Genomic DNA, 57,671 nt, shown 5'->3' on the forward strand with positions numbered 1-57,671 from the left:
GGGTTCAGACACCCAAGCAAACCTAAACCGCTGTTTGGGCCACCTTAACTTCGGGCTGCTGTGTTTGAGCCGGGTTCTGCATTGCGGCATTCAGCCGGTTGAGGGCGTTGATATAGGCCTGGGCTGACGCCACAATAATGTCAGTGTTGGCGGAGTGACCCGAGAAGATATGATTGCCCTGCTGCAGCCGAATCGTGACTTCACCAATCGCATCAATCCCCGCCGTCACTGACTGGACCGAAAACTCAATCAGTTGATTCGGAACGTTCACGACTCGATTAATGGCCTTGTAAACGGCATCCACGGGGCCAGTGCCCGTTGCGGCATCAGTCAGCTCCTCACCCTCAGGGGTTAACAGCGTTACGGTGGCTGTTGGGCACGCATGATCGCCACTGGAAACCTGTACTAGCTCTAGATGAAAGCCATCTAGTACCTGAGATTGCGTTTCATCCTTCACGATGGCTTCAATATCCCAGTCTGAAATCTCTTTTTTCTTGTCGGCTAAATCCTTAAACCGTAGAAATGCCCGATTAAGATCCTGCTCGGATAGCTCAAACCCAATCTCTCGTAGGCGTGTGCGGAATGCATTGCGCCCTGAGTGTTTGCCCAAAACAATCTGATTGTCCACTAGACCAATGGATTGAGCATCCATAATTTCATAGGTGAGCCGGTTCTTGAGCACTCCATCCTGGTGAATCCCAGACTCGTGGGCAAAGGCATTGGAGCCGACAATGGCTTTGTTCGGCTGCACCAGCATCCCTGTCAGGCTGGAAACTAGGCGAGAGGTCTTGTAGATCTGCTGCGTATCAATGTTCGTTAACGGCGCTTCAGACTCAGGTTCGCGACCCAAAAAAGGATTGTAGTACTGACGCCGCACGTGCATCGCCATCACGAGTTCTTCCAATGCCGCATTGCCTGCTCGCTCACCGATGCCGTTAATGGTGCATTCAAGCTGACGCGCGCCGTTCTTAACCGCTTCTAAAAAGCTGGCCACCGCTAGCCCTAAGTCATTGTGTCCATGAACAGAAATGACGGCCTGATCAATGTTAGGTACGTTGGCCTTAATGCCTGCAATTAATGCCCCGAACTCGCTAGGGGTGATGTAACCCACGGTGTCAGGAATGTTGACGGTAGTGGCACCCGATGCGATCGCATTCTCCAGCATTTCGTAGAGAAACTCCGGATCTGAACGTCCAGCATCTTCTGGCGAGAACTCCACATCATCTGTAAAGGTCTTCGCTAAAGCCACCATGTCAGATGCGATCGCAAGCACCTCAGATCGCGTTTTCTTCAGCTTATGCTTCAGATGGATATCGGAGGTGGCAATAAAGGTGTGAATACGCTTGTGAGCGGCAGGCTTCAACGCGGCGGCTGCCCGCTCGATATCTTGGCGCGTTGCGCGGGCTAGGCCACAAATCACGGGACCGTCTTCAGTGCCTACAACATCAGCGATCTGCTGCACGGCTTCAAAATCGCCGGGGCTAGCAAAGGGAAAACCGGCCTCAATGACATCAACGCCAAGGCGGGCAAGCTGTTTAGCAATGGTCAGCTTTTCGGCTACATTCAGCGTGGCCCCTGGTGACTGCTCGCCATCGCGGAGCGTCGTGTCAAAAATAAGGATGCGATCGACTTGATCAGGCTGAACTTTCATAACCTCTCCCGCGCTTGAGGAACCTATGGAAAAAGTAGGTACCTCCATTCTACTTAGATTTGAAGCTTTTCGATGGACGCCTTGCCGCTTTTCAGAGTGTTGCTCTCGATACTGAGCTATTTTGCCCGTGGAGAGATCTGGCAGCACCCCTGCAAGCCGCGCTCTGGTCCTCCTGTTCATGGCTGCACCTGAGGGGCTCTAAGCTCTATACCTTCAGACCGGGGATTGCCCTACAATCCATAGGAGTGACAAATGACCTTGCCAAAAATCATTGAGATCGATGGGGGAAATTGTCCGGCCCGCCCTTCTATAGTTATGCACTCCTATGCCCCGTCGCGACGATCTGCACAAAATCCTGCTCATCGGGTCTGGCCCCATCGTGATTGGCCAAGCCTGTGAGTTTGATTATTCTGGAACCCAAGCCTGCAAAGCTTTGCGGGATGAAGGTTATGAAGTGGTGTTGATTAATTCCAATCCCGCGACAATCATGACCGACCCCGATACGGCAGAGCGCACCTACATTGAGCCGCTAACGCCAGAACTCGTAGAGAAGGTGATTGCTCAGGAGCGGCCTGATGCGCTGCTGCCAACGATGGGAGGGCAAACCGCTCTTAACTTAGCCGTGACTCTGGCGAAGAAAGGGGTGCTGGACCAATACGGAGTTGAACTGATTGGAGCCAAGCTACCTGCCATTGAGATGGCTGAAGACCGCAGGCTGTTTAAAGAGGCGATGGAGCGCGTCAACTTGGGCGTCTGTCCGTCAGGTCTGGCAGAGACTATGGCCGAGGCGAAAGAGATTGCCCAGCAGATTGGCACCTATCCGCTGATTGTGCGTCCGGCTTATACCCTGGGTGGGACGGGGGGGGGGATTGCCTATAACCAAGAAGAATATGAGGTGATTGCTCAATCAGGACTTGACGCTAGCCCTGTATCACAGATCCTCGTCGAGAAATCTCTAATTGGCTGGAAGGAGTATGAGCTAGAGGTCATGCGGGATCTCGCGGACAATGTCGTGATCATTTGTTCGATTGAAAATATTGACCCGATGGGCATTCATACAGGGGACTCGATTACGGTGGCTCCCGCCCAAACACTCACGGATAAGGAATACCAGCGGTTGCGAGATGCCTCAATCAAGATCATTCGTGAAATTGGGGTTGAAACGGGCGGCTCTAATATCCAGTTTGCCGTTAATCCTGATAATGGCCAAGTCGTTGTTATTGAGATGAACCCTCGGGTGTCTCGCTCTTCAGCGCTGGCATCAAAGGCAACGGGGTTCCCGATCGCAAAGTTTGCGGCCAAGTTAGCAGTGGGCTACACCCTCAACGAAATCCCCAACGATATTACTGAAAAGACGCCAGCTAGTTTTGAACCCACCATTGACTACGTGGTCACGAAGATCCCTCGGTTTGCCTTCGAGAAGTTCCCGGGGTCTCAGGCTGTGCTGACCACCCAGATGAAGTCGGTGGGCGAGGCGATGGCAATTGGCCGCACCTTCCAAGAGTCGTTTCAAAAGGCCTTGCGCTCTTTAGAAACAGGACGGTTTGGCTGGGGGTGTGACGGTCAAGATTCCACCAACGGACGTAAGGATATGCTTCCTAGTCTGGAGCAAATTCGCGGCGGTCTACGAACCCCCAACCCAGAGCGCATCTATACGGTTCGTCATGCCCTTCTGATGAAAATGTCAGTGGAGGAAATCTATGAGATTACGGGTATTGATCCTTGGTTTCTATGGCAGTTTCAAGATTTACTCAGCACCTCAAAGCTTCTCAAAAGGACTCCTTTAGAGGAGCTGAATACAGAGCAACTGTGGCAGATTAAGCGTCAGGGATTTAGCGACTACCAAATTGCCTACGCTACGCGAACCACTGAGGATCAGGTGCGAGAGCATCGGAAGGGTATGGGGGTTGTGCCTGCCTATAAAACAGTAGACACCTGCGCGGCAGAATTTGAGGCCTATACTCCTTATTACTATTCCACCTACGAATATGAATCTGAGGTGCTGCCTTCAGATCGACGGAAGGTGATGATTCTGGGGTCTGGTCCGAATCGTATTGGTCAAGGTATTGAGTTTGACTACTGCTGCTGTCATGCTTCCTATGCGCTACGGGATGATGGATTTGAGACCATTATGGTGAACTCCAATCCCGAAACGGTTTCAACGGATTATGACACTAGCGATCGCCTTTACTTCGAGCCACTGACCAAAGAAGACGTGCTCAATATCATCGAAGCGGAACAGCCTGAAGGGATCATTATTCAGTTCGGGGGTCAGACGCCGCTGAAGCTGGCGGTGCCGTTGCAAGAGTATTTGCAAGATCACCCGGCCACTAAAATCTGGGGCACCTCTCCCGACTCGATCGATATGGCTGAAGATCGGGAGCGGTTTGAGCAGGCTTTGCGGGAGCTAGAGATTCCCCAGCCCGACAATGGCATGGCCCGCAGCAGTCGAGAAGCAAAGAAAATTGCCCAGCGGATTGAGTATCCGGTGGTGGTGCGCCCTAGCTATGTATTGGGCGGGCGAGCTATGGAGATTGTCTACTCTGATGCAGAGTTAGAGCACTACATGACCTATGCGGTGCAGGTGGAGCCAGATCACCCGATTTTGATCGATAAGTTCTTAGAAAATGCGATTGAAATTGATGTAGATGCGATCGCAGATCACCACGGCAATGTCGTCATCGGCGGCATCATGGAACACATTGAGGAAGCGGGAATTCACTCCGGTGATTCCGCCTGTTCTATCCCAACAATTTCTCTCAGTGACGAAGCCCTTAACACTATTCGTACCTGGACGATCAAGCTAGCCCAAAAGCTCAAGGTTGTGGGCCTGATGAACCTACAGATTGCGATCAAGGGAGAGCAGCTTTACATCATCGAAGCTAATCCTCGGGCGTCGCGCACTGTGCCCTTTGTCTCTAAAGCAATTGGCCGACCGCTAGCTCAGATTGCCTCTCGACTGATGGCAGGGCAAACGCTAGCGGAGTTGGGGATCACCTCAGAGCGTATCCCTGAATATATCTCGGTCAAAGAAGCCGTACTGCCGTTTGCCAAGTTTCCGGGCACCGACACCATCCTGGGACCAGAAATGCGGTCTACAGGCGAAGCAATGGGGATGGATCGAGAGTTTGGTAAGGCCTACGCGAAGTCACAGCTCTCTGCGAATCAGACGATGCCTCTCGAGGGAACGGTGTTTGTTTCGATGAGCGATCGCGATAAACAAGCCGTGGTTCCCATCGTTAAAGAACTGATTAGCCTTGGATTCAAAGTGGTCGCGACTTCAGGAACGCAGCAGGTACTGCAGGCCCACGATATTGAGGTTGAGCAGGTTTACAAGCTCCATGAAGGCCGTCCCCATGTGCTGGACTGGATTAAAAATCAGCAGGTCCAACTGATTTTGAATACGCCGACCGGCAGCGAAGCCCACGTTGATGGTCGTAAAATCCGGCGAGCAGCATTGACCTATAAGGTACCGATTGTCACAACAATCTCAGGCGCGAGAGCAACCGCTGCGGCGATTCGGGCGCTGCAGTCAGAGCCGATGGACGTCAAAGCACTCCAGGACTACCACGCTAGCTTTGCTTAGGTCATAAGCCTCGCTTCACCCGATTTTAGCCATTAGCAAGCTGAAGCCCGGTAATTCTGGGTCACCATTGACTTGACTAGGGTTCTCAATAATCTGAGGCGATTGGTGGGGACGATAGATATGAACGGTACGATTTTTACGATCGATTAACCAGCCCAATAAAACGCCATTGCTGATATATTCCTGCATCTTGGCCTGCAGCTCGCTCAATGTATCGCTGGTGGACCGTAATTCAATAACGCAATCAGGACAAATCGGGGCAAAGGAAGCTTTTTCATTCTCCGTTAGCCGATTCCACCGCTCTGATTTAATCCAGGAGGCGTCAGGAGATCGCGTCGCTCCAGAACGAGGCCGTCGACGCGATCTCCAGCTCGTTCTGGTAATGGGTGACCTCCAACACAATTTTGGAGCGGCATGGTAGAGCGCGGGCACATACCGCAGCATCTAAATTAGGCTGGTTTGATGCCCAAGAAGGTTTGAGAGATCAGGGTTATGCTGAAAGAGGCTGGTTTTCTTTCTCGGTCTGGAAAGAGATCGCACAGCAACTGGAAACATCCTCAGCTTTCTCAAGTGATTATGGTGGCCTTTTAAAGATGGAGATGACGCTCCTCGCTATTTAGAACGCAAAGTATTAAAAGCGCTCAAGCAATTGGAGAATTTGTCAGATGACTCAGACTAGGTATCGAATGGTCATTGAATGGGCAGCAGACGATCAATCTCAAGAGCATCACCAATCCTGAGCGTCAACGAGGGATAAGACCTATGTCTCATTCAATTCAGTGCAGTTGCGGCAAACTCAAAGGCACACTCAACCCCAACGGTGATGTAAATAGATGTGTGTGCTACTGTGCCGATTGCCAAGCCTTTGCTCGTTTTCTCAAAAAAGAGAACGAAACACTCGATGAAAGGGGAGGAACCACCATCATTCAGACCCTTCCCGCACATGTCGCATTTACCGAAGGTATGGAATACCTGAGCTGTATGTGTCTTACGTCGAATGGTTTGCTGCGGTGGTATGCAGCTTGCTGTCATACGCCGATTGGGAATACTCCTCCCAACCTCAATATGTCCTTTGTGGGTTTAATTCATACCTGCTTGAATTCAGATCAAAGTTCGCTAGATGAAGCGTTTGGATCTGCATGTATGCACGTCAACACCAAACATGCGATCGGGGAAGATAAGCCAAAACCGACAGGAGTTTTGTTTGGCACATTCCGTATCCTCGGCATGATGCTCAAAGCTCGCTTTGATGGTAGCTACAAACGTACTCCATTCTTTGTAGTAGGGTCTGGTACTCCTATATCTATGCCGAAAGTACTGAGTGACCAAGAGCTTGAAGACGTAATGCCTGTTGCATAGCAAGCGTCCGTATATAGACCAGAGCATCTGCAATATCTACATCAGGCTGGTTTTGTTCCACAGAGATATGGAGAAATCAGAGTTGTATTGAAAGAGAGTGGAGTTCTTGACCTAGGAAGAGAGCACAGAACAACTGAAGATTCGCCCAAGATAAAAGCCGGAAATTCTCTAGAATGGTGAGACTAACCCGTCCATCAGGAGCATTGCTGTGGAGTCCCGTTACACCCCCGTTGAGATTGAAGCCAAGTGGCAAAAAGCCTGGGCCGAACAAAATCTCGACACCACCCCCGATGATTCCAGTAAGCCTAAGTTTTACGCTCTATCGATGTTTCCTTACCCCTCTGGGAGCCTGCACGTTGGCCATACCCGCAACTATGTAATCACTGATGTGATTGCTCGCCTAAAGCGGATGCAGGGCTATCGGGTTCTACAGCCAATGGGCTGGGATGCCTTTGGGTTGCCCGCGGAAAATGCTGCGATCGCAAGGAATACCCACCCCGCTACATGGACGTATAAAAACATCACTCAGATGAAGGAGCAGCTCCGACCCCTGGGGCTGTCCATCGACTGGGACCGAGAACTTGCCACCTGCTCTCCTGACTACTATCGCTGGACTCAGTGGATTTTTCTACAGTTCCTTGATTCGGGCCTCGCCTATCAAAAAGAAGCCGCCGTCAACTGGGATCCAGTTGATCAGACAGTTCTCGCCAATGAACAGGTGGATAATGAAGGCCGCTCATGGCGCTCAGGGGCAAAAGTCGAGCGAAAGCTGCTGCGTCAATGGTTCCTCAAGATTACCGACTACGCAGAAGAGCTGCTCGCGGATTTGGACAAGCTGACGGGCTGGCCAGAACGGGTCAAAACGATGCAGGCTAACTGGATTGGCAAATCCGTTGGAGCCTATCTAGAATTCTCGATTGTGGGCATGGACGAAAAAGTCGGAGTGTTCACGACCCGTCCCGATACGGTCTATGGCGTGACCTATGTGGTGTTAGCGCCCGAGCATCCCTTAACGCCTCAGGTGACAACGAAGGAGCGCCAGTCCGCTGTCGAAAAATTTATTGAAGAGGTCTCTAACGAAAGCGAACTAGAGCGAACGGCAGAAGACAAACCCAAGCGTGGTATCCCGACGGGCGGCAAGGCGATTAATCCCTTCACGGGGGCAGAGATTCCGATCTTAATTGCGGACTATGTTCTCTACGAATACGGGACCGGAGCGGTGATGGGCGTCCCGGCCCACGACACCCGCGACTTTGTCTTTGCTCAGCAAAATGACTTGCCGATCAAAACTGTGATTATCCCAAAGGGAGGCGATGCTGATGCAGAGTTGACGGAAGCCTATACAGAGTCTGGAGAGATGGTAAACTCCGACTCCTTTGATGGAACGCCTTCAGTCAAGGGTAAAGAGAAAATCATTGCTAAAGCAGAAAAAGAGGGGACTGGAAAAGCCCGTGTTCAGTATCGTTTGCGTGACTGGTTGATTTCTCGCCAGCGCTATTGGGGCGTCCCGATCCCTGTGATTCACTGCGATGCGTGTGGTGCAGTGCCGGTGCCTGAACAAGATTTGCCGGTGGAGCTGCCTGAAGATGTCACTTTCTCTGCCCAAGGCGGATCGCCGCTGGCCAAGCTGGAGAGCTGGGTGAATGTTCCCTGCCCAACCTGCGGCAAAGACGCCAAGCGGGAAACCGACACGATGGATACTTTTATTGATTCGTCTTGGTATTTTCTCCGCTACACCGATGCTAAAAATGATCAGCAGGTGTTCGATCCAGCTAAAGTTAATGACTGGATGCCGGTGGATCAGTATGTCGGTGGAATTGAGCATGCGATTTTGCACCTGCTTTATTCGAGGTTCTTTACTAAAGTTTTGCGCGATCGCAAACTCCTGAATTTCGATGAACCGTTTCAAAAGCTGCTGACGCAGGGCATGGTGCAGGCATCGGCGTATAAAAATCCCAAAACCGAGAAATATGTCGCCCCTAGCGATATTGCTGATCTCGATAATCCTCAAGATCCAGAAACGGGAGAATCGCTGGAGGTCTTCTATGAAAAGATGTCCAAGTCAAAGTACAACGGCGTCCCACCAGAAGAAGTGACGAGCAAGTATGGGGCCGATACCGCTCGCTTGTTTACCTTATTTAAGGCACCCCCCGAAAAAGATCTGGAGTGGGAAGGGGCCGACGTCGAAGGTCAGTTCCGCTTTTTGAATCGCGTGTGGCGTTTGGTGCATGAGTACGCCGACCAGGCTAACCACAAGCAACAGAGCGTTGATGCGGCCAAACTCTCTAAGCCTGAGAAAGAACTTCGGCGAGCTGTTCATACGGCTATTCAAGAGACCAGCGAAGACCTTGACGGTGACTATCAGTTCAATACTGCTGTTTCAGAGTTGATGAAGCTCAGTAACGCCCTCGGCAATGCTGATGATAAAACCTCCTCTGTCTACGGAGAAGGGATTAAAACATTGCTACTGCTCTTAGCGCCCTTTGCTCCCCACATTGCCGAAGAACTGTGGCAAATGTTAGGGCACGCAGACTCAATTTTGTTTCAGTCTTGGCCGCAAATTGATCAGGAGGCGTTGGTTGCCGATGAGATCACCCTCGTCATTCAGATTATGGGCAAAACCCGAGGCACGATTGAGGTACCGGCCAGTTCGACTAAAGCAGAGCTAGAGCAGTATGCCCGTGACTCTGAAGTGGGCCAGCGTTATTTAGAAGGAGAAATGGTCAAAAAAGTCATCGTAGTACCGGGGAAGCTAATTAACTTTGTAGTGGCGAAATAGTCTGAAGATGCGATGGCAGTTAACGTCGCTTCTCTATTAGAGGCAGGCTGTTCGGAGGTTATCGCAATTCGGCGCAGGGAAAAACAATAAAAGTAATCCTTCGTGGGCCTCTTAAAAAGCCCTGTTACTTGTGTGATCTCGTTCCCTGAGTCAACGCGTGAAACAAGACATCCTGCATTTTTCAAAGCATTCTTAATTGATCCAATATTGCCCCTTTCACAAAATGCCTATGCATAAACTAAACTTGTTCTAGTGCTAAGCTATCAGTTCTCCATCGTGAGACCCGATAGCTTGACTGTGTGGAGAAGCACTGCTTCAGCAGCCTTGTGAGTTTTAGTTACACTCGTTAGGTAGACGAACAAGCATATCCGTCATCGCTGTCGGTTCTGAGGCTGCACTGCACGACTGATATTGGGGTGCATTTGAGGTTTAACTTGCTAACAAAACTGTAAGGGTTCAATTGTATGGGTACCGCTAAAAAATGTCTGTTGACCGGAATTACGGGTCAAGACGGATCCTACCTCAGTGAATTGCTGCTTGAGAAAGGATATGAAGTCCACGGCATTCTCCGACGCACCTCAACGTTCAACACAGATCGCATCGATCATCTTTATGAAGATCCTCACAGTGAGTCCGCCAAGCTGTTTTTGCACTACGGTGACCTCTGCGATGGCACGACCCTACGACGCATCTTAGAAGAAGTACAGCCAACAGAGATCTATAACCTAGGGGCGCAATCCCACGTACGGGTTAGCTTCGATGCTCCTGAATATACGGTTGATTCTGTTGCGATGGGGACTCTGCGTTTGCTAGAGGCGGTTCGAGACTATCGCCATCGCACTGGCATCGACGTTCGCTATTACCAGGCTGGCTCTTCTGAGATGTTTGGCAAGGTTCAGGCTGTTCCTCAGTCAGAAACAACCCCCTTTTATCCTCGTAGTCCTTATGCCTGTGCCAAAGTTTACGGCCATTGGCAAACCATCAATTATCGTGAATCCTACGATATGTTTGCCTGCAACGGCATTCTTTTTAATCATGAGTCTCCTCGTCGAGGCGAAACCTTTGTGACTCGTAAAATTACGCGGGCCGTGGCGCGCATCGTCGCCGGAAAGCAGGACAAAATTTATATGGGTAACCTCGACTCGAAAAGGGATTGGGGCTATGCCAAAGACTACGTCCGGGCTATGTGGCTAATGCTGCAGCAAGATAAGCCTGATGACTACGTGGTGGCAACCGGTGAAACCCACTCCGTTGAAGAATTTCTAGAAGTTGCCTTTGGCTACGTCAATCTCAACTGGAGCGATTCAGTTGCGTTTGATGAGCGCTACGTACGTCCCGCAGAAGTTGATCTGCTCATTGGTGATCCCAGCAAGGCGAAAGAAAAGCTAGACTGGCAACCCACAATTTCTTTTAAAGAACTCGTTCACTTAATGGTTGATGCAGACCTAACAGCCTTAGGCTTGCCTTCACCTGACGGAGAAAAAGTGCAGTCGAAGACAAACGATAGAGCAACTGTTCGAAACGCTAATAGCGTCCATCTGTCTGTCTGAGCACTAATGGGAGCGGGGGGGACGGCCATTCGTGTATTGCCCTCCCTTTCTGTGTGGATAGATCTTGGATCATTGAACGTTCGTAACCTAATAAAGAGATGGATAAGACCGCCAAGATTTATGTTGCAGGTCATCGAGGCCTTGTCGGGAGCGCCGTCCTGCGAGCTTTGCAGGCTCAAGGATATACAAATTTGGTGATGGCAACCCATCAAGAGGTTGACCTCACTCGCCAAGAAGCGGTAGAGGCTTTCTTTGCCCAACACCAGCCCGACCACGTGATTCTTTCCGCCGCCAAAGTGGGTGGAATTCAGGCGAACAATACCTATCGGGGCGAGTTTCTTTACGACAACTTGATGATTGAGGCGAATGTGATTCATAGTGCCTATCAACATGGGGTAAAGAAGCTGCTGTTCTTAGGCTCTTCCTGTATTTATCCTAAGCTTTGCCCTCAGCCCATGTCAGAGGATGCCCTGCTAACGGGACCGTTAGAGCCAACCAATGAGCCTTACGCCATTGCTAAGATTGCGGGCCTAAAGCTGTGCGAAAACTATTCCCGTCAATATGGCGTCAACTATATTTCAGCGATGCCCACTAATCTCTATGGCATCAACGATAACTTTGACCTTGCCAATTCCCATGTGCTGCCAGCTTTGATGCGAAAGTTCCATGAAGCTAAGCTTGAGGGACAGCCATCGGTCACGGTTTGGGGAACGGGAACTCCGCTGCGAGAATTCCTTTACGTTGATGATTTAGCCGATGCGCTGCTGTTCTTGATGCACAACTATGATGCTGCTGAGTTCGTCAACGTTGGCACCGGTCAGGAAGTTTCGATTAAAGAATTGGCGACAACGATTAAGGCTGTGGTTGGCTTTGAGGGAGAGCTGGTCTTTGATACCGCGAAGCCAGATGGTACGCCGCGTAAGCTGCAAGATACGTCAAAGCTTGAGGCGCTGGGCTGGAAGGCGAAAACCAGCTTTAAAGAGGGGGTTGAGCAAACCTACCGATGGTTTGTCGAAAACTATGAACATATCCGAGGCAAGGAATAGCGTAAGTCTTTCACGAGGGGCAACAGAACCTCAAAAAGCCGTCATGTGAACAGACCAGTTGCAGCTACCCATCGACTGTCTCTGAGGATTCTTCATGCAAGGTTCATACATCGATAGTGCGATCGCAACCCTTCGAGGACGGAGGCGGCAGGAACATAGTCTCAAATCAGAACAGATGAAGTTGCTACAGACTCAAGCTGGAACACTTCGCGTCCTTGATACGGGCGGCAGCAAACAACCCTTGATCATGGTGCCTGATGGACCTTGTGTCCTTGAACATTACGCAGACTTGATTGATCTGCTGTCACCAGACTTTCGCGTGGTTTGCTTTGATTTACCCGGCTTTGGGTTTTCATATCCAGCATTCGGCTTCGATTTCAGCATTTCTAAAATGGCCGATACTGTGGTGGAAGTCATGGATTTGCTGCAAATTCCTAGCGCTGTGCTGGCATTTACCTGTGCCAATGGCTTCTTTGCCCTCTATGTCGCCAAGCATCACCCCGAGCGCGTTTCCCATTTAGTGCTTGGGCAAACTCCGTCTTTTCAAGCTATGCGCCAATGGGATGATCAGATTATTCCCAAAATTCTGCATGTCCCCTATGTTGGGCAGCTAATCATGGCAGGTCTGACTCGTAAGGTTGCAGTGGGTTGGTACGATCGCGCCTTGCCGAAACGCAGTGAGCATAGATCTCATTTCGCTCAACAGGCTAATCAAGCACTCGAGTCAGGGGGGTGCTTTTGTCTAGCGAGTTTTGTTCAAGGTCTTAGCCGAACTCAGGACTCTGAAGTTAGCGGTGTACAAGCCCCCACGCTATTGATTTATGGCAATAAAGATCTCTCTCATCGGCATACCAACTTTTCGTCTTTACGTGATCATGTACCAGCCGCAGACGTCACTAGCTTTAAGGGGTGCGGACATTTCCCCGATCTTGAACGTCCGCAGGAATATGCAAAACAGATAAAGCAGTTCGTCCATGTCGCAACATAATAGACACATTAGAGCTTAATGCCTCATTGCTCAGCTATCAGATTTTTGGGGCCGTCTGTGCCAAAGATATAATGGACTTAGGCTTCAAAAGTAAGACAATGGCCTTAATCAGCCATAATGCATTCACTTACAAAGATTTCGGTTCCTTCCGAGAAAATCGAAGGTTTCTGTCAGCGGTGGCATATTACTGAGCTGGCATTTTTTGGCTCTGTCCTGCGAGATGATTTTCGCCATGATAGTGACATTGACGTAATGGTGGAATTTCATCCAGAAGCTCACCCCACATGCAGCACCCTCGACCAAATGGAAACAGAGCTTAAAACTATCTTTGCCCGAGACATCTACCTAATCACTCGTCAAGGGATTACCACCAGTCGCAAACACTTACGTTGTCACGCAACCTTTCCTCCGCCCAGGTGACTTATGCAATGGGATCTTCAATTCCTGCTTGATATGCTGCAATCTGCAGCACTGATCATGACCTACACCGCTCAATGCTCGAAAACTAGGTTCGTCGCAAATGTGCAGCTTCAAGATTCAGTGATTCGACGGCTCTTTGTGATTACCGAAGCCGCCAGATGAGTTTCCGAAACAACCCGACAGAACTTGCTCGACATCTCTTGGCAAGAAATCAATGGAATGCGAAATCGGTTGGTGCATGAATATGATGATGTCCCCCTCAACATCGTTTGGAATGTAATTCAGTCGGAGATCCCACCTTTGATCTATGTCTCTTGCACCGATGCAAGAAGCGTTTCGACAATCAACAATCTCAACCAAGCGTCTGTTGAGTTGAGCATCACCGAGGTTGGAAGCTCTTAGTTCCTACGCTGCCCATCTGTGCATGATTGATCCTTTAGCCTTTATAAGAGTTGCAGTAGCACTCTACAACTAGTCGAGAGCTTGAAACTCAATCATTATAATACCTTCAATACTTATGGATAAGGCATAGATTATCATGGACGTTGTAGCAATCAGCACTTGTTCCAAGCAACTTAAGGTTAAGCAGTAGACCCCTTCGAATTCACATCGCTTTGTATCTAAGAGCCAACACCTCTCAAAAGTTCGCTTGCGAAGCCGATTAGTGCAAGACCAAGTCCTAAGAAGGCAAAGCCAAACTTTAGTGGAGTAATATACCTCTTGAAATCAAGAAAATCATATGTTGATTTCAGCGCTAGTATTTGGATGCCACCTTCAGTTAAGTCCATGACAATGGCTAATAGAGCGGGCACTACCAAGTAGGGTCCGCGAGGGAAGAAACGCATCGCGGCACCAGCAAAGAGGCCGCCATAGGATAGAGGATATGCAACATCTAATGTCGCCGTAATCCACAAATGAGCCTTTCTCTGATTTTGACTCATTTTACATATTGTATCCCGAGCCTTTGTAGGACTCACAATTAGATCGAGCAGATTCACCTTCCAATATCTAGCGACAAATGGAATAATAAATGTCAGCAAAGTTGCAAAAATTAATAAAGTCCACAAAACAGAATCTTGAATGAGCCAGTCTTTCCCAAAAAAATCCATGTTTTTGCCTGAGATAGTATTTTGCATGCGTCCAATTATTGCGACTATTTCAAGTAATTAAGCACGATCTCGATATTAGCTTCGACCTGTTGCTTCTTTGATTTTCTCCGTAAATAGATAACTAACCCTAGCAAATCCTGCATTGTTCGGATGTAGCTCATCAAACCAGTTATTGTCTCCCACCTCACCTCGACAATCTACATGGAAAGCACGTCCGCCCATTTCTACATTATTTACTAGTTCTAGTTGAGATTCGTTTAAATGATCAATAATGACTCGCATGATAGCTTTTTGAAGTTCAGGATCTTCGATTCCCTTTTTCTTCATCGGCCTTCCAAGTGAGACACCATTATCCGGGATGACGTAATCATACCCATGGCCAATAATCTTTAAGTCAGGGAAGCGGGACAGAAGCCGAATATACAATCCACGGTAGAGCTGTCTAATCATATCTTTGAATCTATAAAATTCATTATTCAGATAATTCTCTGGAGGCCTTCCATCTTCAAATGGATGAATAAAGTTAGCAAGGTTACCATCAAAGACTAAATCGTTCCCACTTCCACTGATTAGGAAGACTTCAGGATTTTCTACCTCTATTGCCTGAGTTATCTCATCTTCATTTATGATATTTGACAATAGGTCTCCTGCTTCACCTAAGCTAAAAATTGCGTAGTCAGGGCTTATGTCAAATGGAGAAAATAGCTGATCGATAACATCGAAAAGTAAAATAGGAAATTGAAACCATGAGTCTCCTTCTGAAACAATTTTCTGCCCGCGGAATAAAGGGTTGTTAACAGTCAGCCTATACTGTAGTTGGCGCCGTTCTTTAGCTATACGGTTAATCCCATTCAGAACTCCCCCATTAGACATTTCCGTTGTATTAACAGTCGATGGATTAACTCTGATAATCGGCTCAAATGAGTTAGTAGAGCTAGGATCAATTATTAAGAATTCCTGTAAATCTTTTTCTTTTATCTTCGGGTTTATGAGACGTCTGCGTAGCTCCTGAGGACTGATTTTATGAGAATTATTCATTGCTCTTTCCATATAATGATCAAGTGAGGTACATCCCTGATTTCTCCCTAGTTCTCATTCCATCTGCCTATCGTGATGGAGGAGTTCATAATCAGAGCTAGTTACCTAGGAGTGAAGCACCATCCCCCTTCTATTGGACGCAGAAGGATAGGATATGGTGAATCACCTGTGGAATGTATTAGCTCTGGGCATAATTTTGTTATGCACTTTTAACCTAAGGCTTCTATGTGCAGTGGCATATTGCAGAGCTATCGCTACCTGGCTCTGTCTTGTGCAATGGTCTTTAACCCGATGGCGATGCAGGGCTAATTTATTTAGCCATTGCTGTTACTTTAGCTTCTGAGTAGAACGGCAATGCCCGCACCAATCATGATCGCACCAGCGATCAGATTCATGCCCCGGCTTGTTTTGGCGTTGGCTAATAGAAATCGCGCCCGATCAGCGATGAGTGCATAGCCTAACTTGACACCACCAACTGCAGTGGTTGCGATCGCAACCACAATCCCAGCATCCACAATCGAAAGCGTCGCAATATCCACAAAGGCAGGAAAGAAACCCAAATAGAAAAGAACCACCTTTTGATCTGCCACAGTAAGCAAAAAACCAGCAAGGAAGCTTGAAACCAACGACGCTTTGGGGGGCTTTTTGAGATCAAAGGTCAAAGACTTAGAGCGCCACAGCGACAAACCCAACCAAATTAAATAGGCCGCTCCAGCATATTGAATCAAGAGAATGGCCCCACCCATGCGCTCCGTCAAAAAAGCCAATCCGTAAATGGCTAGCAATATGTAGAGAACATCTCCAGCCACAATCCCCAGACTGGTGGCAGCACCATGAAAAAAGCCTAATGCAGCCGATCGAGCCAGCACCGTCATCACGCTTAGGCTAGGTAGGAGAGCCAAGGCCACCATCGCTGTGAATAGGGCAACGGAATTACTCAGGGTCATGGGTTTTGGTGCTTGAGAACATCAGAATTTTGAGGGAAACGGAACATCTGCAACCAAGTGACTGAAGATATTCGCTGACAAACAATGCGCTAAGAGCGAGTCAAGCTAATTCTCGTTTGCCAGTGTTCATAGTTTGAGTTCTGCCCCAGCATTATGGCTTGTAGATCTTGCTTAAGCCGCGTTGTAATCGGTCGATCATCGCTGAGCTGGTAACTTTCTATCGCCAACACGGGGGTAATTTGAGCTGCTGTGCCGCAGAGAAAGACCTCATCAGCAATAAATAATTCCGACTTGTCCACTGAACGTTCAATGACCCTGAGGTTCTGTTCTTTAGCCAACTGGATCACGCTATCGCGGGTAATCCCCTCCAAAATATCTTGATCGACGCTGGGGGTAATTAACTCGCCATTGCGGACCAGGAATAGGTTCATCGCCGAGCCTTCACTTACCTTGCCCTGCGAGTTCATCAAGATCGCCTCATCAAAACCAGATGAGATCGCTTCCGTTTTCGCCAACGCCGAAGCAATATACGCCGCACTCAATTTTCCCCGCAGTGGCTGACACCGGTCTTCCTGCCGAGCCCAAGAACTAATCCGACAGCGGACCCCAGCCTCTTTCATGTACTCTCCCATCAGCAATCCATAGATCAGGACATCCTTCTCAATGTCGTGACAGCGAGGCGCAAGCCCCAGACCCGACGTATAAATCAAAGGCCGGATATAAAACGATGTACGGGGTTGATTCAACCGCACAAACTCCATCAGCTTCAGCTTTAGTTCTACAGGGCTGATGGTGTAACCCAAATATTTCGCACTCTGACTCAAGTGCTGGCAGTGAGCATCTAACCGAAACAGCAGGATCTGCCCCGGCGTATCTGGATTGATCCATCCCCGAATGCCACCTAACACAGCGGTTCCGTAATGGAGTGCATGGGTGGCAATAGAGATTTGGGCCTCTGAAAAGGGTAAAAAGCGCCCCCGCAGATAGGCTTGGGGCAAAAAGTCGGGCGTCAGATTCTGGGGTCTAATTTCCGGTTGGGCAAGCATGGATAGAGACTCCCTTGCAAAAGGTTCAGCATGAACTTTAAAATAGCACCACTGTTGAGTGGTGTCACTAAAATGTCGAATCCGCAATTACAGGAGCAGCTTTCTAGTCTGGGGTTAACGCGCTATGAAGCGGCAGTCTATCTAGCTCTGCTGGAGCGTCAGGATTTCACGCCTACGCAGGTGGCAACTCGCGCTCAAGTGCCGCGTCAGCGAATTTATGATGTGTTGGCCTCACTTTGCGATCGCGGCCTCTGTGTCGAACGCCATTCAGGACGACAGCGATTATTCCAGGCCATTGACCCAACCCAGGCATTGCCGACGCTACTGCAGGTCAAACAGCGCCAGTATGAGGCTGAGCTATCGCGGCAGCGGCAGGAGACAGAAGCAATGGTGGCAGCTTTAGGACCGCTCTATGCTGCCGGTCATCAGACCCAAGATCCATTGGCGTATATTGAAGTGCTGTCGGAGCCGAACCGGATTTGCGATCGCGGTGCTCAGATGGCCCGGTCAGCCCAAGACAGCATCTCCGTCTTCTTTAGTTATCCTTCAGTACTCAGCCATGAAGAAGGTTTAAAACTTGTCAAAGAGCCTCTAGCACGTGGCCTCAACTACCGAACCATCTATGAAACCCATAGCTGGCAAGATCCCAGTAACCGTGAATTTATCCAGCAATGCCAAGAATGGGGACAGCAAATCCGATTCGTAACGGAAGTCCCCTTCAAAATGCAGCTCTTTGATCAGCAAGCGACCCTCTTATCCCTCCAGGATCCACTGGCTGGAACGCCCAGCTTTACCGCCCTCAGCATCGCTCATCCAGGGTTGGCAAAGATGCTACAAATTTCGTTTGAGACTCTTTGGGAGCAGGGAGTCCCTGAGTTGCACTGAGTTGGTTCAATTGACGTCGCTTGAACGTTACTAGGTCCAACACAATCAGATATTGATCTTATCTGCAATACCAAGAGACTCAGCAACCTTAGATTAGTGGTTCAAATCTAAGGCATTTGAGCCTTAAGTCATACGCGATGTATAAGATTTCCCCTCACTGGGGCAAGATACATATAACAGTCCCCATCAGTTCTGAGCTTCTGTTTCCGACACCACTCTCCGTGAGGCCCATGTCCGGTACCCAAACCAAAATAGAATCTTTCTCCAATAGTGATATTGATCCCGCTCAGTCATCGTTCCCAAAAGTAGAATCGGATTCAGCTCTCCTCGGCAGCCGTTATCAGGTCATATCCCAACTCAGGCAAGGAGGATTCGGATACACGTTTCTCGCAGAAGATACCCACCGTCCTGGTAGTCCCCTGTGCGTGGTTAAAAGACTTGCCCGCTGGTTTAGCATCGAAAATGCAGAACAGGCTCACCAGCTATTTGCAGCGGAAGCCCAAACGCTCGAAAAGCTAGGTGAACACCCACAAATTCCGAGATTACTGGCTTACTTTGAGCAAGGAGGGGAGTTCTATCTAGTCCAAGAGTTAATTAATGGTCAACTCCTAACGGAAGAACTCATTGAATGCTGGCCCTATTGGCAGGATGAAAAGATTATCGAATTTCTGAATGAGATGCTATCGCTGTTGGGTTTTGTGCATCAGCATGACGTTATTCATCGAGATATAAAACCAGATAACCTGATTCGCCGACAGGAAGATGGCAAGCTCGTGTTGATTGATTTTGGGGTTGCGAAGCAAGGTCAGCTAGACAACTGTGTCCCCGGAAAATCGGTGAATATTGTGGGTACCTCAGGTTATGCTCCTCCAGAACAGCAGCAAGGGTGCCCTCGCTTCAATAGTGATCTCTATACGTTAGGTATGGTTGCGATTGAGGCTGCCACAGGTTGTCATCCAGATCGTTTGCCTCGAACAAGCAGTGGAGAGCTGAAATGGCGTTCTTTTGCGACGAAACTTAGTCCGTGGTTGGCTGATGTTTTGGACGGCATGATTCGTCAAAATGCCCAGAACCGCTATCAAAGAGCGCAGGATATTTTGCAAGATATTCTTAAAAATCTGAATCAGATGCCAGACCGTGATCAGCATTTGCTACTGCTTGAGTGCATCAGCAAGTATGACTGCTTAGTCATGTAGGAGTAGGCAGCGTTCATAATTCCACAAATCTGACGAAGGCTTCTGGATAGCAGTATTTTCTTCTAGATGCTGTAGAGATGTCGCATCCTTTGGCAATACTCCCGCAGTCTTTTGTTTTGCCGAGCCATGTCATTGAGGGGACAAGGAATGGGAACGTCGATTAGATTAGCCAGGAAAGCATAGACGGTTGCGTCGAAAGACGAAGGCTGGTCACCGAAAAGATAGGTGCTGCCATTGAGGATAGAGGCTAGTGCCGTGATGTCTTTTTGTCCGAACTGATAAATCTCCGTAGGCGTGAAACGACCAATTCCATTGGCATAGAGTGTCTGACGAATCTTCTGTTTGCGCTGTCTTGCTAGCACAGGGAAAATAGCTCGATAGGGCTGTGAAAGTGAGCTAATCACAATTGTCTCAAAGGCAGACCAACAAACTGGATCGAGCCAGCGACTATAGACGATGCACCATCTCAACCGCTCCTCTAGCATCACTCTGATCGCATGACCAATCGCCAGTTGTTCTTCGCCTAAGTGAGCATCAAGGCGAACAGAAAATGTCGAGGTTAGATATTCAATAATCTGCTGAGAGTCAGGGACTGCTTTGTCTTGATGAAGAATATAGGGCAGCTTCTTCTGGGGAGCCTGACGGGCACTCAAAGTCTCGTGAATCTCGTAGGGAATTGATGCCATCTGCATAAAGGTTTCAACCTTCATACAAAATGGGCTGAGATTCGCGATCATACTGGGGCGAGGAAATTGATGAAGCGTGACCGTTGCTTTCATTTATCCGGCTGCAGCCCACTGCCACGCAGGCAACTCACGCTGCCTGAGAGTCAGCCCTTCAGCGTAAATCTGGTCGATCGCAACCATTGCCCCGCCCTCAACCATGAACCGATGATCTCGCGTTGCTCGAATTACAGAGCCATTCTCAAGCTGGTACTCAAACAGTTCCTGATGGCCGCGATGATGCCACTGGGCAATCGGCTGCGTATAGATACGACCGCTGGCGTCCTGAGAGAACACATGGCAATCGATCTGTTTCTGCACAATTTCTTTTAACGATAGATAGCCATATTCCTCAGTGAGGACGGGGGTATCGCCGCTGAGACAGTATTCAGCAAACAGCACCATCTGCTCAAATAGTGCTTCGGAGACCTTCTTATCAACGCCTTTCTCCGCCGCTCCTTCAATGAAGATCTCGCGGTGCTTCTCCATTTCTTTGATCTTCTTTTTGCCCATCGCCCGCCGCAGCAGGTCTGCCTGACCGAGGGAATAGCCCGCCATATCTTGAGCAATCTTCATGATTTGCTCCTGGTAGACCATAATCCCGTAGGTCTCAGTCAAAATCGGCTTCACCAGCTCGTGGGGATAGTCGATCTGCTCACGGCCATGTTTGCGGTTAATGAACTTGGGAATCAGGCCCGCATCCAACGGTCCCGGTCGATAGAGCGCCAAAATCGAGGAGATATCTTCGAGGTTTGAGGGCTTCAGATCCTTCACAACCTGTCGCATTCCCGACGACTCTAGCTGGAAAATACCCTCCAGTTCGCCCTTCGCCAATAGGCCAAAGGCTCCGGGATCATCCATTGGTAGCTTATCAACGTCTAGCGCTAACTCTCGATTCTGCAGCAGTAGCTCTGTGGTCTTCTGAATCATGGTTAGGTTCTTGAGGCCCAAAAAGTCCATTTTTAGGAGGCCCAAAGACTCTAGATCTTCCATGTAGTATTGGGTGATCACCGCACCGTCGTTGTTTTTCTGCAGCGGCACGATCTGATCCAAAGGTTCAGCGGCAATCACAACCCCAGCCGCATGGACGCCGAAGGTTTTGTTCGTACCCTCGATCCGAATCGCCATATCCAGCCACTTGCGGGCAACGGGATCCTTCTCATATCGCTCTTTAAATTCGGGTGCTGGGGTTTCATCAGAGATCATTACCTTGAGCTTGGCCGGTTTACCTCGCGACACTGGAATCATCTTCGCCATTTTGTCGGCATCGCCGTAGGGAACGTCAAGAACTCGCGCGACATCCTTAAGGACAGCCTTGGAAGTCATGCGGTTAAAGGTAATAATCTGGGCGACCCGATCTTCGCCGTACTTATCGGTGACGTATTCAATCATCTGATCCCGCTTCTGAATGCAGAAGTCGGTATCAATATCAGGCATCGACTTCCGTTCAGGATTCAGGAAGCGCTCAAACAGAAGGCCGTGGTGAACGGGGTCAATATTGGTGATGCCTTGGCAGTAGGCAACAAGGGATCCGGCTGCACTGCCTCGCCCTGGCCCGACGGGGATGTTGTTATCGCGGGCGTATTTAATATAGTCCCAGACAATTAAAAAGTAGGTGGCAAATCCCATCTCCTTGAGCATCTCTAGCTCATAGATCAGGCGCTCTCGATAGACCTCAGGGACTTCCTCTCGACTCTCTAGTTCCAGACGATCTAGGAGGCCATCCCAGGTGACCTTCTCCATATAGGTGTCTGCAGTGTAGCCTTCCGGAACTTCAAAGGCGGGACTTTGGGGACTGCGGAAGACATCGTATTCTTCGATCTTGTCGGCAACCTCTAGGGTGGTTGCGATCGCATCTTCCACAACATCTGCTGTCAAATGGTCCCGAAACAATAGCCGCATCTCATCAGCGGACTTCATATACTCCGTACCGCTATACCGGAGGCGCTTGTCTTCAGTCACTGACTTACCGGTCTGAATGCAGAGCAATGCGTCGTGGGCCTCTACATCGTGGCAAGAAATATAGTGGGAATCATTGGTCGCCACAATCTTGATGTCTAGCTCACGGGCAATGCGAACAATCTCCACATTCACCATCCGGTCCTCTTGAGACCCGTGATCTTGAATCTCTAGATAATAGTCATCACCGAATAGATCTTTGTACCATGTGGCCACCCGCCGTGCGATCTCTGGTTTCCCTTGCATAATCGCTTGCGGAACTTCGCCACCCAAGCAGGCGCTGGTGACGATCAGACCTTCGTGATACTGCTCCAGCAGATCCTTATTTATACAAGGACGCGAAAAGATGCCTTTACCTTGTACACCTTTGAGATTTGACAGCGTGGTCAGCTTCACAAGGTTGCGATAGCCCTGGGTGTTTTTCGCTAAAACCACCTGGTGGTAGCGGGGACGGCGCTCTTGTTTTTCGATGTCGCCATTAATGACGTACATTTCGTTGCCGATGATCGGCTTGATGTCTTTGCCCTTACAGGTCTTGATCAGGTTGATTGCCCCGTACATGACGCCGTGATCGGTGAGTGCGATCGCAGGCATCCCCAACTCAACCGCCTGCGCCACTAAAGCCGGGAGCTGACTCGCCCCATCCAACATGCTGTAGTCGCTGTGAACATGGAGACCCACAAAGGACATAAGTATTGCTCAGAAACTTGACCCTAGAGTAGCCGATCTCGCTAGCGACATCTATTTCACCTTTGTAAACTTATGTAAGGCGAAGTTTCGGTCCAGGCTGCTTGATTGTCGCAGACCTGCATCAAACGCTGATGCAGGTCCCTTTGACATTTTCTATTATTCTTTGAACTCCACGTATTGACGCTATCTGTAGTGCCTCAAGAGGTTTAAGGCTCTATAGATAGCGCGAATAGTAGCTTTGCGCTGCGTTTAGGTTGATATTGAAGCTGCTGGAGAATGAGACGTGAGCTATATTATTTCGGCAGGGAATAAGCCATAATGCGAAGGAAGTAATTCTCAATGCGGACAACTTTGGTCAGAAAAGTTACAATCGTGAGGGTCTAGGGAAACGAGGTTTCTAAGAGCACTTGAAGCAGGTTCCTGAGGCTTATATTTCAGCCATTGTGCTGAGGGGTTTGACTGTCGTTGAGCCTAATGTTAGTCACGTTCCCAGACTTTAGATATTTCAATTTACTGTAGATATATAGACGCACAACCTTTTCCAACTTTGTGCACTTAAGGAGATGAGGAATCCGGCATGACCCAAGCCAAGAATGTACTAGAGGCCATCAAGGAACCCGTGAGTGACCTAGAGAAGTTGCTGGGCGGTGCCGCAGATAGTGACTCCAGCAAGAGCGAGAAAGCTGCAGTTGCCAAAGAGGCCAAGGCGACTAAGGCAACTAAGACGACTAAGGCCCGTGTTGCTAAGCGTCGAGGTCCTGCGAAGAAGAAGCACTACACCGAGGACTCTATTCGCCTCTACCTACAGGAAATTGGCAGAATTCGGCTATTGCGCGCCGACGAAGAAATTGAGCTTGCCCGCAAGATTGCTGATCTTTTAGAGCTTGAGCGTGTCTTCGATCGGTTGACCGATGAGCTAGACCGTGAACCCTACATGCAAGAGTGGGCAGATGATGTAGAAATGGCGCTGCCTGCCTTCCGCCATCGCCTCCATTTAGGTCGCCGCGCCAAGGATAAGATGGTGCAGTCTAATCTGCGACTGGTGGTTTCAATTGCCAAAAAGTATATGAACCGGGGACTCTCGTTCCAGGATCTGATTCAAGAAGGGAGCCTGGGCCTGATTCGCGCTGCCGAAAAGTTTGACCACGAAAAAGGCTATAAGTTCTCCACCTACGCTACTTGGTGGATTCGACAGGCCATTACCCGTGCGATCGCAGATCAGTCCCGTACGATTCGCCTCCCGGTTCACCTTTACGAAACAATTTCTCGGATCAAGAAGACTACTAAGCTTCTCTCACAAGAAATGGGTCGCAAACCTACCGAAGAAGAAATTGCGACTCGCATGGAAATGACGATTGAGAAGCTGCGCTTTATTGCCAAGTCAGCTCAGCTCCCCATATCTTTAGAGACCCCCATCGGTAAGGAAGAAGATTCCCGATTGGGGGATTTTATTGAGTCCGACGGTGAGACTCCTGAAGATCAGGTCTCAAAGAATTTACTCCGCGAAGATCTCGAAACGGTTTTAGATACCCTTAGCCCCCGAGAGCGCGACGTTCTGAAGCTTCGTTATGGCCTAGATGATGGTCGCATGAAGACCCTCGAAGAAATCGGCCAAATTTTTAACGTGACTCGTGAGCGCATCCGCCAGATTGAGGCCAAGGCGCTACGCAAGCTGCGTCATCCCAATCGCAACAGCGTTCTGAAAGAATATATCCGCTAAATCTGCTCTCTTAACCTTCATGTATGGCAGGCTCTCATTTGAGAGCCTGTTTTTCGTTGGACCCCGCAGCACTCGATCCTATCTTAGGTATGAGCAGATGCTAGAGCATAGTCAGGTTGGTGTTGTGTCTCGATGTAAGTCCGGTAAGCTTTTTCCTGGCGATCGCATTCCCCCTGGCTCCAGCCGCAGTGCTTGCTCAGGGTCTCTGTAATTGCAGGGAGTGCGTCAAAGCCATAGTTTCCCTGCATGGCAATCAGCATTCGACGACAGCAAATATCCACCAAAGTGTGGGCCAGCTCTGTCTCGACGGCATAGACCACTTGGGCCTTGATATCTAAAAGACCGGGGACAATAGACTCTGCCAAATCGGTCGATTTCTCCGTCAACGCCAGCACCTCTAACGCCTTTGAACCATAGAGACTAAACAAATGGTCAATGACCGTTAAAGAGAGCTGAGACTTGTACTGGGCCACAGCATTTGCCCGAGCGATATCCGTTTGATCTAATGCTCCTGGCAGCGGCTTCTTTCGCGTATGACAAGGGGGAACCGGGCGACCCAGCTTGCGATAGGCCGCGTCAACATACTCTTCACCCACCTGGCGATAGGTTGTCCACTTACCGCCAACGAGCGAAATCAGGTTAGCAATGCCTTCGGGTGCATGGTCATGAAGAATATGCTTACGGGTAATGCTGCTCGGTGTCTGAGCATCTGTGTATGGCAATGGGCGAACGCCGGAATAAGTGTAGAGAACATCCGTCAGCGTTAGATTGGCGGTGGGGATTGTTCGATTGGTTTCTTCGATCAGGTATTCAATTTCTTGGTTGTCAGCCTTCACGTGATTTAAATCGCCGCTGTAGGGCAGATCAGTGGTGCCGATTAAGTACCGGTCCAGCCACGGAATAATAAAGAACGGACGGTTATCGCTCGCGGCCTCCACGTAAAACGCCGTATCTGGTGCGCCAGGAAACTTCGGCACAATAATATGGCTCCCCTTCGTGCCGCCCATGAGTGGCTTTTCCCGGATTGGATGTTCACCCGACTGCAGAACCTCGTCAACCCACGGACCGGTGGTGTTGGCAACTACGGTTTGCTGGCCTGCCGAGAGCGTAAATGCCTCGCCAGTGAGCTGATCTTTGCAGGTAATTGTCGAGAGATGGTTTTGCGATTTCTCCAATCCCATTACCTGTACATAATTAAGCACCGTGGCCCCGGCAGCCTGGGCCGAAAGAATATTCTCCAGACACAGCCGCTCTGCGTAGACGACCTGAGCATCATAGTATTGAGCCGCTCCCTTCAATTCCTTTGGGTTCAAAGAACGAAAAAGCTGCCGTACCTGTCCCAAAGACAGCATGCGATGGTTCGGGACCGTTTTGTCATAGCTGAGCAGATCATAAAGAATCATGCCCACCTGAATCAGGCGGTAGGGCCGTGCCCCATCCGCATAAATAGGAATGCTCAACTGCAGCGGTCGCACCAAATGGGGAGCCGTATGCAGCAACACCTCTCGCTCCCGCAACGATTCCCGCACCAGATTGAACTCGAAGTATTCTAGATAGCGTAGCCCACCGTGGATCAGACGAGAAGGGCAGCTTGTGGTGCCGCCCGCAAAATCACCCTTCTCAATCAAGATCGTCTTGAGTCCCCGGAGTGCGGCGTCTCGGGCAATACCGGCCCCATTAATCCCTCCCCCAATCACAATCAGATCATAGGAGGTGTTCTGAATCTCTTGGAAGCTACGCATAGATTAATTTGAGTAGAGCGACAATGCCATTGGCAGGATGCTTGAAAATTCTAACGAAATCTTGGCCTGCACTCCCATTGCTCAAAAATAGGACGGCGATAATACGCAAAGTCCCTAATAACCAAGGATTTAGATAACCTTGAAAACGCTAGTCGGTCAAAACCCGGCAGCGGCAAAATTTTCTCTGATCAATAGAGGACAGCAGAACGGCCCAATAAGCAGAAGATTATTTCTTTGCGGATGGAATCTCCTTGTACAAGTTGATTAAATGATCAGCCCAGTACTGTACATCGTAGTGAGTGACAGTTTTATACATCTTTGCCATTCGCTTCTTCTGCTCCGCCTCTGGCATCACCAGCGCTTGGTCGATGGACTCATCCATTCGATCGAGGGAATAGGGATTCGTCAGAACAGCCTCCGGTAGCTCCACCGCTGCTCCCACAAATTCTGAGAGGATCAGGACGCCCCCCTCACCTTTGTGAGCAACTACGTATTCCTTTGCGACTAGATTCAGACCATCTCGCAGGGGTGTCGTCCAGCAAATATCGGCCAGACGGTAATAGCACAGCAGATCTCGAAAGGGGACCGGCTCCGTAAACAGTAAAATCGGAGTCCAGTCAAGTCGTGCAAATCGACCATTAATCTTGCCCACTAGCTGTTCAATCTGGCTTTGGGTGACCTTATAGACCTTCATCCCGGCGGCAGCTTTCACGCAGGTCACCACCAGTTGCACCTTGCCATGCTGGTCAGGCTGGCGCTCTAACAACCGTTCGTAGGCTTCCAGTAGCTCCCGGTTGCCCTTTACATAATCCACCCGTCCGGCGGCGATGATCAGCTTGCGGCCCTGTAGCTCTTCGCGCATTTCTTCAAAGCGCGTTTGGGCTTCGGGTTGGTCTAACAGTGACTGGATGTGCTTTGGATTGGTCCCTACTGGACAAGGGTCAACCTGAACCAACTGTCCCTTATATTTCAGCTTGCTTGTCACCTCTGGCTCCGCTAGCGCAATGCCCACGGGGGTTAGATTCTCCGCGGCAGGAACGGTCTCTACTACCTCAACTTCAAATAGACTGCGGGCGACGTTGACAAAATTCTCTGAGTAGCGCGGGATATGGAAGCCCACCACGTCACAGCAAAGTAAGCTGCCAATAATCTCTTCCCGCCAAGGCAGAATATTGAAGATATCAACGGAGGGGAAAGGGGTGTGATGGAAGAAGGCAATCCGAGCATTGGGCTTTAGCTCCCGGATGTATTGAGGAGCCATCCATAGGTTATAGTCATGGACCCAAATCAGCGCATCATCAGCAGCTTCTCGGCAGGCGGCCTCTGCAAAGAGGCGATTGACGTTCTTGAAGTTTTCCCAGTCGGATGTGGCGTAGGTAAAGTGACCGGGGAAGGAGTGCAGAATCGGCCAGAAAGCTTCTTTAGAGGTGATGTGATAGAACTGCTTGACCTGTTCGGCGGTGAGGGGAACCCGACAAACGGCGTAATTGCCTTCACCCTCGACGGTGACTTTCTCTTCAAATTTCTTCTTTTGCTTGGCATTGACCTGCTTCCAGGCAACCCAAGTTCCTTGCTCAACGCCCGCAAAGAAGCTTTTAAGCGTGGGTAAAATTCCGTTTGGGCTTTTCTGGGGACGGTAGTAGATTTTTCCATTCTCAACCACCTCATCGTAGGGTTCTCGGTGATAGAGAATAACAAGGGATGATTTCATGGCACTACCTCCTGATGATTGGCAGATGACTTGGAGGCTTAACCTCCTGAGCAAACGAAGGGTGACCTATTGCCCTCAAGCGTCATCATGAACACACAACAATCCCATGCCTGTAACCAAAAGTTCCCAAGCATGGAAGCAAAATCTATGAATTGTAGCTCTTAACGCACCTTAACACAGGTTGGCTGTGGCACTTCCTATCCTTAATCTGATGTGAATATAAGGCTTTAAGGTGGCGTCTTATATAGCATCAAGCTCGCCTAGGTCAGTCTGCTAGAGGAGCAAAATGGCGTATCAAGTGTATAGGTCTTGCCTGTGCTCTTTATCCAATTTATGGTTGCGTCGAGCGGTGTACATAGTAGGTAGAACCTTTAGTCTATTTGCGTATAGAACTTTTGTTCTATACAAGGTAGAGGCCAGTCGTTGTGTGCAGTGCTTGAGTGTCCTTTTAATGGCTTATTCGCGATGTGAGTCTCCTTGTTAGGGGTTTGTTTCATTCAGAGTCCAACAGTTCAGAACCTAATCGCTTTTTAATGTCATAATCAACGTTGCGATTGTCATACCCTTGTTGACTACTTAAGTAATGGCGAAATCTTCATCCAAGCTAACGCTCGTGAAAGATGAGACGTTAGCTCTGCTGGACTGGGCTTTAGAGATCACGAATTCGGATGCGCTTAGCTTTACGAAGGGGCAGCGTTTAGCTACTCGTTTGGGCGCTCATTACCGTCCTGATGGCCTGACAGAGATTGGCTTCTGGACGCCGGAATTGGCGGGTGAAATCATGCTGTCCGAGCGCGACATCTATCTAGAAGTGTTTACGCCCCTAGAGCCGATTGACTTCCGGGCGCCTGAGCAGCAGGTCTCGATGCGTTGCGATCGCCTCCCCTTAGTGCAGCAGGGGGAATATGTCTGGGGGGTTGTGGCGGGTCTTCAGCCCGGTCGTCGCGATCAGGCGGGTTCGCTGTATTGGCTGCGATACCGAGATGCTCAGCTTCAGATATATGTCGTGCGAGATCTGCTGGCCTACTCCTTGCCCTACGGGGTCTTTGCGCCAGCTGAACTTTATGATCTCAATTCCCTGCACGAAGGACGTGCCGATCTAGATTACTTTAAAGAGACCGGGGTTGAAACCCATGCCGCAGCAGGATTGCTGGCCTCTGACCTAGAAGAAGAGTCCGTCGTCATTCCTCGCGTTGAAGCGCCGCGCTGTATGCTGCAGCTACATGCGAGGACTGCTAGTCCTGAAGGGACAATTGAAGGGCTTAATAAGCTCTATAAGAACATTGCAACCAAGATCGAAAAGGGTAAGAAGCTCACTTCTGCAGAACAAAATTACATTGGCTATGACGCTATTCAGCTCTTGCCGATAGAGCCACCTATTGAATATCGATACGAGGGCAACAACACCGTTCACGAGTTTTTTGCCCTCTCTGAGGTTAAGAAGGCCAAGGTTTGGGTCACTTTGCGAAAGCCCAACACCCAAAACTGGGGCTATGACATTCCTATTGCCGGGTCTGCCGCAGTTAGTCCCTCGATGCTGGGTAGCTTAAGGCCTGATGAGCTAATTGACTTCGCAGCAACGCTACACACTTTCCCAAGCGGTCCGATCCAGCTTATTTACGATTTAGTCTACGGTCATGCTGACAACCAGTGTGAAGAACTGCTCAATCGTCAGTACCTTAAGGGCCCCAATATGTATGGGCAAGATCTAAACCATCAGCTTCCCCCCGTGCGCGCCATTCTGCTAGAGATGCAGCGGCGAAAAATCAATACTGGGGCTGACGGTATCCGCGTGGATGGCGGTCAAGACTTCAAGTTCTTCAACCCACTGTCGGGCATTGTGGAGTACGACGATGCCTATCTGCAGGCGATGGGCGATGTGATTCAGGATGTGGGCGGCTATCAGCGACTGATGTTTACGATCTATGAAGATGGTCGTCCCTGGCCGCAGGAAGGATGGGAAGAGACTTCAACCTATCGAGATTTAATTGAAATTAAGCCCGAGTCCTTTCAGTGGGGACCGCTCATTTTTGCCCACAACACCCCAGCCCTGGAAGGCTTTTGGGACCAGAAGTGGTCGCGGGTTTGTGAGGTAATGTTCCAGGGTGAAAACTGGATTACCGGATGTGCCAATCATGACACCGTGCGTCGAGGGAATCAGGTAGATCCGGCCGGACCTATCAACTGGAATCTGGGTTCAACGCTGGTTGAGGTGTTGAACAATGCTTACGATAATCCGGCGATTACGCTGTGGGTGTTGGGCTTTAGTCCGGGCTTGCCGATGGAGTTCTTGAACGCGCATTTTCGGGGCGGATGGGGCTTTTTCCGTAATACCGATGAGCGCTATGCCGTGAAGGTGGTCTCAGAAGAAGCCGGTGTGCTGGACTGGCAGGTGGATGATGACCTTTATGAGCAACCGAATTTTTTCAAGGCGTTGAAAGACCTAGGATTTACAGAGTTAGGGCCTCTGAGAGGCTTTACACGAGCGCTCCAGATTGCGATGAGCCAGACGCACTATGATCTCGACACCATTGCTGAAGTTTGTCAGCGGTGTCTAGGGGGAGGCGCGGGCGAGTGTGATCTTGAAGCGATTAAAGACTTAAAGCATCCCACTGCACCAAGCTTTTTACAGGACCTTGATGTGCCCAAACTGCAGCAGTTTGCGAAGGCATTTATGAAGGATGTGCATGAGTTTGCCAACGTCAGCCATTGGCACGCTAATCTTCAGTCAGAGCAGGTGGCGTTTAATTTAGCTCTCCGTCAGTTTCGGATAGAGCACCCTTGGCTTATCAAAAATCTATCCGGGACTGATCGGTTCAACCATATTAGCGGTGAGGATCATACGCTTTTCTATGGGTTGAGAACACAGCCAACCGACGAGACTGATGAGTCTCAGTCTAGACAGTTTGCCATGATTACTCACATGGGCGGAGAACCCGCCACAGCGACTCTGGGGGATTGGCTACAGCTTGATCTAGAGGAATGGCAGGTTGTATTCAAAACCCCTGGCCTAGAGATTGGTGACTCAGCAAAAGATTTACAGACATTTGAGCTTCAGGACAGTCAGGGCTTGTTGCTGACTAAGATTATTGAGTAATGGGACAGCCGTATTTCTGCCGCGACACAAACAGTTGCTCTAAATTTGCCAGGATTGATAGGTTCTTAGTGGCACAGTCTCTACGTCTGTAAGCTACGCTATTGTGAAGTGTCTCAGGCTGGGGAACTAGGCAATATGTGGCTAGAGACTCAGCGGCTTGTTCTTCGAGAACTTCGGAAAGAAGACGTCCAAGATCTTGCACCGATACTTGCAGATCCAAAAGTCATGACGTTTTCTCCAACTGGCGTTGTTTCGATCAGCCAGACGCAAGAAAAAGTTGAAAGTTTTATCGCCTGCTACAGAGAATTTGGATTTGGTAAATGGGCGGTTCTTCTCAAGGATCATCAGAAATTAATTGGCTATTACGGACTAGCCGTGAAGCAAATAGATGGCAATAATGAGAAAGAATTGGGGTATCGGCTAGATTCCGAGCTTTGGGGGCAGGGTTTAGCAACTGAAGGTGCGTCAGCAGCAATTCAATATGGATTTGAGCAGTTCAAGCTTCCATACATCCTCGGCATTGTAGAACGGGAAAATACGGCGTCAATTAGGGTGCTTGAAAAAATAGGTATGCGATACAAGAGAACAACGATTTTTCATGAAGTAGAAATGGATGTGTATCGAGTCGATGCTCCTGATTTCATACTGGATTGAACGAAACGATCGCGTCTCCGACCCAAGGAACAGCGTGGCATGACCGACTGGAAAATATCTGTAAACATTTGAGCTTCAGGACAGCCAAGGTTTACTGTTGACTAAGGTTGTTGAGTAATGAGGCGGCACTATGTCTACCGCAGAGTATGTCATGGCCCTGGATCTAGGCACGACAGGTAATCGAGCCATCCTTTTTGATGCTGCGGGTGAGCCATTGACCCAAGCTTACAGAGAGCTGCCGCAGCACTACCCTAAGCCTGGATGGGTTGAGCATGATGCCCGCGATATTTGGCGAGACACGCGCTGGGCAATGCAGGATGTTCTGCAGCAGGCCAATGTGGAAGCCAGTCAGGTGGCGGCGATCGGTCTAACGGTACAGCGCGAGACCTGTCTGCTGTGGGATAAGAACACGGGGCAGCCTCTACACAATGCAATCGTTTGGCAGGATCGTCGAACGGCAGATCGGTGCCAGAAGCTCGCTGAGCATACGAAGGAAATTTACGATCGCACCGGTCTAGTCCTTGACGCCTATTTCTCGGCCACCAAACTGGCGTGGCTTCTGGATTATGCGAGGGAACAGAAGGTTGATCTCAGCAACGTGCTCGCAGGAACAATCGACACTTGGGCACTGTGGAATCTAACGGGCGGTAAGGTCCACGCCACAGATCACAGCAATGCTAGCCGCACAATGTTGCTCAATTTAGAGAAGCGAGAATGGGATCAGCATTTACTCGATATCTTTGATATTCCACGCCATATTTTGCCGCGGCTTCAGCCCAGCCTGGGTGAGTTTGGCCGCACAGATGCTGAGCTGCTAGGGACTGAGCTTCCGATTGCAGCGATCTTTGGTGATCAGCAGGCGGCACTGTTTGCCCACGGTTGCGATCGCCCTGGCCTGCTCAAATGCACCTACGGTACTGGCTGTTTCTTGGTAACTCAGACGGGGAATGAAATAACGAGATCGCAACACAAACTCCTGTCCACAATCGCCTGGAGTCGAGGTGATGCCCCCGTTCACTATGCTCTAGAAGGCAGCATGTTCACTGCCGGAGCCTGCGTTCAATGGCTCAGAGACGGCCTTAAGCTGATCAGCAGTGCTGAAGAAACGGAAGGACTCGCAAAACAAGTAGACGACAATGGCGGCGTCTATTTCGTTCCAGCACTCAGCGGTCTTGGTGCTCCTCACTGGGATATGGATGCCCGAGGTGCATTTTTTGGAATTACGCGGGGCGTACAGCGGGAGCATATGGTGCGGTCTGTGTTGGAAGCGATTGCCTTTCAGGCCCGAGAAGTGGTGGAGGCCGTCAATGAAGACTGCGGCGACCCCATTCAAATGCTGAAGGTCGATGGCGGTGCCTGTCAGAATGATTTTCTAATGCAGATGCAGGCCGATGTTTTGGGTATTCCGGTCGAACGCCCTGCAGTGTTAGACGCTACGGCTCAGGGAGCTGCTTTCGGGGCTGGCTTGGCTGTGGGCTTTTGGCAAGACTATCAACAATTGGTCAATGACCGTAAGATTGATAGAGTCTTCGAGCCGGGGGCTGGAGCGGCTCAAGCGCAGAAGAATTTTAAAACTTGGCAAAAAGCTGTGGATCGTTCTAAGAACTGGATTGAAGCAGAGTAGCTTAGCTGTTTGAGTTATTCATTGACACAGCAGCAGTGTTTAACCTTGCTACTGTAAAAGAGTTCCTTGAAGATACAGATAACAGATATCTTACTCGGCCCTGATGGGCCACAATACGGACTCATTGCCTCCTTTTTATGTTCGAACAGCAACCCGAGACCTTACGGCAAACAGTTCAGCAATTATCAGCAACAGCATCAACTGATCCGACTGGTTGGTTTGATGTTCTTTATCAGAAAGCTCAGGGTGATACAGCTCAGGTTCCTTGGGCGAAGCTGGCTCCCCATCCCTATCTTCAGGATTGGTTGAGTCAGCAATCCCAGCTTCAAGCCCCAACCTCTGCACTGGTTATTGGCTGTGGTCTGGGAGATGATGCTGAGCGATTACAAGAACTTGGTTATGGAGTCAGAGCGTTTGATGTTTCGCCCACGGCGATCGCATGGTGCCAAAAACGCTTTCCGCAGTCTGATGTTCACTACGCTGTCGCCGATCTCCTGAATTTAGAATCCAACTGGGAACCGGCTGAGTTTGTCTTTGAATGCCGCAATATTCAAGCGCTGCCGCTGGAGGTGCGATCTCAAGCCATCCAATCCATCTCAAGACTCGTCGCCCCTCAAGGGACACTCCTTGTTGTTACCCGTCTCCGTGAAGATGAAGCAGCGCCGGAGGGTCCGCCCTGGCCGTTATCAGAGTCAGAACTAGCCGAATTTGCAAAGCAAGGTCTCAAAGAAGTCAACCGAGCGCAATTTCTTGAAGGTGATCCAGCTATCACCCAAGTTCGCATTGAGTACCGTCGTTAGTTTGGTTTGCCAAACCGATAGTCAAGCCAGTCACATCTGCGCTGATAGCCAATCGCTTGGTAGATGTGATTGGAGGTGGAGTTGGCCTGATCAGTGAAGAGAAAGCAGGACGAATGCCCCTGATCTAATAAACGCTGACTGAGAGCTGTCACGCAGGCTGTTGCGTAGCCTTGACGGCGATATTCGGGTGGCGTATAGACCGGACCAAGGTGCCCTCCCCCAGGTGTTGAGCCACGTCCCATTGCCATTGAGACGGGTTTGTCGTCTTCCCAAAGGTAAATGTTCTCTTGCTGGAGCTGGCGGTCGACTACTTGCTCGGTCCAGGCTTGGACTTGGCCAAATGCCTCTTGATCAAAGGCCTGAGACCAAGCAAGGACTTGGTTGCGATCGCAACTCTCCGCCACCCGCAGCCGTCCGCGACAGGGCACAATCGATTTGACCTGCGTTAGCTGATGGACATACATTTCCATTGCTACCCAAGCAGGTTGCTGCGTAAGCTGCTGCCAAGTCTGCACAAATATCTGCACCTCATCGGGTAACCCTGCCACACCGGGAGGCCATCGTCCAGACCTAGAGATATCTTCTGCAAAAAGAGCTGTCTCAACCTCAGACATCTTAGAAAGCACCACATTGCGGCGCGGTATATGAACGGCAATGCTCTGAACAGCCTGGTTCTCTTCAATCCATGCCAGGTAAGGCAAAGCGTCATCGGTTTGAGATCGCCGCTCCAACGTCTGCAAAATAGCAAGCAGCAAATTGTGCTCAGCTTGAGACTGAAGCAAGACATCATAGGTGCGATCGCAAAACCGCTGAATATTCTGGCCTTGATAGAGCTTCATCAACAATATTTTGAACGTAGAGCAAAGGAATGGAATCACACTTAGAGTTCGCAAACCTAGACAACTTTCTTAGGAGCATCAGAGCGCAATAGCCGACTGATTCACAGGTTCTTCACTCAGAACTCATAAAGTGAAGTTCTGTAAGGAGTTATGTAGGTCTATTAACAATGCGTAATAATTTTATCGCCTTTTCTCTACTGCTAGCGCCAGTGACTGGCCTAGCACTGGCCGCTCCTGTTGCGGTTCACGCAGAAGAGCAATCCAAAGATATCGTATCTGTTGCTGCCGATGCAGGCTCTTTTAATACCTTGGCTGCGGCTCTAGAGGCTGCTGGTCTAACTGAGACGCTGCAGGGCGAGGGACCCTTCACCGTTTTTGCTCCCACAGACGAAGCCTTCGCGGCGCTTCCTGAGGGCGTTGTTGAAGCCTTACTAAAGCCTGAGAACAAAGAGCAGCTTGCAGCATTGCTAACCTATCACGTGGTTCCAGGTGAAGTGAAGTCAGCAGACATCACACCTGGAGATGTTGCAACCGTCCAGGGTTCCAGCGTCACTATCGCCGTTGAAGACGGAGCCGTTAAGGTGAACAATGCTTCCGTTGTCTCTCCTGATGTTGAAGCGTCCAATGGCGTCATTCATGTGGTTGATCAAGTGATCCTGCCCGCCGCTGCCACAGGTGGTGCCGAGGCTGCGCCTCAAGAGGCCCCTGAAGCAGCGCCCGCCCCTGAGGCAGCACCTGCTCCTGAGTCGGAAGCAGTACCTGAATCTGAATTGCCTGAAGCGGCTGAAGAAGTCGCTCCCGCAGCTTCACCTGCCCCTGAAGGCGTACCTGCTCCTTAAGAGTTCAAGGTCAGCGATAGCTAGCATCTTGCCCCCAGCTCTGAAGTCGGAGCTGGGGGTCTGTTATCTGAGGGCTACTTTTTACCGCCGACAAACGGCGTTCCCCAATGTCGCCAGTTCTCTTTGTTAAAGGGAGCGCGCCACTTTTGAATCAAAGCCTGCTCTAGCTGCTGCCGGGGCTTCGTCTCCGCTGGGGCATCGCGCCAGAAGCCAATGCTGACCGCAACGGACAAATCATGGGGGCGATGGGCCGCTACGTAGTTCTGTAGATAGCGCTTGCAGTCATGCTCACCTTTCCAGCGAGTATTGGAGTGACAGGTCTCTCCGACATAGAGCAGTAGCGAATCGGTTTGATCGAGGACGAAATAGAGGGCGGCGACGCCAACATCTTCGAATGCCCCCTTCCAGAACTCGGTGTTTTGCTGGGGGAGCTGGAATGGGTCAATACTGTCAGGGTCTGCATGGGGTGGGGCAAGGTCAAAAAGAGAACCTTGCTGTACCGGTGCGCTTAGTTGAATCTGATCTTGAAAATTGTGGACTCGCTGCTTCCAGCTTTTGAGGGCGTAGGCGCTGATCTGAGCGACGGGTTCACGGCTACGGAACCGACTGGCACGGATCTGGTGTAGTTGGTCATCCGAGAACAGAGAGGGCTGATCAGTCATCGCAGGTCGCATACCAAGGTTCGACAAATTACTATGACACTCAAGAACCTATAGAATCAAGGCTGTCACTGCTGAGATCTGTCTCCATGCTGCTGTCGTTGCAAATTGAAAATTTTGCGCTCATTGATAGCCTCACTCTAGAGTTTGGGGCTGGTTTAAATGTCTTGACAGGTGAGACAGGTGCAGGCAAATCGATTATTCTGGACGCCATTGATATTATTTTGGGCGGCAAGATTAGCGATCGCATCCTCCGCACCGGCAGCCACCGCGCACTTCTAGAGGCCAGCTTCCAGCTCAGCCCTATTCTGAAGGACTGGCTCACCGCCGCTGAAATTGATGAACTCGATGACGGTGTCCTAATCTGCAGTCGAGAGATCTCGAACCAGCAGGAGAAGCTTCGCAGTCGGTCTCGGGTGAACGGTGTTGTGATAAACAAGCAGCAGATGGCCGGACTCCGGGAACATCTGGTGGATATTACGGCCCAAGGCCAGACGGTCCACTTAGGGCGGGCCAATCGCCAGCGAGACTGGCTCGACCACTTTGGAGGGGCCAAAGTCCTCGATCTACGGCGAACGGTGGCGCTCGCTTTTGCCCAGTTTCAGCAGGCACAGCAGGCTCTAGAGCAGTATCGTGCCAACGATCAGCAGCGACTGCAGCAGATTGATTTGCTCAAGTATCAGCTAGAGGATTTAGAACAGGCCCAGTTAACAGAAGCTGACGAGCAAGACAATCTAATCCAGGAATCCCAGCGTCTCGGCCACAGCGTCGAACTGCAGCTTCAGAGTCAGCAGGTTTATGAAGCCCTCTATGAACAAGAACAGGGCGCGGCCTGCTCCGATCTCTTGGGCAAGGCCGAGGCGACGCTAACGGAAATGGGCACCTACGATGCTCAAATTCAGCCCATCTTAGAGCTGGTGCAGGAAGCGTTAACGCAAGTGCAAGAAGCAGGACTGCAGATTAATGCCTATGGTGCTGACTTGGAGACCGATCCCCAGCGCTTGCAGGATGTTGAAGATCGGCTGACGCAGCTCAAGCAGATTTGTCGAAAATACGGGCCGACCCTGGCTGATGCCATTGCTCACCATCAGCGGATCTCGGCGGAGCTAGCGGTCCTCGGCGGCGATGAACAGTCTTTAGAGGGACTGGAGCAGCGCTATCAGGTCTCCCAAAAAGAACTTACTGAAGCCTGCGTCCAACTGACCCAGCTCCGGCAAGCTGCAGCCCAGACGCTAGCAGACCGGCTGCTCTTAGAGCTAAAGCCACTGGCAATGGATAAGGTACAGTTCCAGGTTGCTCTACAGCCTACGGCCCCGGCGGCTCACGGCAGCGATCTGATTCAGTTTTTGTTTAGCCCCAACCCTGGTGAACCGCTACAGCCAGTGTCTGAAACCGCTTCAGGAGGAGAAATGAGCCGATTCCTGCTAGCGCTTAAGGCCTGCTTCTCACAAATCGAAGACGTAGATACCTTGGTGTTTGACGAAATTGATGTGGGGGTCTCGGGGCAGGTGGCGCAGTCCATTGCGACTAAGCTTCATGCCCTCGGTAAACATCATCAGGTTCTGTGTGTAACGCACCAGCCCATTGTGGCGGCGATGGCCGACCAGCATTTTCAAGTGGCGAAGCAGGTTTTAGATGCCGAGCAGGCCCACGAGCGAACCGTTGTTCGAGTGACGGCGCTGGAGGCTCCCGAGCGGCGACAGGCACTGGCCGAAATTGCTGGAGGACAGTCTGCTGAGGGGGCGCTTCCTTTCGTTGATACGCTGCTTCAGGAGGCGACTGCACTGAGGCAGGGCAAGAAAAAGCGGGGTAAAAAAGCGCTCGATAAAACCACTAGTCGCCAGAAGTCGGTGCGATCTTGATGGCCTGATCCACCTGTCGCAGCAGCGTGGCTGCATCCTTAGAATTGTCCAAGGCAACAGTGGCTTGAGCGATCTTTTCTGTCAGGGCTATTTGACTTTTAATACGGGCCTCGGCTTGTGTTGGGGTGAGCTGATTGCGAGCCATGAGCCGCTGTTTTTGTTGTTCGGGGTGGCAATGCACAACCCAGATTTCTGAGACGAGGTGGGTCATCTGGGCTTCAAATAAAAGCGGGATGACGAGGACGACAATCGGTTCTTGAAGGTGAAGTTGGAGGATTTGGTGGATGCGATCGCAAACAAAGGGATGAATCTGTTCCTCTAGCCACTGACGTTCTTCTGAATTTGAAAAAATGAGATCTCCCAGGCGCTGGCGGTCAAGGGTGCCATCAGCCTGAAGGATAGAGGGACCGTTGCGATCGCAAATCTGCTGCAGAATAGGACTACCAGGCTGTACCGCTTCCCGCGCATAGTGATCAGCATCTAAAATGGGCAGCGCATACTGAGTTGCTAAATAATCAGCCACCGTCGTCTTACCCGTTGCAATCCCACCCGTTAGACCGATAATCCGCTGCATAGGCATCGCATCTTGAGCCTTTCTAGGCGCAACTAAAGGAAATTTTTTCATTCGACCGTTTCTAAGCCTATCTTGCAGGGAACCCTGAGTGTAATGATGGACAACAGGACTTAGGATCAATATTTAAGATAGCTGCTTCAGACTATCTTGACTCCAGCACCAGCCTATGGGTACCTCGTTTACACCACAACTGATTATCCACAACGCCACAGGGGCATCAATCATTTCCCTGGAGGATCAAGATGTATGGACCGTGGGGCGAGGGCCAGAGAATGACATCATTCTCGATGAGCATACGGTGTCTCGTCACCATGCAAAAATTCAGCATCAAGGTCCAGGAGAGTATCGCGTTGCAGATGTAGGCAGCGGCAACGGATCCTTTGTAAATGGCAAGCGCATTGTCATGTCTCATATCCTCCAGCACGGCGATCGGCTGACGATGGGGCGCATTCAGCTTGAGTTTCAGGGAAGTCGCCTCGAAGAGGCGCTGCCGTCTCCGCCCCGCAAAACGATACTGATGCTGCATTCTTCAGCCTTGCAAAGTAAAGTATGGCAAGAGGTTCTTACCTCACAGGGTGTTGCCGTTGCCCATCTCAACCCCAGTACTAATCTGTCCAATTTATTAACCCACAGAGCAGCCTCTCAGGATCTCCCAGATTTACTTTTGCTAGATATGACCGGAATTCGAGATAATCCCTATCATTTCTGCCGTTGGTGCCGAGACACTTACCCCCAAATTAAAGTTGTCCTGATGAGCGGTAAGCGCACTGAAGTCTCAGACTCAGAGCGCAAATGGGCTATTCACCAGGGAGCGATTGATCTGTTGGCAGGGTTCCCTGAACCCCAGTTATTCAACAATCTGATTGTTGTCACCACAAAGGTTAAAAGCGTCCTCCAGATTCTGGACTGGCCCGAGATTCAGCAGCAGAAGCTTCTCGATGCTCTCCTCGCTATTCAGACACTCCGCAAGCAGTCGCCTCGCTATTAATAAGATAGGTCACTATCCGCCCCGCAGCTCGCTGAACGCTCCCGGCTTCCCCCAGCAGTTTTCTCAGATGTTCATAGCCCTCTAAAACTTGCTGTCGGCCCTGTGGCTTCAGCAGCGATAGCGTCGCGGCGACCACCCGTTCGGGGGTCGCTTGTTCCTGGAGCAATTCAGGTACGGTGAGCTGTCCCGTCACTAGATTCACCGGACAAATGAACGGGATATCGTATCGCAGCACATGGCGAAAAATCCAGTAGCTGAAGGGATGCAGTCGATAGAGTACGACCTGCGGTATACCTAACAGGGCTGCTTCTAAATTGACGGTCCCTGATTTTACAATTGCTACATCTGCCGCTGCTAGGGTGAGCTGTGATTCTGAGGTCAGCGTAGCCCGTAGTCCGTAATCCTCCACCGCCTTTAGAATCGTGGGCCGATACTGATCCAAAGAAACAGGAATCCAGAAATGGACTTGGGGACTCTGAGTCTGAATTTGCCGTGCCGCCGCGCAGATTGTGGGTAGCAAGTAATCAATTTCCTGCTGCCGAGAGGCCGGGACTAGGGCAATGGCTGTTTGAGTTTCAGGAATGCCGAGCTGTGATCGAGCCGCCTCTCGAGTTGGTGCCTGCTGCATCCGGTCAACCAGGGGGTGCCCCACCCAGGTCACAGAGGCCCCATTCTCAGAAAAGTGTTGGGCCTCGCGGGGAAAAATGGCAATCACTTCATCCACTAAGTCCACCACCTGCCGCGTCGCTTTGGTGGGGTTCGAGACAACCCAGGCTTGGGGGGCAATATAGTACAAAATCGGAACGTTGAAATGACGCTTCAGATATCGGCCCATGGGCAGATTGACCCCCGCATAGTCGATCAGCACGACCAGATCGGGAGGGTGGGTTTGCAGATACTGACGAACCTGTCGCTGCAGGCGTAGGCTAGGCCACACGTAGCGCAGAGACTCCATGAGACCGACAGAACCAAGACTGAGAGTGTTTCCGAGCAGTTGGGCACCCGCAGCCGCCATGCGATTTCCGCCCAAGGCCACGATCTCTAACTCAAGCTGCGCCTGCTGGGCCTGCGTCTGGAGGGCCGTAATCAACAAGCTGCCCTGCAGATCGCCCGAGACTTCTCCGGTGCTGATCAAGATGCGGCAGGGATGAGCCATTAGTGGGTCAGAGAGCCGAAACGCCCGGGCGTTAATCCCCGTCGCCCAGACGCCTGAGACTGCTTGAGAAAATGCTCAAGATGCTGAATTAGCTCATGTTCCGGTAGCCAAGCCATCTGCTCCAGTGCTTGATTGAGCGTTAGGCCCGATCGATAGAGCAGTCGAAAGGCTTTCTTGAGGGAGCGCTGAACTTCGCCGTTGGCTATTTCACTGATGCCAGCTCGCCTGAGTCCCACCTGATTTAAAGAGCGAATCCGAGCTGGATTGCCTTCTATCAGCATGTAGGGTGGCACGTCCCGCGTGATCCGGCTCATGCCGCCGACCATGGCTAAGCGCCCAATATGGACAAACTGATGGATGCCTAAGACACCGCTAATTCGTGCCCGAGATTCTAGGGTGACGTGACCGCTGAGGGCAACGGCGTTGGCGATAATGACTTCGTTCTCAACCAAGCAGTTGTGGCCCACATGGACGTAAGCCATCAGCAGATTGTCATTGCCAATCTGAGTGACTTCCTGCTCGGCTGTTGCTCGGTTGATGGTGACGTATTCGCGAATTAAGTTGCGATCGCCAATTTTGACGTAGCTCTCAGCCCCAGCGTATTTCAAATCCTGGGGCTCTAATCCAATCACTGCGCCAGAGAAGATTTGATTATCACAGCCAATCTCCGTCCAGCCATCAATCACAACATGTGCCCCCACCTTAGTCTGGGGGCCAACTTTAACATGCTCACCAATCACAGCATATGGCCCGATCTGAACGGTCGTATCCAGTTGAGCGCTGGGATGAATAACGGCAGTGGGATGAATCAACGTTGTCATGGCTGGCTGTTAACGGTTAGCTGAGAATGGCTAATGGGTATACGTCAATTGCTAATCGTTCACCGAATCCCTCACCCCTTGAAATGTCTAATTATCAACCAGTGCAAACATGAGTTCTCCCTGGCAGGCGAGTTGACCATCAACCTCTGCGCGAGACTGCATGGAGCCAAAACGGCGCCGTTTGATACTCAATAGCTCCACCGTGATCACTAGCTGATCTCCTGGTACAACCTGACGCCGAAATCGAACTTTATCAATTCCTGCAAACAGAGATAGGCGACCTCGCATCTCGGGTACATCGGATAGCACAACCCCGCCCACCTGAGCCATGGCTTCCACGATCAGAACACCCGGCATAATCGGGCGACCTGGGAAATGTCCTTGAAAGAAGGGTTCATTGATGGTGACGTTTTTGATGCCGACGGCGCGTTCACCATGCACGCGCTCTAGAATGCGATCAATCAGCAAAAAAGGATAGCGGTGGGGAAGAACCTCTTGAATTTGTTCAATGGTCAACGAGGTTGAGGCTTCTTGTGCCGGAGATGAATCAGCCTCTGGGCTGGTTGCGGGTGGCGAAGACGGTGGGTTAGTTACGGTCGGCATGGCGAAATCTTATTCAAGGGGCAGAGAGCACTCACAGCCGTTAGAAACAGGCTACGCCTGTGTCAGGGTCGTCGACTGTAAGAGGCGCCGTGCCAGTTGCAAGTGGAGCGCATGACTAGCCTTATAGGCCACAACATGAACTCGGGGCAAAGCACCCAATAGGCTTAAGTCTCCAATTAAGTCCAACAGCTTATGTCGGACTGGTTCATTGGTGTACCTGAGGGGAGGGTTAAGCCAGCCTTCTTGGGTACAGACTAAAGCATTCTCTAGACTACCACCTTTGATTAGCCCCCTGTTCTGGAGCATCTCAACATCAGAAGCTAAGCCAAAGGTTCGAGCCGGTGATATCTCTGTAGCAAAATCTGATAGATGAGTGCTATGCCACTGGCACCCAATAATGGTGTCGGGAAAATCAATCCCGTAGCTCAATTGGATCTTCGATGAGGGCAGGGCGACCACAAATGCTTCATCCTGCTGCACAATTTCAGGTGCCTTCAAGGAGCGCTGCGAGCGAGGGACCGACTGTGAAACCCAACCAACATCAACAATGTTCTGCACCCACTCTAGAGAAGATCCGTCAAGCAAAGGGACTTCGGGGCCATTGATTTCTATCCGAACATTATCGATGCCCAAGCCCGCCAGTGCCGCGAGTAAGTGCTCAACGGTACGAACGGCGGCGTCTCCTTGCGCCAGTTCGGTCGATAAAACCGTCTGACTCACCTGCTTAACCTGGGCCGGAATTCTGGGTGCGCTGGGCAGATCCACCCGTACAAAATATCGTCCTGCATCAGGAGGGGCAGGACAGAGCTGTACCTGAGCTACTTCACCACTATGGAGGCCCACACCAGAGAGAGTCAGCGTTGATCGCAGCGTCTGCTGGTGCTGGGATTCAACGGCTGAGCAACCTTCAAGGGTCGGCCGTAAGGTCTGGATAAAATCAGATGAGCCCATCGGTGTTCCGCTATCTACACCCATGTTAGAGAGAGCCTGCGGAACGGTGATGGGGTCAGGGAGCATTAGAACCGTTCTCCAAATCCGAAGTGGAACTGATTGTCTCCTTCATCGTTGAGGCCGAAATCAAGCCGCACTGGCCCAATGGGCGTATTGACGCGTAGACCCGCTCCATAACCAAAACCGTCTCCAGGCTTACCTCGAATCAGTCCTGGACTCCCGATCACGTTATCTTGAGTGCCTAGGTTGGTCCCATAGTCCAGGAACAGGACGCCACGAATGCCGCCCAAAAACTTAAGTAGTGGGAACCGATACTCAGCCGTCGCCTGTAGGAAGCTGCGGCCACTACCCAGATCCCCTTCATCGAAACCGCGTACAGAGGAGGCGCCGCCAAGGGTAAAAGCCTCATAGGGAGGTAAATCACCAAGAACGGTTCCGCCTTGTACGTTGAACGCTAAAGCCTGTGGACCTTCTGTAAAACGAAGCAAGCTGACCGGCAAAAAGTAACTATAGCTGGCTCGCAAACGAGTCCCGAAGATGCTGCCTTGTCCTAACGGAACCCACTGCTCAATGCCAAAGCGGGCAGCCCAGCCGCTGGTGGGATTGGCCGGATCGTTCCGCTGATCCCGACCTAGACCAAATTGAACCGTAAACAGATCATCTGTCCCAGAGCCGCTAAAGCTGAGCGGGTTGCCGAGGTTATCGACGGGAGATAGATCGAAGTCGCTATCGCGAATAGAAACCTTCTGATACTGAAAGCCCAAAGAGGCTGTCCAGGCTCTCGCACGTTTGGCACGAGTTTTCGTCAGCGGCCTTGTAAAGGAGAAGCCTGCCCCCAGCCGGTTGACGCGAGGGGTGTCGCCATTGGGTAGTTCTACATCGCAAGGACTGTCAACCAGTGGGCCAGCGGCAGGATCGATGTTGCACGAAGCGAGATCTTCAAAAGGACCTTCATCAAAGACGAGGGGAGTGGTTAGGCGGTTGAAGATGTTGACGGTGTATGAGGTACCGTAGGGATCGCCGGCAATCCAGGGATCGGTAAAGCTGACGTCAAAGAGCAGCTCACGGGTACCCAGCTGAAGCTGTAGGCCAAGGTTTTGATTGTTGCCGCCCAGATTGCTTTGATTATAAGAGCCGGTTCCAAAGAAGCCACTGCGAGAGCTAAAGCCTGCACCCGCAGAGAAGCTACCGGTGCTGCGCTCCTGAACGTTGAGGTTCACCAAGACCTTACGCGGATCCTGCCCCGGTTCGAGGGCGACTTGCACATCTTCAAATAGCCCTAAGCCAAACACTCTCTGTAGATCGGTTTGCAATAGGTCGCGGTTGAGAACGTCTCCTGGCTTGGTGTCTAGCTCACGGGTAATGATGAATTTTCGGGTCTTGCCTTTGGTCGGTTCACCATCTTCATTGAGGTAGCGAACATCAATTTCTTCGATGATGCCCTCCGCAACCTGAAGGGTGACGGTGCCGTCTGCATCGACTTGAGGTGTACCAACTACCTGAGCGAGGACGAAGCCTTCGTCTTGGTAGTACTTATTGACGGCCTGAATGCCGGTCTGCAGCTCTTTAAGATTGAGAATACGACCGTACTGAGGCGAAAAGATCTCGTCTACTTTTTCTTGGGTTAAGACCTGATTGCCTGCAACCTGAACGGCTCGCAGCGGTGGGTTTGGCTGCACGAAGAAGGTGACTCGCACACCTAAGGGCGTATCTTGAGGTTCGGCCCGGACGTTGTTAAAGAAACCTGTGGCAAAAATGGCGTTGATGTCGGACTGGATTTGCGATCGCGTCGAAGGTTGCCCCGGCCTTGTAGAAATCGCCTCATAGACGGTAAGTGCTAGATCACCATCAGCTCCTTCCACTGCAACTTCAGAAACCAACACCTCTGGCTCTGGTTCTGTGGATTCAACAGCCCCTGGTTCAGCTCCGGGCGTGGGTGCTCCATCAGGGGGTGGGGGAGGAAATGCCGGTGCCTCTGGTGCTCCTGGTCCTGGGGGGACGGCGGGTAGATCTTCCGAGTCCGTGGGGGGAGTTGGTGCGCCGTCCTCTACAGATGGTTCGCCTGTCGGTGGAGCCTCGATCGTGGGTTCTTCTTCTGAGTCGTCTGTCTCTATCTCGCCTTCTAGCTCATCTACCTCTTCTTCTACTTCCGCTTCTATCTCTTCTTCTACGGTCTCTGTCGGTGGCTCGTCGCCTGTGATCGGAACCTCAACGCCCCTTGTTGGTTCATCTACCGGTGCAACAGGGGGCAGAGATGGAGATGGAACGGCTGGCTCAATAGGAGCAACAGGCACTGGTACAACAGGCGTTGACCCCTCCGTTGCTTCTGCTGCGTCTTCTGATTCTTCTGCCGCAGGGTCTGTTGGGTTTGGCTCTGCTGTCTCGGCATCGGCTTCTGATTGTTCTGTGTCTTCTGCTTGCGAGATTAGATCGTCAACTGGCAGTTGCCCACGCTTAAAGATCTGTTGTGTGGTCGGAGCTGCGTTCTCTTCAGAACCCTGCAGAACGTTTGCCCGGACCCGTTTTGCACCTGTAATCGTTAGAATAGACGTGACTGCCAGAGTCGTTCCCAACAGAAACGGGACAGATTGGAGCTTTGATGATTTAGATTGAACCACTGCACACACCACATGAACGCTTAACAATTTGACAATAGCTAAGCCGGGATCACCCACTCCCAACCATCAGCACGCAGTATTCTAGCGTACGATGCTGGGCAAGACTATGCCGACTGCGCTAAAACCCTCTTCATTACTTGAGCGTAGGCGTTTTCAATATCGCCTAAATCGCGTCGAAACCGATCTTTATCCATGACCCGTCGGCTAGGATCACTCTCTCCTTTCTGCCAAAGGCGACAGGTATCGGGGCTAATTTCATCGGCTAACAGCAACACCTGATCGGCATCACAGCCAAACTCTAGCTTGAAGTCCACTAGAGTGATTTGGCACTTCTCGAAGAAGTTAGCCAAAATTTGATTGATCTGAAGTGCACGCTCAATAAGCTGGTTGAGCTGTGTTTCGGTCACAACTTCCATCAGCAGGATGCGTGCGTGCGTCAGCAGAGGATCGCCTAAGGCATCATTCTTATAGTGAAAATCGACCAGTGGCTTTTTCAAAACCGTTCCGAGTTCCAATCCTGTCTGTTGACAGAGACTGCCGGCAGCAATGTTCCTGACGACAACTTCTAGCGGGATAATTTTCACCGCCCGGACCTGCATATCGTCCTCTGCTGTTTGAGAGATGAAGTGGGTTGCGATGCCTGCGGTCTCTAGCATCTGGAATAAATGAGCGGCAATGGTGCAGTTCATTTTGCCTTTGCCGACAATCTGACCCTTTTTCTGGGCATTGTAGGCAGTTGCATCATCTTTAAAGTGAGCCAGCAAAATGTTGGGATCGTCGGTCTTGTAGACAATCTTGGCTTTGCCTTCGTAGAGGATCTCAGCAGCAGACATCAATCGGCTCCCACAGTCATTGATTTGAGCAGTCAGCTCAATAAGCTCCAAAGATTCTAGCTTCTTACCTGTCACAATGTGTGTTTTTAAAAGGCAGAGAACAGATATTGTTGCTGATAATCTAGGCCCACAAGTCGAGGGGCAGGTGCCCGTACATATGATTAAGGCCTCCCTCAACGGCGGACTGGCAGGACACTAAAACGCCGCGATGCTCGCCGGTATAGCTTTCGCAATAGCAAAGATTGGTTTGGGGGTTGAATTTGATATAGATGGGGCCTTCGACAGGCTCTAACGGCTGAGAGATGCTGTGCCCTAAGGCTTTGGCATAGTCGTTGAGGGCGCTGATTCCCTGAGTAAAGGTGCTGGCGAGAATACCCAAAATTTGGTCGTCTGAGGCGTCAATTACCCGACATAGGGCTGCCTGAGTTTCTGGAAGGTTGGGCGTGGGTTCTGATTCTGTCTCAAAGATGACCAGCAAATCGTGGGCTTGCTGGAGGGTCAGAGCATTGGTCATAGATTTGAACTCACGCATTGAACAAGGGGCAAAAATTCTGAGAGCCACTGGGCTTGACTCACCACTAGGGTTGGGTAAGGACGATTGCCGTAGCTTTGCCCCACCTGCAGCGGAAAGATGGGATGAGGCTCCAGCGCCTGCCATGCGCCGCCAGCGGCTTGAACGATGGGCCACACCGCCGCAATATCCCAAATTTTGGGGGTGGCTTCGATGGCACCGAGGGTCATCCCCGCCGCTACGGTAAGGACGTTGTAGGCGGCTGATCCCAGCATCCGAACTTTGCAGGGGAAGGGCTGCTTTAGGATGTCGGTGCTGCGGGCGCAAAAGCTAAAAAATTGGTTGGGGGCCGGAGCGTCGGTCCGGGTTTGGATGGGAGCATTGTTTAAGAAGGCGCTGTTGGTGTGGTCAGGGGCATTCCAGAAGCCGTGAAAGGTTTGATTTAAGGGGGGCAGATGGACATAGCCGAAGACGGGGGTGCCTTTGTAAAGCAGCCCCAGGGAAATTGCCCAGATGGGGATGCCCCGCGTGAAGTTGGTGGTGCCGTCAATGGGGTCGATGATCCAGCACCAGTCGCGATCGGGGAACTGGTGGGTGCCCTCTTCAGTGAGGAGGCCGTGGTCGGGGAAGGTGGTTGCGATCGCATCTCCAATCTCTTGATCCGCCCATCGATCGCAGCGGGTCACCAAGCTTCCATCATCCTTTGCCGTGGCCTGCACCTGACCGTATTCCAGCAGGAGCTGTGCTCCCACGCGTTGAGTAATCTCATGTGAGAATTCGATGACCTGAGACCAGAAAGAAGCGGGCATGGCAAAAGGGCCACTGAAAGGAACCTTGACGCAGCCTACCACAGCGATTCATCAAGTTTTTGGGAAACGAATAGATTATTTTCTACCATCGATATTGTATCTGCGATTACTTTTATCGACCTTCACCATGCTGTCTAACTCAAAATTGCGCTTAGGGCTACTGGGACTTGTCACCACCGGTAGCATCCTGATTCCCGCTACGGCTCAGGGGCAGACGTCTCTGCCATCGCTGCCCCCGGCCCCAGCAATGCCCGCCGCGCCACGCCCCATTGCGAAATCTTTGTTCAAGGCTTTGAGCGAAGGCAAGTATGGTTTTGTCAACACGATCGGGGCTTTTTCCATCCCTCCCCAATTTGAGGAGGCAAGCGACTTCTCGGAGGGATTTGCGGCGGTGAAGAGCAAGGGTAAGTGGGGATATATCAACCGCAGTGGTCAGTGGATTGCCCCGCCAAAGTATGCGCAGGCTGAGCCGTTCTCTGAAGGGCTGGCAGCAGTGGCGCTAGAAGAAGATGTCGGTTATATCAACACCACCGGACGGCTTGTGATTCCATACAAGTACTACATCGGGGGCAACTTCTCCGAGGGACTGGTGCGCGTTTTGGTTGACCAAAAGAAGTACGGCTACCTGAATAAAGCAGGGCAGCTCGCGATTCCGCCGCAGTTTGATCTGGCCTTTGATTTTGTCCAGGGCCGTGCTCGGGTGTTTGATCAGGGGCTGGCTGGCTACATTGACACCACCGGCAAATTTGTGATTCCCGCTAACTTTTTGGATGGGTCTGATTTTGCTGAGGGCACAGCGGCAGTGGAAACCCGTGAAAAATGGCAATTCATCACGCTGGCAGGGCAGTTGGCGTTGCCCAATCAGTTTGATAAAGCTTGGGCATTTTCTGAGGGGCTGGCCCTCGTTCGTTCTGGCTTCAAGTATGGATTCATTGATCCTGCTGGTCAGTACGTCATTCAACCGCAATTTGACAGGGCCGGACATTTCTCAGAGGGACTGGCCTGGGTCACTGTGGGGGAAAAGCACGGCTTTATCAATCAGCAGGGCCGTATGGTGGTGCCTGTTTTATACGACGATGCTCGTTCCTTTGACGGGGGGCTAGCCTGGGTCCGCTATGGAGAACGGGAAGGATATATCAATCCGCAGGGAAAAGGGGTTTGGATTGGGTCACCCTAAAGTCCATAGAGCAAGATAATTAAAGGCGGGGTGATCAGTCCCATCAGTATGCTGAGCGGTCCCCCCACGCGCACGAAGTCAAGAAACCGATAGCCTCCTGCGCCATAAACCATCGTGTTGGTCTGATACCCGATTGGGGTCATGAAGCTGTTAGACGCGGCAAAGGTGACCACTAGCATGAAGGCAAAGGGGTTGTAGTCCAGTTCTTGGGCCACCTGCACGGCAACGGGAAGCATCAAGAGAACGGTGGCGTTGTTGGACAGCAGCTCGGTGAGCAGTGCCGTAATCACAAAAAAGAAGGTCAAAATCCAGTAGCCGGAGAACTCACCACCAAAGCGAATGAGTTGATTGGCTAGGATCTGCGTTGCTCCAGAATTTTTCATGGCGATCCCCAGCGGGATCAGGCCCGCCAGCAAAAACACAACGTCCCAGCGGATTGCGCGGTAAAGTTCACCTGCTTTCAGGCAGCCGGTGAGGACCATCAGCACGACGCCGCCCAAGGCTGTCACCTGAATGGGGAATAAATTGAAGGCGGCGATGCAGACGACTAGGACTGTAATTGCGATCGCAACCCCAGCTCGGTCACGGCGCATATTTTCCACCTCGCGCCGCTCCATCACCAGCAAATCTTGACTGGTCTGCAAACCTAATAGACTCTGGTTGGGCCCCTGCACCAGCAACAAATCGCCAAATCGCAACGGAACTCTACCCAAGCGATCGCGCACCAGCTCTTGACCCCGTCGTAGCGCCAGCACCGTACAGTTGTAGCGCTGGCGAAACCTGAGATCCTTAAGCGTTGAACCGATCAGGCGGGAATCGGCCAGCACCATCGCCTCCGCCGCCCCTTCCTGACCTGCATTGAGATCGGCCTGCCAAGATTTCTGCCCAAACTGCACATCTGGAAGAATTTCTAGCCCTTGTCCCTCCCGAATCTTGAGCAAATCGTCACGTCCGCCCCGCACCAGCAAAATATCCCCGACCTCTAGGGGCTTATCCGCGAGCGGCGGTGGGAAGTGGTTGTCATCACGAATAATCTCCAGAACGTCAATATCGTAGGATCGCTGGAGCTGACTAGATCGAACCGTTTGCCCCGCCAAGGTTGAACGCGGCGTAATCACCACCTCACTTACATAGTCCTTGAGGCCGTAGCCCTGGCTGAGGTCATCAGATACGACTCTGCGATTGGGCAGCAGACGATGACCAATGGTTGCCATGTATAGTAGCCCTGCCGAGAAGGTCAGCAGGCTGAGGGCCGTAAACTGAAAAATATTAAAGGGACCGTAGCCTAACTCTGCCGATAGACCACTGGCTAGTACATTGGTAGAGGTTCCCAACACCGTGATCATGCCCCCCAAAATCGTGATGTAAGAGAGGGGAATCATCAGCCTGGAGACCGAGATATTCTGCTTGCGGCTCCAGTCTTCAACCACGGGTAAGAAAACCGAGACAATGGCAACGTTATTAATGATGGCGGTGAAAGGTCCAATGACGGCACCCAGGGCCAACATCTGCTGTGAGGGTTTTTTGCCGCCCCACTTCAGCAACAGCTCACTGGCCATTTGAATCGCGCCGGTTCGGGCAATGCCGGAGCTTAAAATAAACATCGCCATCACCGTGACGGTGGCGGGGTTGCTAAAGCCAGAAATGCCTTCTTCGGGGGTGACCAGCCGCAGCATCATCAGCACCACCATCACAGAGAGGGCCGTCAAATCAGGAGATAACCACTCGAAGATAAAGCAAAGCAGGGCCAGTCCGGTGACCACAAAGGTAAGTAGGATGTTCTCCATGGCACTAACTCTGTTAAAAACCGGATAACGCAGACCAGCCGGGAGCTATAGCAGTACGTGCATGAATTGAGCCACTAAAATGGCTGAATGCTGGATTTGCTAAGCAAGGCTCAGCCTAACTCGGCACTGCTATATCTCTGGTTAGTGGGCATTTTAATGATTCTAGTCGCAGTCAATCATACAGGCTATGGCTAACCCACGGATGATTCCGTTTATTGGAGAGCGCATTGATAGTGTCAGAAGCCAACGTTCTATAGAAGATGAGGCTTGACAATGCTATAGCCTTGGGCAAAATCAATCCCGATCAGCTTTAGCTGTTTAATAGTTTGTTGGTCTTCAACACATTCAGCAATGGTCTGAATCCCCAGTCGATGGCTGAGGTGGTTAAAGCATTCCACAATAGCGACGTCTGTTTGGTTGCTAGCCAGCTTTTTAACGAAGCTTCCGTCAATTTTGAGGTAGTCGACGGGCAATGTCTTGAGATAGGTTAACGAACTCATTCCACTGCCGAAATCATCTAGAGCAAAACGACATCCAAACTGCTTTAGGTCTTGCATGAACTCTACGGCCTGCTTGAGATTTGAGATCGCTATCGTTTCCGTAATTTCAAAGCAGATTTGCTCCGGTGGCACCTGATATCTGAGTAGTTGCGCTTTGATGAAGCTGAGAAAGCTGTCGTTTTTGATACTCGCCCCAGACAGATTGATGTTGTACAGAGCTGGAGAAGCGGAGCTTGTTCTTTTCTGAGCCATCTGCTGATACTGGACACAAAAGTTGTGGACGACCCAGCGATCGATTGCAGGCATTAGGTCGTAGCGTTCTGCGGCAGGCAAAAAGGCGACGGGCGTGATCACATCACCCTGGACATCGGACAACCTCAGCAAGATTTCACAGTGATGCGCTAAAGAAGAGTGATGCAGGGGCACAATCTCTTGGGCATAGAGGCGGAAATGATTCTGTTCCAGGGCTTGATGGAGCCGTGAGACCCATTGCATCTGGCCCCGCTGCTCTGCCAGCTCGACATCGTGACGCTGACAAACATGGACGCGGTTGCGGCCCTTGGATTTAGCCATGTAGCAAGCTGCATCGGCAGCACTGAGAATGGTGGCTAAGTTCTGATTATTGTGATCGATACCGACGACCCCGATGCTGACGCCGACATTAAAGGTTTTGTCTTCCCAGTTAAAACGGAAGGCTTCAATCATGGCCCGCAAGGACTCAGCGAGGGCTGTGGCCTGCTTGAGTGAGCATCCCTCTAGTAGTAAGCCGAATTCATCGCCGCCCAAACGAGCAAGGGTATCGGTGGAGCGCACGCGCTGCTGCATGACGCGGGTGATCTGGCGCAGGAGCTGATCTCCGGCACTGTGGCCACAGGTATCATTCACCACTTTGAACTGATCTAGGTCGAGGTAAAACAGGGCGTGCTCCTGATTTGCTTGGGTGGCGAGCAGGTGGGTGACCCGCTGCTTAAAGGCGCGTCGGTTGACTAAGCCGGTCAGCGGATCGTGGCTGGCCTGCCAGGATAGCTTTTGGGTGAGTTGACGAGATTGGGTGGCGTCGTGGAAGACGACTACGGCACCGATGAGCTGCCCGTTGCGATCTCGAATGGGGGCGGCTGAATCGTCAATGCCATATTCAGTGCCATCGCGGGAAATGAGGACCGTGTGATCTGCCAGATAGCAAATTTTGTTTTCCTTTAAAACCTGTTCGACGGGATTGATAACGGGTTGACGGGTTTGCTCATGCACAATTTGAAAGATGTCGGTGAAAGCCTGACCCTTGATTTCAGCCTTCGACCACCCCAACAGCTTTTCAGCCACTGGATTGAGATACTGGACGTTGCCCGTCAAATCGGTGGTGATCACCGCATCGCCAATGGACTCTAAGGTAATTTGGGCGAGTTCTTTCTCTCGAAATAAATCGGCTTCTAGCTGTTCCCGCTCTACGATTTCACGCTTGAGTTCGCGGTTTGTAGCCTCTAACTGAGCGGTTTGTTGATAAACCTGCTCCTCTAGTCGAGCTTTGATCCGCAGCACCTTCGCCTCGGCCTGCTGCCGGCGTATGATTTCTGCCTGGGCGTCTGTATACAACTTTGCCTGCTGCAGGGCAATGGCGACCTGCACGGCTAATTTCTCGACGATGTCAATCTCAGCGATTTGCCATTGGTGAGGTGTCGAGGCTTGCTGAACTGACAACAGACCCCAGAGCCGTTTTGTTGGCTCTGTCTGCTGCTCAATCCGAAACGCTCTATCAAGAGAAGAACCAGACTCTTGTGTTTCTAGAATAATCGGAACGACTAAGTTCGCTCTAACGTTGAGGGACGTCAGTAGGGCAATATGGCAGGGTGATAAATCTTCGGCTGTATGGATGTCAGGGGTGGCCTGTACCCGACCGTTGATGTACCGAGAGGTCCAGTCTTGGGCAAAGCAGTGGTCCTGAATTCTGCGGCCTCGCAGAGAGGGCAAATGTTCTGAGGCAGATTCGGCGACGACAACACCACTCCAGTCTGCGTTAAAGCGATAAACGATGGCCCGCTCAACTTCAAGGAATCTGCGAACCTCTGATACCGTTGCTTCAAGAATGTCGGAGGGGTTCAACGATTGACGAATACGTAGGGCCATAGCTGCCAGTAGCTGCTCGCGCTCAGCCTGTATCTGTAGCTCTAGCGAAAAATTCTGCTCTTGAGGGGAACGCTCCCTCACGTTACGGCCAGAGAGACAACGAAGGGAGCTAGAGTTGCTTTGCCCACAAATACCCATATATTTAACTCTCACAAAATAAAATAAATCTAAATTCCTGCTCCCGCACTTAAGCTACCCGTCAAAAAAATTGTTTTTGACAGTCGGATAATGAACCTTTACTTTGCTTGGCAATGGCCAATGCTTCTTGATGTACGTAAAGATAAGTTCGTATATCTTTATGTTTGAGTAAAAGTTGTCTTTCGTCTGACGCGGTTGAGCTTGGTGTCGATATGCGATTTCTCGGGGTTGATTTGGGTTGGGTGTCAGGGGCGACGGGACTATGTTGCCTAGAGTGGCGCAGCAATCGCCTTCATCTGCTTGCTCTTGACTGCCTACAACCCATGCCTGAGATTCTCGCTTGGGTCGATGACTGGGTTCCACCGGATGCTTCTGGAATGGTGGCGGTGGATGCCCCGACTCAGATTACGAATCCAGTGGGAATGCGGGGATGCGATCGCAAAGCCCACAAATACTTTGGTCGCTACCATGCGGGCTGTTATCCTGCAAACCTCAACTCCTCTTTTGCTGAGCGCACCACTGGTTTCAGTCAGTCCCTTTGCGATCGCGGATTCAATCACGCTCCGGGAATCGTGCCACAGCAATTGGACCGCTATCAAATTGAGGTGTATCCCCACGCCGCCATGATTGGCCTTTTCGATCTGCCCCAAATTCTGAAATACAAAAAAGGAAAGATTGCCGAGCGCCGTGCTGAACTCGACCGCCTCCGCCATTTGATTCTGATGCGTTTGCCTGAGCAGGAACCGCCTCTTACTGTTGAACAGCTTCCCGAACTTCCGACTAAAGGAACCGATTTAAAAGCCGTTGAAGATCAGCTCGATAGCTTAATCTGTGCCTACATCGCAGCTTACTGGTGGTATTGGGGGCATCAGCGAAATTTAGTATTGGCGGACCTAGAGCTTTCAGAGGTCCGAGCCAGCCGCGACCTCCGTACAAAAATTACTTCGGGGTATATCGTGATTCCCTACCCGCAGGGCAACCCGGAATTGTTAGACTGAGGAAACGATATCTTTACGTTTCGTAACTCTTCAGGATCACGATATGCCCTCAACAACCTTGCTGACCAAAGAACTCCCCGAGCTTCAGTACGAGGCTCAGCGCGATCGTTTCGACGAAAGCTGGCGTGCCCCTCTCTCCACATTGCTCGGCTTAGGACGTGCAGCAGGCGCAGACTTCGTAGAGTTCTTTCTAGAGCGGGTCAATTATATTAGCTGCCTCGCCGAAGATGACGGCATTGGTAGTGTTTCTCCGCGTTTAGTGACGGGGGCAGGCGTTCGCGTCTTTCGCGGTACCGCAGACTGCTACGTCAGCACCAATGATCTGACGTTCACGGGGCTGAAATCCGCCTTGGAAAAAGCTTTAGGCATTATGGGGCTGAGCTTGCCCAGCCCGAGCGCTTTTATCCCCGAGATTAATCTAGAGCTGTTCCGGGACTACGCCACCATTGGCGATAAAAATAACTGGCTGAAAGAATGCAGCTCCATGCAAGAAATGGGCGACGTCCTCCTCGCTGCCAATGGCAAGCTAGCGCAGGTTGCAGATCATGTCGCCTCCCGTCGTGCCGCCTATTTCCGAGATTGGCAAGAGGTTTTGGTTGCCGCTAGTGATGGCGTTTTTGCCCGCGATATCCGCCTCACTCAATCTGTGGGCTACAGCCTGCTGTGTGAAGAAGGAAGCGATCGCGCCTCCATCAACAAACGAGTCGGGGCTACCAATAATCCCAATTTTCTACGCACTTGGCAGTACGGTGACGATGCTCAAGAGGTCGCAGAATCTGCGGGTAATATGCTCCATGCAGACTACGTAGAGTCGGGAAATTACCCTGTGGTGATGGCTAATGAATTCGGGGGCGTCATTTTCCATGAAGCTTGCGGTCACCTCTTAGAAACCACTCAAATTGAGCGCAAGACTAGCCCTTTCTCTGAGAAGAAGGGCGAGAAAATTGCCCACGAGAACCTAACCGCTTGGGATGAAGGACTTTCCGCCAATGCCTTTGGCACCATTGATATGGATGATGAGGGAATGCCGGTTCAGCGAACGCTTCTGATTGAAAACGGTATCTTAAAGAACTTCCTTTCTGACCGCGCAGGCTGCATGAGAACCGGACATCCCCGCACAGGCAGCGGTCGTCGCCAGGGCTATACCTACGCCGCCGCTAGTCGAATGCGGAATACCTACATTGCGCCGGGCGAGTTCACGAACGAAGACATCTTTGGCTCTATTGAAAAGGGGATCTATTGCAAGAAGATGGGGGGCGGTAGCGTCGGTCCCACTGGAGAATTTAACTTCTCAGTGGACGAAGCTTATCAAATTGAAAACGGCAAAGTTACCAAGCCTCTTAAAGGTGCCACTTTGATTGGTGAGGCTAAGGACATCATGCAGAGAATTTCGATGAGTTCTCAAGATTTGGGTTTAGCAGCCGGTTTCTGCGGCTCCATTAGCGGCAGCATTTATGTCACCGTCGGTCAGCCCCACATCAAAGTCGATGAGATTACGGTTGGCGGTCGTTAGTTCTAACTGCGCTGCCAGCGATATACATCGCTGGCGTATAAGTTGGCATTTCTGCCACCCCTGCTAATTGTCATATTCAGAAGAGAAGAAGGATATTAGGCGTGCCTAACATTACAGAACTAGCTGCGATCGCAACCCAAAAAGCCCAATCCCTGGGCATCAAAAAATTTGATATCTACGGCTCCACCGTTGATGAAGCCAGCGTTCAGGTTGATCACGGCGACCCTAAGCAGGTCAAAGCTTCCAACCGAGCCAGCGTCATGGTGCGCGTCTGGAATGACGACAACACAATGGGCGTCACCACCACCACTGACGTTGAACCCTCGGGCTTAGAGGCTGCGCTCGAACTGGCCCAGGAAGCCAGTCATTTTGGCGCTAAAGAGAACGTTGCTGACTTCAGCCCTGCCGCCCAGGATCCCCTGCCAGAGGTGACCCACCAGAAGGTGCCTCAGTCTGATATCCCAACTTTGCTAGAGCATCTGAAAGGGGCTGAAAAGCAGCTTCTTGAAGCCCACCCTGCAATTAACGGTGTGCCCTACAACGGTCTAGCGCAGAGGGATACAGCACGGTTTTACCTCAACAGTGCCGGAGCCATGCGACAGGAAGCGCGATCGCTCAGTTCCGTCTATCTCTACAGCAAGGCAGAGCAAGAAGGAAAGCGCCCTCGCAGCGCTGGAGCCTTCCGGGTGAGTGCAGATCTTGCCGAATTGGATATTCAGGGTTGTCTTGACGAGACCGTCGAAAAGACCGTCAGCCATCTAGATTATGACAAGATTGAGACTGGCAAATACAGAGTGGTCTTTTCGCCAGAAGCCTTCCTGAGCCTGCTCGGAGCTTTCTCTAATCTCTACAACGCCCAAAGCATTTTAGATAAGCGGAGTCTATCTACAGAAGACTCGTTGGGGACTGAACTCGCCTCACCGCTCCTATCCGTCACCGACGACGTGCTGCACGCGGGCAACATCGGCAAAACAGCCTTTGATGACGAAGGGACACCGACGCGGCCCGTCACACTGATCGAAAACGGCATTCTCAAAAGCTTTCTGCACAGTGCA

General features: G+C 51.0%; 42 protein-coding genes and 3 pseudogenes (1 of these 45 only partly in view). 22 read left to right on the top strand and 23 right to left on the bottom strand.

Going from position 1 to position 57,671, the window contains the following annotated elements; translation table 11 throughout:
* Positions 1 to 22: 22 nt before the first annotated feature.
* A complete protein-coding gene (locus tag C1752_RS19350; protein ID WP_110987707.1) occupies positions 23 to 1,651 on the bottom strand; it encodes a 2-isopropylmalate synthase in 1,629 nt (542 codons plus the stop codon).
* Positions 1,652 to 1,976: 325 nt separating this feature from the next.
* On the opposite strand from C1752_RS19350, the gene carB reads away from it, so the two are divergent.
* Positions 1,977 to 5,237 (top strand): carbamoyl-phosphate synthase large subunit, encoded by a 3,261-nt coding sequence (gene carB, locus C1752_RS19355; protein WP_110987708.1) that lies wholly within the window; start codon positions 1,977 to 1,979, stop codon positions 5,235 to 5,237.
* Positions 5,238 to 5,252: 15 nt separating this feature from the next.
* Here the strand turns inward: carB and C1752_RS19360 are convergent, their stop codons facing one another.
* Entirely contained in the window at positions 5,253 to 5,681 is a 429-nt protein-coding gene (locus tag C1752_RS19360) for a Uma2 family endonuclease (protein WP_110987709.1), read from the bottom strand.
* 318 nt (positions 5,682 to 5,999) lie between these two features.
* Between C1752_RS19360 and C1752_RS19370 the strand changes: the two genes are divergently transcribed.
* The 7 genes and pseudogenes from C1752_RS19370 (at position 6,000) to C1752_RS30335 (ending at position 13,781) form a co-directional block, all read left to right on the top strand.
* Positions 6,000 to 6,596 (top strand): DUF6151 family protein, encoded by a 597-nt coding sequence (locus C1752_RS19370; protein WP_199464455.1) that lies wholly within the window; start codon positions 6,000 to 6,002, stop codon positions 6,594 to 6,596.
* Positions 6,597 to 6,804: 208 nt separating this feature from the next.
* A complete protein-coding gene (leuS, locus tag C1752_RS19375) occupies positions 6,805 to 9,375 on the top strand; it encodes a leucine--tRNA ligase (RefSeq protein WP_110987710.1) in 2,571 nt (856 codons plus the stop codon).
* 464 nt (positions 9,376 to 9,839) lie between these two features.
* Positions 9,840 to 10,925: a GDP-mannose 4,6-dehydratase gene (gene gmd / locus C1752_RS19380; RefSeq protein WP_110987711.1), complete on the top strand. Its 1,086-nt coding sequence runs from the start codon at positions 9,840 to 9,842 to the stop codon at positions 10,923 to 10,925.
* A 98-nt stretch (positions 10,926 to 11,023) separates the two neighbouring features.
* Positions 11,024 to 11,971 carry a GDP-L-fucose synthase gene (gene fcl, locus C1752_RS19385; protein WP_110987712.1) on the top strand — a complete coding sequence of 316 codons (948 nt, stop codon included), beginning with the start codon at positions 11,024 to 11,026 and terminating at the stop codon, positions 11,969 to 11,971.
* Between the two features lie 94 nt (positions 11,972 to 12,065).
* Complete coding sequence (locus C1752_RS19390; RefSeq protein WP_110987713.1) at positions 12,066 to 12,959, top strand: alpha/beta fold hydrolase; 894 nt, start codon at positions 12,066 to 12,068, stop codon at positions 12,957 to 12,959.
* Between the two features lie 117 nt (positions 12,960 to 13,076).
* Positions 13,077 to 13,411, top strand: a pseudogene (locus C1752_RS19395) (nucleotidyltransferase family protein).
* Positions 13,383 to 13,781: pseudogene (locus C1752_RS30335) on the top strand (HepT-like ribonuclease domain-containing protein). The pseudogenes C1752_RS19395 and C1752_RS30335 overlap by 29 nt, the downstream one beginning before the upstream one ends.
* Positions 13,782 to 13,999: 218 nt before the next feature.
* On the opposite strand, the gene C1752_RS19405 reads toward C1752_RS30335, so the two are convergent.
* The 4 genes from C1752_RS19405 to C1752_RS19420 all read right to left on the bottom strand — a co-directional run bounded on the left by C1752_RS19405 (position 14,000) and on the right by C1752_RS19420 (position 17,519).
* Positions 14,000 to 14,515: a hypothetical protein gene (locus C1752_RS19405; RefSeq protein ID WP_110987714.1), complete on the bottom strand. Its 516-nt coding sequence runs from the start codon at positions 14,513 to 14,515 to the stop codon at positions 14,000 to 14,002.
* Between the two features lie 48 nt (positions 14,516 to 14,563).
* Complete coding sequence (locus tag C1752_RS19410) at positions 14,564 to 15,526, bottom strand: SGNH/GDSL hydrolase family protein (RefSeq protein WP_110987786.1); 963 nt, start codon at positions 15,524 to 15,526, stop codon at positions 14,564 to 14,566.
* Between the two features lie 332 nt (positions 15,527 to 15,858).
* Positions 15,859 to 16,473: a LysE family translocator gene (locus tag C1752_RS19415; RefSeq protein WP_110987715.1), complete on the bottom strand. Its 615-nt coding sequence runs from the start codon at positions 16,471 to 16,473 to the stop codon at positions 15,859 to 15,861.
* An 89-nt stretch (positions 16,474 to 16,562) separates the two neighbouring features.
* A complete protein-coding gene (locus C1752_RS19420) occupies positions 16,563 to 17,519 on the bottom strand; it encodes a branched-chain amino acid transaminase (protein ID WP_110987716.1) in 957 nt (318 codons plus the stop codon).
* 30 nt (positions 17,520 to 17,549) lie between these two features.
* On the opposite strand from C1752_RS19420, the gene C1752_RS19425 reads away from it, so the two are divergent.
* A complete protein-coding gene (locus C1752_RS19425) occupies positions 17,550 to 18,404 on the top strand; it encodes a TrmB family transcriptional regulator (protein WP_233501741.1) in 855 nt (284 codons plus the stop codon).
* A 230-nt stretch (positions 18,405 to 18,634) separates the two neighbouring features.
* Positions 18,635 to 19,600: a serine/threonine-protein kinase gene (locus C1752_RS19430; RefSeq protein WP_158535143.1), complete on the top strand. Its 966-nt coding sequence runs from the start codon at positions 18,635 to 18,637 to the stop codon at positions 19,598 to 19,600.
* Positions 19,601 to 19,662: 62 nt separating this feature from the next.
* On the opposite strand, the gene C1752_RS19435 is transcribed toward C1752_RS19430, so the two are convergent.
* Both C1752_RS19435 and C1752_RS19440 read right to left on the bottom strand, forming a co-directional pair.
* On the bottom strand, positions 19,663 to 20,379 hold the full coding sequence (locus C1752_RS19435) for a glutathione S-transferase family protein (RefSeq protein ID WP_110987719.1): 717 nt from the start codon (positions 20,377 to 20,379) through the stop codon (positions 19,663 to 19,665).
* Positions 20,380 to 22,971: a DNA polymerase III subunit alpha gene (locus C1752_RS19440; protein WP_110987720.1), complete on the bottom strand. Its 2,592-nt coding sequence runs from the start codon at positions 22,969 to 22,971 to the stop codon at positions 20,380 to 20,382.
* Positions 22,972 to 23,548: 577 nt separating this feature from the next.
* On the opposite strand from C1752_RS19440, the gene rpoD reads away from it, so the two are divergent.
* Positions 23,549 to 24,691: an RNA polymerase sigma factor RpoD gene (gene rpoD / locus C1752_RS19445; protein ID WP_110987721.1), complete on the top strand. Its 1,143-nt coding sequence runs from the start codon at positions 23,549 to 23,551 to the stop codon at positions 24,689 to 24,691.
* Positions 24,692 to 24,774: 83 nt separating this feature from the next.
* On the opposite strand, the gene glpD is transcribed toward rpoD, so the two are convergent.
* Together glpD and ggpS are read right to left on the bottom strand one after the other, a co-directional pair.
* Positions 24,775 to 26,433, bottom strand: coding sequence for a glycerol-3-phosphate dehydrogenase (glpD, locus tag C1752_RS19450; protein WP_110987722.1), 1,659 nt, complete (start codon positions 26,431 to 26,433; stop codon positions 24,775 to 24,777).
* Between the two features lie 226 nt (positions 26,434 to 26,659).
* The gene (ggpS, locus tag C1752_RS19455; RefSeq protein ID WP_110987723.1) at positions 26,660 to 28,144 is read right to left on the bottom strand and encodes a glucosylglycerol-phosphate synthase; all 1,485 of its coding nucleotides are present in this window, start codon (positions 28,142 to 28,144) and stop codon (positions 26,660 to 26,662) included.
* Between the two features lie 583 nt (positions 28,145 to 28,727).
* On the opposite strand from ggpS, the gene gghA reads away from it, so the two are divergent.
* From gghA to C1752_RS19475, 4 genes are all read left to right on the top strand, one after another.
* Positions 28,728 to 31,241, top strand: a complete 2,514-nt coding sequence (gghA, locus tag C1752_RS19460; protein WP_110987724.1) for a glucosylglycerol hydrolase — start codon at positions 28,728 to 28,730, stop codon at positions 31,239 to 31,241.
* Positions 31,242 to 31,349: 108 nt separating this feature from the next.
* Complete coding sequence (locus C1752_RS19465; RefSeq protein ID WP_233501743.1) at positions 31,350 to 31,895, top strand: GNAT family N-acetyltransferase; 546 nt, start codon at positions 31,350 to 31,352, stop codon at positions 31,893 to 31,895.
* A gap of 130 nt (positions 31,896 to 32,025) precedes the next feature.
* Positions 32,026 to 33,519, top strand: a complete 1,494-nt coding sequence (gene glpK / locus C1752_RS19470; RefSeq protein ID WP_110987726.1) for a glycerol kinase GlpK — start codon at positions 32,026 to 32,028, stop codon at positions 33,517 to 33,519.
* Positions 33,520 to 33,656: 137 nt separating this feature from the next.
* Positions 33,657 to 34,319: a class I SAM-dependent methyltransferase gene (locus C1752_RS19475; protein WP_110987727.1), complete on the top strand. Its 663-nt coding sequence runs from the start codon at positions 33,657 to 33,659 to the stop codon at positions 34,317 to 34,319.
* Here C1752_RS19475 and C1752_RS19480 read toward each other — a convergent pair.
* Positions 34,316 to 35,158 (bottom strand): GNAT family N-acetyltransferase, encoded by an 843-nt coding sequence (locus C1752_RS19480; protein ID WP_110987728.1) that lies wholly within the window; start codon positions 35,156 to 35,158, stop codon positions 34,316 to 34,318. The genes C1752_RS19475 and C1752_RS19480 overlap by 4 nt on opposite strands.
* Before the next feature lie 167 nt (positions 35,159 to 35,325).
* On the opposite strand from C1752_RS19480, the pseudogene C1752_RS19485 reads away from it, so the two are divergent.
* A pseudogene (locus C1752_RS19485) lies at positions 35,326 to 35,820 on the top strand (fasciclin domain-containing protein); the annotation flags it as partial.
* A gap of 251 nt (positions 35,821 to 36,071) precedes the next feature.
* On the opposite strand, the gene C1752_RS19490 reads toward C1752_RS19485, so the two are convergent.
* Entirely contained in the window at positions 36,072 to 36,659 is a 588-nt protein-coding gene (locus C1752_RS19490; RefSeq protein WP_110987787.1) for a GIY-YIG nuclease family protein, read from the bottom strand.
* Between the two features lie 86 nt (positions 36,660 to 36,745).
* Here C1752_RS19490 and recN point away from each other — a divergent pair, with 86 nt between their 5' ends.
* A complete protein-coding gene (gene recN, locus C1752_RS19495) occupies positions 36,746 to 38,518 on the top strand; it encodes a DNA repair protein RecN (RefSeq protein ID WP_110987729.1) in 1,773 nt (590 codons plus the stop codon).
* Here recN and coaE read toward each other — a convergent pair.
* Entirely contained in the window at positions 38,490 to 39,143 is a 654-nt protein-coding gene (gene coaE, locus C1752_RS19500; protein ID WP_315865271.1) for a dephospho-CoA kinase, read from the bottom strand. The genes recN and coaE overlap by 29 nt on opposite strands.
* Positions 39,144 to 39,258: 115 nt before the next feature.
* Between coaE and C1752_RS19505 the strand changes: the two genes are divergently transcribed.
* A complete protein-coding gene (locus C1752_RS19505; RefSeq protein ID WP_110987730.1) occupies positions 39,259 to 40,080 on the top strand; it encodes an FHA domain-containing protein in 822 nt (273 codons plus the stop codon).
* On the opposite strand, the gene lpxB is transcribed toward C1752_RS19505, so the two are convergent.
* From lpxB to C1752_RS19545, 8 genes are all read right to left on the bottom strand, one after another.
* Complete coding sequence (gene lpxB / locus C1752_RS19510; protein WP_110987731.1) at positions 40,043 to 41,236, bottom strand: lipid-A-disaccharide synthase; 1,194 nt, start codon at positions 41,234 to 41,236, stop codon at positions 40,043 to 40,045. The genes C1752_RS19505 and lpxB overlap by 38 nt on opposite strands.
* Complete coding sequence (lpxA, locus tag C1752_RS19515) at positions 41,236 to 42,057, bottom strand: acyl-ACP--UDP-N-acetylglucosamine O-acyltransferase (protein ID WP_110987732.1); 822 nt, start codon at positions 42,055 to 42,057, stop codon at positions 41,236 to 41,238. Before lpxA ends, lpxB begins: the two co-directional genes overlap by 1 nt.
* A gap of 87 nt (positions 42,058 to 42,144) precedes the next feature.
* The gene (gene fabZ / locus C1752_RS19520; protein WP_110987733.1) at positions 42,145 to 42,660 is read right to left on the bottom strand and encodes a 3-hydroxyacyl-ACP dehydratase FabZ; all 516 of its coding nucleotides are present in this window, start codon (positions 42,658 to 42,660) and stop codon (positions 42,145 to 42,147) included.
* A 51-nt stretch (positions 42,661 to 42,711) separates the two neighbouring features.
* Positions 42,712 to 43,677, bottom strand: a complete 966-nt coding sequence (gene lpxC, locus C1752_RS19525; protein WP_233501745.1) for a UDP-3-O-acyl-N-acetylglucosamine deacetylase — start codon at positions 43,675 to 43,677, stop codon at positions 42,712 to 42,714.
* Positions 43,677 to 46,229, bottom strand: a complete 2,553-nt coding sequence (locus C1752_RS19530) for a BamA/TamA family outer membrane protein (RefSeq protein WP_233501747.1) — start codon at positions 46,227 to 46,229, stop codon at positions 43,677 to 43,679. The genes lpxC and C1752_RS19530 overlap by 1 nt, the downstream gene beginning before the upstream one ends.
* Positions 46,230 to 46,333: 104 nt before the next feature.
* Positions 46,334 to 47,062: a phosphoribosylaminoimidazolesuccinocarboxamide synthase gene (gene purC / locus C1752_RS19535; protein ID WP_110987791.1), complete on the bottom strand. Its 729-nt coding sequence runs from the start codon at positions 47,060 to 47,062 to the stop codon at positions 46,334 to 46,336.
* A 121-nt stretch (positions 47,063 to 47,183) separates the two neighbouring features.
* Positions 47,184 to 47,576 (bottom strand): DUF1824 family protein, encoded by a 393-nt coding sequence (locus C1752_RS19540; RefSeq protein WP_199464457.1) that lies wholly within the window; start codon positions 47,574 to 47,576, stop codon positions 47,184 to 47,186.
* A complete protein-coding gene (locus C1752_RS19545) occupies positions 47,573 to 48,382 on the bottom strand; it encodes an inositol monophosphatase family protein (RefSeq protein ID WP_110987735.1) in 810 nt (269 codons plus the stop codon). The genes C1752_RS19540 and C1752_RS19545 overlap by 4 nt, the downstream gene beginning before the upstream one ends.
* Before the next feature lie 127 nt (positions 48,383 to 48,509).
* On the opposite strand from C1752_RS19545, the gene C1752_RS19550 reads away from it, so the two are divergent.
* Entirely contained in the window at positions 48,510 to 49,559 is a 1,050-nt protein-coding gene (locus C1752_RS19550; RefSeq protein ID WP_158535144.1) for a WG repeat-containing protein, read from the top strand.
* Here the strand turns inward: C1752_RS19550 and C1752_RS19555 are convergent.
* Positions 49,556 to 51,346, bottom strand: a complete 1,791-nt coding sequence (locus tag C1752_RS19555; protein WP_110987737.1) for an SLC13 family permease — start codon at positions 51,344 to 51,346, stop codon at positions 49,556 to 49,558. The two genes, C1752_RS19550 and C1752_RS19555, sit on opposite strands and share 4 nt — an antisense overlap.
* 251 nt (positions 51,347 to 51,597) lie before the next feature.
* Positions 51,598 to 54,105, bottom strand: coding sequence for an EAL domain-containing protein (locus C1752_RS19560; RefSeq protein WP_110987738.1), 2,508 nt, complete (start codon positions 54,103 to 54,105; stop codon positions 51,598 to 51,600).
* Between the two features lie 212 nt (positions 54,106 to 54,317).
* Between C1752_RS19560 and C1752_RS19565 the strand changes: the two genes are divergently transcribed.
* From C1752_RS19565 to C1752_RS19575, 3 genes are all read left to right on the top strand, one after another.
* Complete coding sequence (locus tag C1752_RS19565) at positions 54,318 to 55,103, top strand: DUF429 domain-containing protein (protein WP_110987739.1); 786 nt, start codon at positions 54,318 to 54,320, stop codon at positions 55,101 to 55,103.
* Positions 55,104 to 55,146: 43 nt separating this feature from the next.
* Positions 55,147 to 56,616, top strand: a complete 1,470-nt coding sequence (locus C1752_RS19570) for a TldD/PmbA family protein (RefSeq protein ID WP_110987740.1) — start codon at positions 55,147 to 55,149, stop codon at positions 56,614 to 56,616.
* A 101-nt stretch (positions 56,617 to 56,717) separates the two neighbouring features.
* Positions 56,718 to 57,671, top strand: partial view of a TldD/PmbA family protein gene (locus C1752_RS19575; protein ID WP_110987741.1) — the 5' portion only. Its footprint extends 387 nt past the window's final position; only the first 954 of its 1,341 coding nucleotides appear in the window; it begins with the start codon at positions 56,718 to 56,720; its stop codon lies beyond the right edge, outside the window.

The sequence above is a fragment of the Acaryochloris thomasi RCC1774 genome (assembly GCF_003231495.1).
Taxonomy (GTDB): Bacteria; Cyanobacteriota; Cyanobacteriia; order Thermosynechococcales; family Thermosynechococcaceae; genus RCC1774.

Coding starts and splice junctions, on each gene's coding strand:
- C1752_RS19405 (WP_110987714.1), bottom strand. CDS start 14,515: ATGCAAAATACTATCTCAGGCAAAAACATGGATTTTTTTGGGAAAGAC.
- C1752_RS19410 (WP_110987786.1), bottom strand. CDS start 15,526: ATGAATAATTCTCATAAAATCAGTCCTCAGGAGCTACGCAGACGTCTC.
- C1752_RS19350 (WP_110987707.1), bottom strand. CDS start 1,651: ATGAAAGTTCAGCCTGATCAAGTCGATCGCATCCTTATTTTTGACACG.
- C1752_RS19430 (WP_158535143.1), top strand. CDS start 18,635: ATGTCCGGTACCCAAACCAAAATAGAATCTTTCTCCAATAGTGATATT.
- C1752_RS19545 (WP_110987735.1), bottom strand. CDS start 48,382: ATGCCCGCTTCTTTCTGGTCTCAGGTCATCGAATTCTCACATGAGATT.
- C1752_RS19480 (WP_110987728.1), bottom strand. CDS start 35,158: ATGAAGCTCTATCAAGGCCAGAATATTCAGCGGTTTTGCGATCGCACC.
- lpxC (WP_233501745.1), bottom strand. CDS start 43,677: ATGCTCCCTGACCCCATCACCGTTCCGCAGGCTCTCTCTAACATGGGT.
- gghA (WP_110987724.1), top strand. CDS start 28,728: ATGGCGAAATCTTCATCCAAGCTAACGCTCGTGAAAGATGAGACGTTA.
- C1752_RS19415 (WP_110987715.1), bottom strand. CDS start 16,473: ATGACCCTGAGTAATTCCGTTGCCCTATTCACAGCGATGGTGGCCTTG.
- fcl (WP_110987712.1), top strand. CDS start 11,024: ATGGATAAGACCGCCAAGATTTATGTTGCAGGTCATCGAGGCCTTGTC.
- C1752_RS19370 (WP_199464455.1), top strand. CDS start 6,000: ATGTCTCATTCAATTCAGTGCAGTTGCGGCAAACTCAAAGGCACACTC.
- glpK (WP_110987726.1), top strand. CDS start 32,026: ATGTCTACCGCAGAGTATGTCATGGCCCTGGATCTAGGCACGACAGGT.
- glpD (WP_110987722.1), bottom strand. CDS start 26,433: ATGCGTAGCTTCCAAGAGATTCAGAACACCTCCTATGATCTGATTGTG.
- C1752_RS19555 (WP_110987737.1), bottom strand. CDS start 51,346: ATGGAGAACATCCTACTTACCTTTGTGGTCACCGGACTGGCCCTGCTT.
- C1752_RS19550 (WP_158535144.1), top strand. CDS start 48,510: ATGCTGTCTAACTCAAAATTGCGCTTAGGGCTACTGGGACTTGTCACC.
- C1752_RS19440 (WP_110987720.1), bottom strand. CDS start 22,971: ATGTCCTTTGTGGGTCTCCATGTTCACAGCGACTACAGCATGTTGGAT.
- coaE (WP_315865271.1), bottom strand. CDS start 39,143: ATGAAAAAATTTCCTTTAGTTGCGCCTAGAAAGGCTCAAGATGCGATG.
- gmd (WP_110987711.1), top strand. CDS start 9,840: ATGGGTACCGCTAAAAAATGTCTGTTGACCGGAATTACGGGTCAAGAC.
- C1752_RS19475 (WP_110987727.1), top strand. CDS start 33,657: ATGTTCGAACAGCAACCCGAGACCTTACGGCAAACAGTTCAGCAATTA.
- purC (WP_110987791.1), bottom strand. CDS start 47,062: ATGTCTGCTGCTGAGATCCTCTACGAAGGCAAAGCCAAGATTGTCTAC.
- C1752_RS19560 (WP_110987738.1), bottom strand. CDS start 54,105: ATGGGTATTTGTGGGCAAAGCAACTCTAGCTCCCTTCGTTGTCTCTCT.
- C1752_RS19490 (WP_110987787.1), bottom strand. CDS start 36,659: ATGACTGATCAGCCCTCTCTGTTCTCGGATGACCAACTACACCAGATC.
- C1752_RS19420 (WP_110987716.1), bottom strand. CDS start 17,519: ATGCTTGCCCAACCGGAAATTAGACCCCAGAATCTGACGCCCGACTTT.
- rpoD (WP_110987721.1), top strand. CDS start 23,549: ATGACCCAAGCCAAGAATGTACTAGAGGCCATCAAGGAACCCGTGAGT.
- C1752_RS19565 (WP_110987739.1), top strand. CDS start 54,318: ATGCGATTTCTCGGGGTTGATTTGGGTTGGGTGTCAGGGGCGACGGGA.
- lpxB (WP_110987731.1), bottom strand. CDS start 41,236: ATGGCTCATCCCTGCCGCATCTTGATCAGCACCGGAGAAGTCTCGGGC.
- C1752_RS19570 (WP_110987740.1), top strand. CDS start 55,147: ATGCCCTCAACAACCTTGCTGACCAAAGAACTCCCCGAGCTTCAGTAC.
- C1752_RS19360 (WP_110987709.1), bottom strand. CDS start 5,681: ATGCTGCGGTATGTGCCCGCGCTCTACCATGCCGCTCCAAAATTGTGT.
- C1752_RS19425 (WP_233501741.1), top strand. CDS start 17,550: ATGAACTTTAAAATAGCACCACTGTTGAGTGGTGTCACTAAAATGTCG.
- C1752_RS19540 (WP_199464457.1), bottom strand. CDS start 47,576: ATGACCAATGCTCTGACCCTCCAGCAAGCCCACGATTTGCTGGTCATC.
- ggpS (WP_110987723.1), bottom strand. CDS start 28,144: ATGAAATCATCCCTTGTTATTCTCTATCACCGAGAACCCTACGATGAG.
- recN (WP_110987729.1), top strand. CDS start 36,746: ATGCTGCTGTCGTTGCAAATTGAAAATTTTGCGCTCATTGATAGCCTC.
- fabZ (WP_110987733.1), bottom strand. CDS start 42,660: ATGCCGACCGTAACTAACCCACCGTCTTCGCCACCCGCAACCAGCCCA.
- C1752_RS19435 (WP_110987719.1), bottom strand. CDS start 20,379: ATGAAAGCAACGGTCACGCTTCATCAATTTCCTCGCCCCAGTATGATC.
- C1752_RS19505 (WP_110987730.1), top strand. CDS start 39,259: ATGGGTACCTCGTTTACACCACAACTGATTATCCACAACGCCACAGGG.
- lpxA (WP_110987732.1), bottom strand. CDS start 42,057: ATGACAACGTTGATTCATCCCACTGCCGTTATTCATCCCAGCGCTCAA.
- carB (WP_110987708.1), top strand. CDS start 1,977: ATGCCCCGTCGCGACGATCTGCACAAAATCCTGCTCATCGGGTCTGGC.
- C1752_RS19390 (WP_110987713.1), top strand. CDS start 12,066: ATGCAAGGTTCATACATCGATAGTGCGATCGCAACCCTTCGAGGACGG.